This is a genomic window from Rhizobium sp. 01N424 (genome assembly GCF_056399485.1).
The window spans coordinates 164,852-222,020 of sequence record NZ_JBFTRK010000009.1; the positions used below are offsets into that span (position 1 = coordinate 164,852).

The 57,169-nt window shown below is 57.8% G+C and carries 55 protein-coding genes (2 of these 55 cut by a window edge); 28 read left to right on the forward strand and 27 right to left on the reverse strand.

Going from position 1 to position 57,169, the window contains the following annotated elements:
- Positions 1-92, forward strand: partial view of an AAA family ATPase gene (locus AC1DNK_RS21715; RefSeq protein ID WP_477943278.1) — the end only. The gene continues 1,837 nt to the left of window position 1, outside the view; the window shows 92 of its 1,929 coding nt (coding positions 1,838-1,929); the start codon falls outside the window, past its left edge; its stop codon occupies positions 90-92.
- Between the two features lie 147 nt (positions 93-239).
- Positions 240-455: a hypothetical protein gene (locus tag AC1DNK_RS21720; RefSeq protein WP_477943279.1), complete on the forward strand. Its 216-nt coding sequence runs from the start codon at positions 240-242 to the stop codon at positions 453-455.
- A gap of 129 nt (positions 456-584) precedes the next feature.
- Here AC1DNK_RS21720 and AC1DNK_RS21725 read toward each other — a convergent pair whose 3' ends face one another.
- Together AC1DNK_RS21725 and AC1DNK_RS21730 are read right to left on the reverse strand one after the other, a co-directional pair.
- Positions 585-1,481 (reverse strand): hypothetical protein, encoded by an 897-nt coding sequence (locus tag AC1DNK_RS21725; RefSeq protein WP_477943280.1) that lies wholly within the window; start codon positions 1,479-1,481, stop codon positions 585-587.
- 242 nt (positions 1,482-1,723) lie between these two features.
- Positions 1,724-2,323 (reverse strand): hypothetical protein, encoded by a 600-nt coding sequence (locus tag AC1DNK_RS21730; protein WP_477943281.1) that lies wholly within the window; start codon positions 2,321-2,323, stop codon positions 1,724-1,726.
- Positions 2,324-2,612: 289 nt separating this feature from the next.
- On the opposite strand from AC1DNK_RS21730, the gene AC1DNK_RS21735 reads away from it, so the two are divergent.
- Positions 2,613-3,569 carry a lysylphosphatidylglycerol synthase transmembrane domain-containing protein gene (locus AC1DNK_RS21735; RefSeq protein ID WP_477943282.1) on the forward strand — a complete coding sequence of 319 codons (957 nt, stop codon included), beginning with the start codon at positions 2,613-2,615 and terminating at the stop codon, positions 3,567-3,569.
- Between the two features lie 829 nt (positions 3,570-4,398).
- Positions 4,399-5,592, forward strand: a complete 1,194-nt coding sequence (locus AC1DNK_RS21740) for an abortive infection family protein (protein ID WP_477943283.1) — start codon at positions 4,399-4,401, stop codon at positions 5,590-5,592.
- 50 nt (positions 5,593-5,642) lie between these two features.
- Here the strand turns inward: AC1DNK_RS21740 and AC1DNK_RS21745 are convergent, their stop codons facing one another.
- On the reverse strand, positions 5,643-6,614 hold the full coding sequence (locus AC1DNK_RS21745) for a S1 family peptidase (RefSeq protein WP_477943284.1): 972 nt from the start codon (positions 6,612-6,614) through the stop codon (positions 5,643-5,645).
- 291 nt (positions 6,615-6,905) lie between these two features.
- Here AC1DNK_RS21745 and AC1DNK_RS21750 point away from each other — a divergent pair, with 291 nt between their 5' ends.
- The 3 genes from AC1DNK_RS21750 to AC1DNK_RS21760 all read left to right on the forward strand — a co-directional run bounded on the left by AC1DNK_RS21750 (position 6,906) and on the right by AC1DNK_RS21760 (position 7,736).
- Entirely contained in the window at positions 6,906-7,181 is a 276-nt protein-coding gene (locus AC1DNK_RS21750) for a BON domain-containing protein (RefSeq protein ID WP_477943285.1), read from the forward strand.
- Between the two features lie 11 nt (positions 7,182-7,192).
- A complete protein-coding gene (locus AC1DNK_RS21755; protein WP_477943286.1) occupies positions 7,193-7,468 on the forward strand; it encodes a hypothetical protein in 276 nt (91 codons plus the stop codon).
- A 73-nt stretch (positions 7,469-7,541) separates the two neighbouring features.
- Positions 7,542-7,736, forward strand: coding sequence for a hypothetical protein (locus tag AC1DNK_RS21760; protein ID WP_477943287.1), 195 nt, complete (start codon positions 7,542-7,544; stop codon positions 7,734-7,736).
- Positions 7,737-7,914: 178 nt separating this feature from the next.
- Here the strand turns inward: AC1DNK_RS21760 and AC1DNK_RS21765 are convergent, their stop codons facing one another.
- From AC1DNK_RS21765 to AC1DNK_RS21800, 8 genes are all read right to left on the reverse strand, one after another.
- Positions 7,915-8,604: a 2OG-Fe(II) oxygenase gene (locus tag AC1DNK_RS21765; protein ID WP_477943288.1), complete on the reverse strand. Its 690-nt coding sequence runs from the start codon at positions 8,602-8,604 to the stop codon at positions 7,915-7,917.
- 7 nt (positions 8,605-8,611) lie between these two features.
- Complete coding sequence (locus AC1DNK_RS21770) at positions 8,612-9,382, reverse strand: NYN domain-containing protein (protein WP_477943289.1); 771 nt, start codon at positions 9,380-9,382, stop codon at positions 8,612-8,614.
- A gap of 478 nt (positions 9,383-9,860) precedes the next feature.
- The gene (locus AC1DNK_RS21775) at positions 9,861-10,433 is read right to left on the reverse strand and encodes a chlorite dismutase family protein (protein WP_477943290.1); all 573 of its coding nucleotides are present in this window, start codon (positions 10,431-10,433) and stop codon (positions 9,861-9,863) included.
- An 80-nt stretch (positions 10,434-10,513) separates the two neighbouring features.
- Positions 10,514-11,962 (reverse strand): YncE family protein, encoded by a 1,449-nt coding sequence (locus AC1DNK_RS21780; RefSeq protein ID WP_477943291.1) that lies wholly within the window; start codon positions 11,960-11,962, stop codon positions 10,514-10,516.
- The gene (locus AC1DNK_RS21785) at positions 11,959-12,345 is read right to left on the reverse strand and encodes a DUF305 domain-containing protein (RefSeq protein WP_477943358.1); all 387 of its coding nucleotides are present in this window, start codon (positions 12,343-12,345) and stop codon (positions 11,959-11,961) included. Before AC1DNK_RS21785 ends, AC1DNK_RS21780 begins: the two co-directional genes overlap by 4 nt.
- Positions 12,346-12,770: 425 nt before the next feature.
- A complete protein-coding gene (locus tag AC1DNK_RS21790) occupies positions 12,771-13,448 on the reverse strand; it encodes a hypothetical protein (protein WP_477943292.1) in 678 nt (225 codons plus the stop codon).
- A complete protein-coding gene (locus tag AC1DNK_RS21795) occupies positions 13,445-13,831 on the reverse strand; it encodes a hypothetical protein (protein ID WP_477943293.1) in 387 nt (128 codons plus the stop codon). The genes AC1DNK_RS21790 and AC1DNK_RS21795 overlap by 4 nt, the downstream gene beginning before the upstream one ends.
- A 655-nt stretch (positions 13,832-14,486) precedes the next feature.
- Positions 14,487-16,433, reverse strand: a complete 1,947-nt coding sequence (locus AC1DNK_RS21800; RefSeq protein ID WP_477943294.1) for a DNA cytosine methyltransferase — start codon at positions 16,431-16,433, stop codon at positions 14,487-14,489.
- A gap of 307 nt (positions 16,434-16,740) precedes the next feature.
- Here AC1DNK_RS21800 and AC1DNK_RS21805 point away from each other — a divergent pair, with 307 nt between their 5' ends.
- Both AC1DNK_RS21805 and AC1DNK_RS21810 read left to right on the forward strand, forming a co-directional pair.
- Positions 16,741-16,998, forward strand: coding sequence for a DUF2934 domain-containing protein (locus AC1DNK_RS21805; RefSeq protein WP_477943295.1), 258 nt, complete (start codon positions 16,741-16,743; stop codon positions 16,996-16,998).
- Between the two features lie 81 nt (positions 16,999-17,079).
- A complete protein-coding gene (locus AC1DNK_RS21810) occupies positions 17,080-17,772 on the forward strand; it encodes a DUF599 domain-containing protein (protein WP_477943296.1) in 693 nt (230 codons plus the stop codon).
- A 276-nt stretch (positions 17,773-18,048) separates the two neighbouring features.
- On the opposite strand, the gene AC1DNK_RS21815 is transcribed toward AC1DNK_RS21810, so the two are convergent.
- The 9 genes from AC1DNK_RS21815 to AC1DNK_RS21855 all read right to left on the reverse strand — a co-directional run bounded on the left by AC1DNK_RS21815 (position 18,049) and on the right by AC1DNK_RS21855 (position 23,330).
- Entirely contained in the window at positions 18,049-19,584 is a 1,536-nt protein-coding gene (locus tag AC1DNK_RS21815) for an aldehyde dehydrogenase (NADP(+)) (protein WP_477943297.1), read from the reverse strand.
- A 54-nt stretch (positions 19,585-19,638) separates the two neighbouring features.
- Complete coding sequence (locus tag AC1DNK_RS21820; RefSeq protein WP_477943298.1) at positions 19,639-19,959, reverse strand: ArsR/SmtB family transcription factor; 321 nt, start codon at positions 19,957-19,959, stop codon at positions 19,639-19,641.
- A gap of 115 nt (positions 19,960-20,074) precedes the next feature.
- A complete protein-coding gene (locus AC1DNK_RS21825; protein WP_477943299.1) occupies positions 20,075-20,308 on the reverse strand; it encodes a DUF6894 family protein in 234 nt (77 codons plus the stop codon).
- Entirely contained in the window at positions 20,301-20,699 is a 399-nt protein-coding gene (locus tag AC1DNK_RS21830; protein ID WP_477943300.1) for a YybH family protein, read from the reverse strand. The genes AC1DNK_RS21825 and AC1DNK_RS21830 overlap by 8 nt, the downstream gene beginning before the upstream one ends.
- Before the next feature lie 37 nt (positions 20,700-20,736).
- Positions 20,737-21,252, reverse strand: a complete 516-nt coding sequence (locus AC1DNK_RS21835; RefSeq protein WP_477943301.1) for a cytochrome P460 family protein — start codon at positions 21,250-21,252, stop codon at positions 20,737-20,739.
- Positions 21,253-21,290: 38 nt separating this feature from the next.
- The gene (locus AC1DNK_RS21840) at positions 21,291-21,992 is read right to left on the reverse strand and encodes an aquaporin (RefSeq protein ID WP_477943302.1); all 702 of its coding nucleotides are present in this window, start codon (positions 21,990-21,992) and stop codon (positions 21,291-21,293) included.
- Complete coding sequence (locus tag AC1DNK_RS21845) at positions 21,974-22,306, reverse strand: nitrile hydratase (RefSeq protein ID WP_477943303.1); 333 nt, start codon at positions 22,304-22,306, stop codon at positions 21,974-21,976. Before AC1DNK_RS21845 ends, AC1DNK_RS21840 begins: the two co-directional genes overlap by 19 nt.
- Positions 22,303-22,983, reverse strand: coding sequence for a nitrile hydratase subunit alpha (nthA, locus tag AC1DNK_RS21850; protein WP_477943304.1), 681 nt, complete (start codon positions 22,981-22,983; stop codon positions 22,303-22,305). Before nthA ends, AC1DNK_RS21845 begins: the two co-directional genes overlap by 4 nt.
- On the reverse strand, positions 22,980-23,330 hold the full coding sequence (locus AC1DNK_RS21855) for an SH3-like domain-containing protein (RefSeq protein WP_477943305.1): 351 nt from the start codon (positions 23,328-23,330) through the stop codon (positions 22,980-22,982). Before AC1DNK_RS21855 ends, nthA begins: the two co-directional genes overlap by 4 nt.
- 184 nt (positions 23,331-23,514) lie before the next feature.
- On the opposite strand from AC1DNK_RS21855, the gene AC1DNK_RS21860 reads away from it, so the two are divergent.
- The 6 genes from AC1DNK_RS21860 to AC1DNK_RS21885 all read left to right on the forward strand — a co-directional run bounded on the left by AC1DNK_RS21860 (position 23,515) and on the right by AC1DNK_RS21885 (position 29,901).
- On the forward strand, positions 23,515-23,724 hold the full coding sequence (locus AC1DNK_RS21860; protein WP_477943306.1) for a CbtB domain-containing protein: 210 nt from the start codon (positions 23,515-23,517) through the stop codon (positions 23,722-23,724).
- Positions 23,725-23,734: 10 nt separating this feature from the next.
- Positions 23,735-24,481, forward strand: coding sequence for a CbtA family protein (locus AC1DNK_RS21865; protein WP_477943307.1), 747 nt, complete (start codon positions 23,735-23,737; stop codon positions 24,479-24,481).
- A gap of 48 nt (positions 24,482-24,529) precedes the next feature.
- On the forward strand, positions 24,530-26,845 hold the full coding sequence (locus tag AC1DNK_RS21870) for a PAS domain-containing sensor histidine kinase (RefSeq protein ID WP_477943308.1): 2,316 nt from the start codon (positions 24,530-24,532) through the stop codon (positions 26,843-26,845).
- Complete coding sequence (locus AC1DNK_RS21875) at positions 26,842-27,498, forward strand: response regulator transcription factor (RefSeq protein ID WP_477943309.1); 657 nt, start codon at positions 26,842-26,844, stop codon at positions 27,496-27,498. The genes AC1DNK_RS21870 and AC1DNK_RS21875 overlap by 4 nt, the downstream gene beginning before the upstream one ends.
- 36 nt (positions 27,499-27,534) lie before the next feature.
- A complete protein-coding gene (locus AC1DNK_RS21880) occupies positions 27,535-27,912 on the forward strand; it encodes a response regulator transcription factor (RefSeq protein WP_477943310.1) in 378 nt (125 codons plus the stop codon).
- 1,107 nt (positions 27,913-29,019) lie between these two features.
- Entirely contained in the window at positions 29,020-29,901 is an 882-nt protein-coding gene (locus AC1DNK_RS21885) for a bile acid:sodium symporter family protein (RefSeq protein ID WP_477943311.1), read from the forward strand.
- Between the two features lie 79 nt (positions 29,902-29,980).
- Here the strand turns inward: AC1DNK_RS21885 and AC1DNK_RS21890 are convergent, their stop codons facing one another.
- Complete coding sequence (locus AC1DNK_RS21890) at positions 29,981-32,773, reverse strand: ATP-binding protein (protein ID WP_477943312.1); 2,793 nt, start codon at positions 32,771-32,773, stop codon at positions 29,981-29,983.
- 344 nt (positions 32,774-33,117) lie between these two features.
- On the opposite strand from AC1DNK_RS21890, the gene AC1DNK_RS21895 reads away from it, so the two are divergent.
- The 4 genes from AC1DNK_RS21895 (at position 33,118) to AC1DNK_RS21910 (ending at position 37,576) form a co-directional block, all read left to right on the forward strand.
- Positions 33,118-33,645: a winged helix-turn-helix domain-containing protein gene (locus AC1DNK_RS21895; RefSeq protein WP_477943313.1), complete on the forward strand. Its 528-nt coding sequence runs from the start codon at positions 33,118-33,120 to the stop codon at positions 33,643-33,645.
- 241 nt (positions 33,646-33,886) lie between these two features.
- Complete coding sequence (locus AC1DNK_RS21900) at positions 33,887-35,176, forward strand: ABC-three component system protein (RefSeq protein WP_477943314.1); 1,290 nt, start codon at positions 33,887-33,889, stop codon at positions 35,174-35,176.
- Positions 35,169-35,684, forward strand: a complete 516-nt coding sequence (locus tag AC1DNK_RS21905; RefSeq protein WP_477943315.1) for an ABC-three component system middle component 5 — start codon at positions 35,169-35,171, stop codon at positions 35,682-35,684. The genes AC1DNK_RS21900 and AC1DNK_RS21905 overlap by 8 nt, the downstream gene beginning before the upstream one ends.
- Positions 35,681-37,576, forward strand: coding sequence for an AAA family ATPase (locus tag AC1DNK_RS21910; RefSeq protein ID WP_477943316.1), 1,896 nt, complete (start codon positions 35,681-35,683; stop codon positions 37,574-37,576). Before AC1DNK_RS21905 ends, AC1DNK_RS21910 begins: the two co-directional genes overlap by 4 nt.
- 94 nt (positions 37,577-37,670) lie before the next feature.
- Here the strand turns inward: AC1DNK_RS21910 and AC1DNK_RS21915 are convergent, their stop codons facing one another.
- From AC1DNK_RS21915 to AC1DNK_RS21935, 5 genes are all read right to left on the reverse strand, one after another.
- A complete protein-coding gene (locus tag AC1DNK_RS21915; protein WP_477943317.1) occupies positions 37,671-40,844 on the reverse strand; it encodes an efflux RND transporter permease subunit in 3,174 nt (1,057 codons plus the stop codon).
- Positions 40,841-41,989 (reverse strand): efflux RND transporter periplasmic adaptor subunit, encoded by a 1,149-nt coding sequence (locus AC1DNK_RS21920; protein WP_477943318.1) that lies wholly within the window; start codon positions 41,987-41,989, stop codon positions 40,841-40,843. Before AC1DNK_RS21920 ends, AC1DNK_RS21915 begins: the two co-directional genes overlap by 4 nt.
- A 176-nt stretch (positions 41,990-42,165) precedes the next feature.
- Complete coding sequence (locus AC1DNK_RS21925) at positions 42,166-42,714, reverse strand: carboxymuconolactone decarboxylase family protein (RefSeq protein WP_477943319.1); 549 nt, start codon at positions 42,712-42,714, stop codon at positions 42,166-42,168.
- 26 nt (positions 42,715-42,740) lie between these two features.
- A complete protein-coding gene (locus AC1DNK_RS21930; RefSeq protein WP_477943320.1) occupies positions 42,741-43,685 on the reverse strand; it encodes a helix-turn-helix domain-containing protein in 945 nt (314 codons plus the stop codon).
- Between the two features lie 45 nt (positions 43,686-43,730).
- On the reverse strand, positions 43,731-44,498 hold the full coding sequence (locus AC1DNK_RS21935) for an alpha/beta fold hydrolase (protein WP_477943321.1): 768 nt from the start codon (positions 44,496-44,498) through the stop codon (positions 43,731-43,733).
- Between the two features lie 189 nt (positions 44,499-44,687).
- Between AC1DNK_RS21935 and AC1DNK_RS21940 the strand changes: the two genes are divergently transcribed.
- Positions 44,688-45,851, forward strand: a complete 1,164-nt coding sequence (locus tag AC1DNK_RS21940; protein WP_477943322.1) for a PIN domain-containing protein — start codon at positions 44,688-44,690, stop codon at positions 45,849-45,851.
- 22 nt (positions 45,852-45,873) lie between these two features.
- Here the strand turns inward: AC1DNK_RS21940 and AC1DNK_RS21945 are convergent, their stop codons facing one another.
- Entirely contained in the window at positions 45,874-46,710 is an 837-nt protein-coding gene (locus tag AC1DNK_RS21945; RefSeq protein WP_477943323.1) for a response regulator, read from the reverse strand.
- Between the two features lie 520 nt (positions 46,711-47,230).
- Between AC1DNK_RS21945 and AC1DNK_RS21950 the strand changes: the two genes are divergently transcribed.
- The 8 genes from AC1DNK_RS21950 to AC1DNK_RS21985 all read left to right on the forward strand — a co-directional run.
- Positions 47,231-48,199 (forward strand): MBL fold metallo-hydrolase, encoded by a 969-nt coding sequence (locus AC1DNK_RS21950; RefSeq protein ID WP_477943324.1) that lies wholly within the window; start codon positions 47,231-47,233, stop codon positions 48,197-48,199.
- 38 nt (positions 48,200-48,237) lie between these two features.
- The gene (locus tag AC1DNK_RS21955) at positions 48,238-48,867 is read left to right on the forward strand and encodes a pyridoxamine 5'-phosphate oxidase family protein (RefSeq protein WP_477943325.1); all 630 of its coding nucleotides are present in this window, start codon (positions 48,238-48,240) and stop codon (positions 48,865-48,867) included.
- 10 nt (positions 48,868-48,877) lie between these two features.
- Complete coding sequence (locus AC1DNK_RS21960; protein WP_477943326.1) at positions 48,878-49,342, forward strand: nuclear transport factor 2 family protein; 465 nt, start codon at positions 48,878-48,880, stop codon at positions 49,340-49,342.
- A gap of 28 nt (positions 49,343-49,370) precedes the next feature.
- Positions 49,371-49,790, forward strand: coding sequence for a DUF983 domain-containing protein (locus AC1DNK_RS21965; protein ID WP_477943327.1), 420 nt, complete (start codon positions 49,371-49,373; stop codon positions 49,788-49,790).
- 9 nt (positions 49,791-49,799) lie between these two features.
- On the forward strand, positions 49,800-50,207 hold the full coding sequence (locus AC1DNK_RS21970; RefSeq protein WP_477943328.1) for a DUF302 domain-containing protein: 408 nt from the start codon (positions 49,800-49,802) through the stop codon (positions 50,205-50,207).
- 582 nt (positions 50,208-50,789) lie between these two features.
- Positions 50,790-51,410: a glutathione S-transferase family protein gene (locus AC1DNK_RS21975; protein WP_477943329.1), complete on the forward strand. Its 621-nt coding sequence runs from the start codon at positions 50,790-50,792 to the stop codon at positions 51,408-51,410.
- Positions 51,411-51,578: 168 nt separating this feature from the next.
- The gene (locus tag AC1DNK_RS21980; RefSeq protein ID WP_477943359.1) at positions 51,579-52,409 is read left to right on the forward strand and encodes an alpha/beta fold hydrolase; all 831 of its coding nucleotides are present in this window, start codon (positions 51,579-51,581) and stop codon (positions 52,407-52,409) included.
- A 661-nt stretch (positions 52,410-53,070) separates the two neighbouring features.
- Positions 53,071-57,169 carry the 5' portion of a trifunctional serine/threonine-protein kinase/ATP-binding protein/sensor histidine kinase gene (locus tag AC1DNK_RS21985; RefSeq protein WP_477943330.1) on the forward strand. Its footprint extends 1,379 nt past the window's final position, so only the first 4,099 of its 5,478 coding nucleotides appear in the window; it begins with the start codon at positions 53,071-53,073; its stop codon lies off the right edge, out of view.

Here is a 57,169-nt window from a genome sequence, read left to right on the forward strand (position 1 = left end):
ATGTGCGAGGTATCGTGTTTCGGCACGGGGGCCGGCGCCCGAGTGACAATCGATCCCGGCTAGCCGGAGGCAAAGCCCAAACAACGCTTTGAGATCTGCAAGTACGAATCCTTGCGCTGGCAGCGGCACAAGGATTCGTTGCGCCTGTTAACGCCGGGAACAACTCAAAGCTATCAAGCGCGACGTCTGTTTCGGGCCTGGCCGCTGGTCTACCTGCCCGCTGTAAAAGGAACTCGGATTTGGAAACGCAAGACGACCTGCTACTGGACGGCGCCATCATCATCCTGATGCTCGAAAAGTCTGCGGCGTCGAAGCTCGAATTCGAGCTGCAGCAGCTCGGGGCCGACGTTCGCGCGGGAACAGCTAAAGGACACGCTGCCCGACTGACCAGGTTGCTGGCGCCGTACGCAGTGGTCGTGGATCCCGAGGACCGAACCGTTGTCAGCAGTGACTGAGACGATCCTTGGTCTCGCATCGGCGTAGCGCAATTTGTATTCCGGAGACCTTCAAGAAACCTGTCCGGCGCCCAACTTCCTCGCTAAGTCGGGCGGCGGACTGCAGTGCGAGGATTCTGTCACTGATTGTCACTGCTTGACGTTAGACTGCCCAAATGTCCCTTGGCAGTCTTTCGCCAGGCTCCGCTGTGGGCAAGACGTGCCTGATCCGTCGGATTTCTGCGCACTCGTGGTGATAGGGTTGCTAAACACGCCTTGCTTGCCCACGTCCGGACTGCTCCCCCGGCTTCCTCGCTGCCGGACGTTTCCGACTTCGGCCGCGGTGAAGACGTGCGGCTCGAACGCTACCGTCAGCGTATTTCCAGTTGTGCTCTTGGTTTCACCGGAAGCGGTCAGCGCAAGCGGTGCAAGCCCCAGTTCGATCTTGCCGTTGGCGCTGTCCTCGATGCTGATGGCGATTTTGTAGGTGTTGCCGTCCTTCGCGTTGGGCGTCGTCTTGAAGCACACCCTGTTCTTGACCTCACCGGCCTTAATTAGTGCGTTTCGAAGATTGATCAGGCTCCCCGCAATCGGTGCGCTCTGGACCGTTTCCGTTCCGGGATAGGCGAATGCCCGGTTGGGAAGCAAATCCGTTGCGAGAACGAGTTCCTGGGTGTTGGAGATCGATCGGCCAGCACCAACGCCGCCCGATAGTGTCGGACCGCCGCTCGTCACGATCGGGCCAACATCGATGCCGCCTGTCGCACTGGATTCCAGGGTCGTCAGAATTTCGAGCTTCGCCGATGTGATGTCGAAGTCGATGAGCCCGTTCCCGCAGGGCGTGGTCGCGGAGGCGTTGACCACGCTCCGGGTTCCCTGCTCCGAGTTCTGGTAGGCGACATAGACGCTCACCTGGCGCTTCATGTCGTCGACGACACTCTGAATCCGGTCACTCTTGATAGCCTGTATTTTTGATGGCTGGGTTGTAGCGCACCCTGCGAGCGTCGCGGCGGCCACGATGGCCGCGGTTGCCATTTTGAACTTCATGTTCGTTCCCCTCGACAGCGATTTCGAAGAAGCCATGCTGCGAAGGGGATGCTCTCATAAGTTGCCTCAAAAGGCGAGATCTTGGTGCGCTCACCTTTGCGCCTTTCAGCGCTCCTATTCGGGGAAAGTTGGAAGCTAGTGGACCATTTCGTGCCTAGGATCTGACGGCTCGAAGTTCAAATTTCGCTGTTGGATTATCTCGCTTCGCAGAAGGCATAGCCAAAATTCACTTCGGCAGTGCTTCAAATCTGTTCCTGTTGCCGCAGTTCGGCGCCGATCGTAGCGTCGACGACGGCGACGGCTTCCTCCGACGACAAGCCGGATGCAATCAGCTCATCGAAGCGCTCGCCCATCCGGATAAAAAATTCCGGGTGTTTGCGCAGTGTGTTGGAAACCGGATGTCCATTGCGGAACGGATCGCGGGTACTGCCGTCCGGTGCATCGCGCCATTCAATAAAGGGGTCGGGAATGAACTGGAATTGCGAAGCGGCTGGCTGCAGCTGCGGTGTCAGACAAAACCATTCGCCTTGCATTTCGACCACGGAATGCAAAATGAGACTGTGGCCAAGAACCAGCCAACCTGAGACATGACGACTGGTTTTGTCCTCGTCCAGTTCCTCTTGCCTCGCGCAGTTTACATGGCAGTTGTAGGGCTCGAAGCCAAGTTCCAGCAATTGCTGTCGCGGTGGTCGCGCCACGGTGACACGACGGAGTTCGAGAATTTCCGCGACCGTGTCAGCTTCCCAGCGCGACGCAGGCTGGGCGTAGGCCCGCATGTTTTCGGCTGCGAGCTTCGACAGTATTCTCCGGCGCTCTTCTTCTTCATTGATTGTGTTGGTCATTTTCCCTATCGCATGAAAATCGATCGAGCCATTTCGACCAGATTCTGTGACTCATGGGAATTGCCCGCAACCGGAATAAGCGGTGATTCAGTCGGTCAGGGATGCGTAGCGATCCAGGCGGACGATTTCCTTGAGCAGCTAAGTCGTGGTGCCTGTCCCAATCCATTGCCGCCGTTTTCCCATTGATTTTCGAAAGCTATGAAACCTGGGCAAGCGAGCTCTCCCATATTCTAGGGAACCAAATTGACCGAATGGCCGTTCGAAGGAAATCTTCTAATGGCGAGCGATCATGACCCGAAAAAAGATAGTCACCTACCTGATGCTTGTCGTGGGTTTCGGCGTCGCTGGATACCTTCTCTATCATACGTTTCGGGAATATTCGCTCAGCGACATCTCCGCGTCAGTCAGCGAGATCCCAGCGTACAATCTCGCGATGGCGCTGCTCTTTGCTCTCGGCTCGTATCTCTGCCTTACAGGGTTCGATTGCGCGGGTGTTCGATACGTCAAGAACGATCTCGCCTATCCAAAGATCGGCCTCGCTTCATTCATCGCTCTGTCGATAGGTCAAAGTGTTGGGATGTCGGGATTGAGTAGCGGAGCTCTTAGATACCGCTACTACGCGCACTGGGGGATGAGCACGGAAGATGTCGCCAGGATTGTCCTGTTGTCGGGCGTGACGGTCGGCATTGGCATGGCTATTTTGTCCGGCATCGTCATGATCCTAAATCCGGGAGACGCTGCCGGGGTCCTACGATTAGGTGAGCGCACTGTCAGGATGATCGGGATCGGGTGCATAGTGACTGTCCCGGGATACTTGGTGCTGGCAGCCCTTTTGAGAGCACCGCTCAGAATCCGCTCGTGGACGTTCCAGATGCCGACATTGAAAATCGCACTGGCGCAGGTCGTTATTGGCACCGTCAATTTTGCGTTGGTTTCGGCATGCCTTCGCGAAGTCATGGCAGCAAACGCAGATGTCAGCTACCTGAAAGCGGCGACCGCGTTCGCGCTGGCAAATGTCGCAATCCTGGTAACGCACGCGCCGGGCGGCCTGGGTGTTCTTGAAGCGACCGTACGTCATGTCATGGGTGATCAGGCGTCCATCGGCTCCCTGGTCGCATTCCGGGTGATTTACTTCTTCATCCCCTTCTTCATCGGTTTCCCGCTTTCGTTAATCGTGGAGACGATATTTCGGGCACAGAAGGCAAGAATGGGCTCTGCGTCGGCGCCCGAACCTGCTTCGGCATGATCATCTTACGCCGTTGCCTTTGCCTGGGCAAAGCGCTATCAATCAAGCACAATCACGATCACCGGGTCAGCAAGAAATTGCCGGACGGCCGTGACACGGACAGGCCCTGGAGATAGCGTTGAAAGACACGTACCCTCCAGGGGCCGCTCTAAGGCACCGTCAAAGCCCCCCTACACACATCGCATATTTTTCAGGGATTAACAGCGCGACAATGCGCTAGCTTTCCATCTGGACTGTAATGAAATGTTGCCCGTCGCGGCTTCAGGTGAGTGTATGGGCGACGAGCGCCAAAGAGGCCGCCAAGGAAGCGATATCTGAACTCGATTTCAGAGTTGCGAATGCCGGAAGGAAGCCACCCGCAAGTGGGTGGAGGCTGGTGCCACTTCGCGACGATGAATAAGATTGAGCAGGGCGCATGCCAAATTGAGCTTCGACTTTCGTTCTGAAGGCCTCGTATTCGAGATTGAATTCGACGCTGACAGCCCTGAGAGCCCAACATTTTCGACCCTCGCAGTGGACGCGTGATTGAGCCGCGGAGAAATCGGGTTTTCGTCACGAGTGGTTGGAAGCGCTTTCGCAAGCCACTGAAGATTTTCCTAACTAGGGCTTGGTCACCAGGATTGCCGAGCGGGCTGCCCGCCTGTAGACGAGTTTCAGTGGATATCGTCAGCGGCCGAGAAACGATTAACAGCAAGGCAATGATTCCGAGCCGTATATTCGCTATAGAGGGACGATTTCGCAGATCCTATGGTGAGAAGACTTGTCGTACCTTTCAGACGGTTATGAGGATTACCTAGCGACGACCGCTGAACTTCTTTCGGCGGAAGACATGAACGACGCCGCAGATATACTTCGTCGGTCTTCGCCACGGGTTGAAGAAACGGGATATGATAACTGGAACGGCGGCACCAGGATTTGGACGATCTTTCTGGGAGTTGAGCCCGCATTTTTCGCGCGTCTGGCATCAAGTCGGGAATCACTCGAAGAGCAAATCTATAATCGGTTGAAACAAGTCCTAGAGCAATTTACAGAAGATTGGTTCGCGGTGAAAATCGTACCCAATGTGCGAAAACGTCCGGAGTGGCGACAAAGCAAAAGCGATGTCTCCCGAGCAACACGGCAGGACATTTTCGATGGCCTTAGGATCGATCAGGTGGCATGGAGTGGGCGCCTGGGCGAGGTCGAATTCCTAGAACGGCTGTATGATCTCAAGAAATTGCCCTCGGGTGACGGTCGTTTTGCGGACGCTGCCGGAGATATCTGGCAACACCGGGTTAACAACCCCGAAGACTGGAACGACGATTGGATCTACGCCGATGAAAGGTTCAGTCTGCTCGATGGCAGCTCGGATGCATTTCTAAAGTTTCTGTGCGAAATGGTGCACCCTGTCGTGAGGCCCGACCGCAATCTGGCACTTCGCCTCGTTCAGCATTTCAACGATCAACTTCGTAAAGAGGGCTGGCAGCTGGTCGAGGAGGAAAGGATAGCTGGACGTCCGCGTTTCGTCGCACAACATATCCGCAATTCCGGCAGCAGATCTGTTTCTCGCGCTAGATCGGTTGCCGATGCTCTGGACGCAGGTTGGATGCAGAAGGAGATCGCGAGGCTGGAAAATGCAGTTGACCGCGACCCGGCACTTGCCATCGGGACTGCGAAAGAGCTCGTGGAGACGTGCTGCAAGACTATTCTGGCTAAGAAAGGCATTGCCGTTGCAAAAAATGACGACCTGCCAAAGCTCACCAAAACGCTCGCCAAGGAGTTAAAGCTCGTCCCTGAAGGAGTTTCCGATGGAATGAAGGGCGCGAACACAATACGGCTTATCCTCCAGAACCTATCGGTTTTGACGCAGCATATCGCTGAACTGCGCGGATTATACGGGTCTGGGCACGGCCGAGATGGCAAACACCGAGGGTTGGAGCCGAGACATGCACGGCTCGCCGTTGGAGCGGCCGTCGCTTTCATCGACTTCGTGACCGAAACCTATCACGAGCGTCACGTCGAGAAACAGCCAGCGGACGCCTAGCTCATCAGCTATGCGACAGCGTGAAGACGGCAAGTCAGCTAGGTTCAGCGCTACGCGGGCATGTACTCCTGACGCACCGGGTCGAACGAAGCATATATAACATCACGGATAGTGTCTGCCGCCGGATGAACCACTAACTCTTCGCGGCGGCGAGTCGCGGCGATGACTTGACCATTTTCATCGATCCCGACCCAACAAAGTAGACGGCCAGCGTTCAAGGAATCAACGGTCGCAAACGTCGCAGCGGCAGCACTGGAGCCCGAAAACACTACTGCCGACGATAGCACCTCACCTTGGAATCCCATACTCACCAGTCCGACGACATTTCCACCCTCGTTGAACACAGGGCCACCACTCATGCCCCCGGGCCAGTTTGCAGCGACCCGAACAATTGGCCATGGCCGCGTGCTTTCAAAATTCGAGGGCACGATTTCGGTAATGACGCCCTCTGACCCATACAGGTCCAACGTCATCGAACGATCCTCGCCCCGGGAGTAATGATCTTCATCGAGTTCAGCGTATCCAATGGCCATTAGCCTCTCGCCAACTTGCGGTCGCCAACGGCAATCGACGGGGAAAAATAGATCGTGTGACTCCGTCGAATGCTCGAGCCATGTTACAGCGAGTTCAGTGACGTTCCGAACTCGCGGCGGCTGGAACGGCTGACGATCCAGCGAGTTGATTGAGTATAGACCTCGAAATGGCGTCCAAGCATCCGAAGCTAGTTGCATTTGACCATACGGCAAAATCGGAACGTCAAGTGCATTCAGACGAACATCATCGCGCAAAACTGATCTTCCATCCGCATCGGCCACAACCATGTCCTCGATAACATGAAACGCAGTTGCACAGCAGCCCCACGGATCGATGCGGAAGGCGGTTCCCTGTCCCACAGGTCTGTCTTCTGGATAGCGGGGGTCAAACTTGAACAGGGGAAGAATCCGTGCTCGGATTCCAGGCTCCTGCACAATAAACAGACCCCGATCATCAAGAAATTCTGGGACGACAGGAAAGGGCATCATTACTCTCGATGGCGCGTTGAAGGGTAAGCTCCCATGCCATCGTCGGTGAGCTTGTGCAAGCTCGCCGACGATCCGGGGTCAGTCGGGGTGGGGAGAGCAATCTCACCCTGGTTGCCAGCCGTCTCAATGCAGCTTCGACCGCGAGTGCGGCGTCTTGGGTTGCCTTGTCCGTCTTATCGTCAAAGGTTGCGGCCGATATGATCGGTACTCGTGCCATTACAGGGGAAGCGCACAAAGCATCCGTGAAACATTCGTGAGATAGCGGAGTTATCTGTGTTGGAGGACTCCGAAATGGTTATTCGCTTCGACGGTTCAGCACACGATAATTCCTGTGCAGCCGGGTCAAATTCATTTTCGATGAAAGCTTCGATCACCGCGTCGTGGGCCGCTGATCCAGAGCTGGATAGCAGCGGCATCGTCATATCCATTCTTGGGCCCATCGTCGTTCTTGAAGGATATCTTTCAGTCAAAGACCACCGCACCGTTGCAGTTCGAATAGCGGAAGCAGTGGTCGGAGTAGGGAACGTTCGCGATCGGATGCTTTACCGATACAGCGCACATCATTGAGGAGTTTGCAGATGAAGAACATCACCGACTGGCTGGAAGACAAGTTAGACGACCAGAGCTTGACAAGCGGCTCGGGTGAGCAGTCTGGAGCCTATGAGCAACAAGCGGAAGCACTTCGCGCGGAGGCCGAAGCAGATGGCTTTAGCGCTCAACAACTCACGGAAGCGTGCGGCGGTGACATAGCTGCCTTTCTGCGCGACCGAGTCCTACCGAGAGCATCAAATGACGATGGCGACATCGTCGGCAATGCCATTCCAGTGCCTCCACTCGGCTTCAAGCAGGAATAGCTGGATGCGAGAATGTGGACCGTCTTCGAGACCCTCGTCGGTGCACATGACCCGAGAAACCGCGAGGCGTTACGTGGGCGCGTTGATTGCTGTAGGTAGTGACATCAGCGCCGTCGGGACGGATTATTATGTCATCGTCGATCAATGTGATCCTTCCGACAAGCACGCACAGCGCCGAATTGAAAAGGTCACGAACACCTTCGGCGACATGACTCATCTCAAGAGCGAAATTATCGCGTATCTTCACGCCATTGGGCGCTTCACTTGATTGCAAGAACTGCTCGATGACGGAGTTGCAGGAGCGCTATGACAGCGCCGCTCGCGACAAAAGAAAACCCCGGTCAAGTCCCGGGGTAGAAGTTGGATAACGCGCTGCGGGGAGGGAGTTCGCAGCGTACAACGATCGAGCAGACCACATCTTGGTTCCGTCAATGCGGTGAATATCATTAGCTTGCGTCGTGGAAAATGATGCCGACCGTATGGCGTTGTCCGGAGCGAATGCGGCTTACACCGTGGCGCATGTTGACCCTGTAATTGCCTTTCGTTCCTTGGACCGGCCGATTATGAACTGCGAAAGCGACGGCATCGCCCTTGCGGAGCGGGACAACTTCGGCGCGGCACTGCATCCTCGGTCGTTGCTCGGTCAGGACGAATTCGCCGCCAGTGAAGTCTTTCTCTGGTTCCGAAAGCAGAATCGCCACCTGGATAGGGAACGCGAGATCGCCATAAAGATCCTGGTGCAGACAGTTGAAGTCGCCTGGGCCGTATTGCAGCAGCAGGGGCGTAGGCCGTAATTGTCCGACCAGACGGCACTGTTGAAGAAATGCTGCGTGCGTATCAGGGTAACGCTTGTCGATGTGCATCCGCTCGTTCCATTGATTGGCCAGTCCTGCCAGCTGCGGATAGAGCGCTGTACGCAATCCCTGAAGAAGATCCGGAAGTGGATACCGAAAATAGCGGTATTCGCCTTTTCCAAATCCATGCCGGGCCATGTGGACGTGGCTGCGAAAATGGCTTTCATCGGCGTAAAGCGATGCGAATTTGGCGCTGCATCCGGCGGCGGACGGCTTCGGTTGCTTGCGAGTTTGACGGCATGCCGACAGCAGTATCAGCTGGTCAAGGCAGGAGCATGGCATTGGCTGCTCACGCCTTCTTCAAGCGAACCAACATGGTCTTCGGGTTGTCGAGAGAGCGTTCGACGTCGGCTATTCCTGATGCTTTAACGAGGTCACTCAGTCGCGGGAAACCATAGTTTCGGGCGTCAAAGTCAGGCGCCTGCTTTGCGAGGTGCCCGCCGACTTGAGCTAGGTTCGCACGGCCGTCCTCATCGGCAGTGGCAACGATCGCTTTGGTCAGCATCTGCTTAGCTGCCTTGGTGAGCCCTGGCTTTTTCGTCTGCTGCTTGTTCTGGGATGGGATTGCATCAGCTTTTTGCTGTATTGGGGTAGCCCCTTGGTCGGCTTCTGCAGCCTGCGTGTTGAGAACGTCAAAATATACGAACTTGTCACATGCGGTGATAAATGGACGTGGTGTCTTGCGCTCTCCGAAGCCATAGACCGTCACGCCCTGTTCGCGGATCCTCGCCGCGAGCCGAGCGAAATCGCTATCGCTTGACACAATGCAGAAGCCGGAGAACCGCCCGGTGTAAAGCAGGTCCATCGCATCGATGATCATCGCGCCGTCCGTTGCGTTTTTGCCCGTCGTATAAGCGAATTGCTGAATCGGTTGGATGGAGTGCTCAAGAAGGCAGTCCTTCCATCCCTTGAGATTTGGCCCGGTCCAATCCCCGTAAACACGTTTTACGCTTGCCGTCCCGTAATTCGCGATCTCGGCCATCAGCCCGACCACAATCTTGGGCGAGGCATTGTCGCCGTCGATCAGCAGCGCCAATGTTCCAGAGTTTTCCGCTGCCATCTCGTTTCCCACCCTTTGGAACAAGCATAGCGCACGAAAAAGTCTAACGTAAACCAGAATGCTACCGTGGTAACGCCCGTCCCCAGTGAACGCTCGCTGAGTGCGATCAGTCGTCGGGTTCAGAATTCGGTGGAATTGTCGGTATTCGTCACGAGCGGTTGAAATGGGCTTGCGGCCGACAGCTTTTCGCCCGAGCATATTTCAGAGAGAGCATCAAAACTCGCTCTGCCGTTCCGAAGATGTCACCCCTTCGCACCTATAAGGATGTTGCTGGGCATGTATCGCGGAGACTGAAGCGGCAGAACGTGGCTCGATCAAAAGCGGCGCTCGCAGCGCCTGTGCCGTCGGAGCGAGTAACGCTCCGATCCCGCCTCACCAGGCCGGGACGGCGACGGGAAACCGGGACACTGGCCGCAGCATGTATCAGGCCCTGGGACAGGCGTGAAGTACCGCTCCTCCAAAATGTCCGGCACTGTCCTCAAACTTCGGCCTTACACAGACGGATGTCGATCTCGCGATCGATGAACGTCCACTCCTTTGTAGCCCTTAGGTGACCGAGCATTTCGTCGAAAGCTGGCTCGTCCTTGGGCGCATAGTCAAGAAAGCCGAGGAAGTCGAAAGGCTCGCTCGTTTCCATGTCCCTGCAGTGCAGTAGCTTGCGAGCGATCGCCGGAAGGTAGCGAAGCCCGATCCCAATGTGATGGGACTGTTCTTCAAGGATATGTCTACGTTCGTCCTGCGGCAGAGCCCACCATTCCGCGCTCTTGCGCAACAGGATGAGAGCTGCCCGCGTCGCTTCCGGACGGCCAACTGGAACCTGCCTACTAAGCAATTCGTGCTTCTCTGAGGTAGTCGTGTAGCGGTCGTTTGTCGTCACCCCACGCAGCACCCAAACTGCATCCCCTTGTGCAGCGTGACTACCTGTTTTCATCGCGATCCGGGACGCCGCCTCTAGGGAGTGGCCAGCCAACGTCCTTTGCGAGAGGACAGACCACTCGCCCCCTTGGCCGCCGATTAAAGTTGTGACTCTTGAGGTCGTGTTCGAATCCATCAGGCTGTCTCCAAAACATTTGCAAACCATAACGAGCTCTGTCTCGCTTCCGTCAGGCCTCCCATGGGGGCCACGAAACCTCATCTTCGTTGTATCTGGACGACTTCGCCTGGCTGGCCGCCTAGCGACCTAGCGACCACCAGATAGCGCTGCTCGTCCTTGTGCCTGGCCTGGACGATCTGCCGAATGGGACCGACTGCATTGACGATCGCCGCACCTGCCGGGTTGGTCACGAAGCTCGACAGGCTCTGCAAAGGGCCGCTGCCGTCAGGCTTTTCCGAAAGAGCAAGGACATAGGGTGTCTTTGGATCCAGTCCGGTTACCGATGCCTGCAGCACCTGTGTCAGTCCCTGGTCGAACAGCGAGACCGATGTCGGCGTCTTGTCCTTTGAGCCCTCTGGGCCGAGATTGAAATGGGCTGCTCCACCCGCGGTAACGAGAGGCACGAGGTTCTGCATGCCATCCCCCATGGGCACGGCATTCGGCACATAGTTGACGGCCTGTGCCGCTTGGCCGATCGGGATCGTCGCGATGACCTTGTTGGTCAGCGTATCGATCGCGGCCATTGCATCGGCGTTTTCAAGGCCGACATAGACGCGCGTGCCGTCGCCGGAGGGCCAGACACCGTGTGGCAGTTTGCCAACGGGGATGGTCGCGACTTGCTCGAAATTGTCGGTGCGGAATACTTTGACCTCGTTGAGGCCGCCTACGGTGATGTAAGCGAAGCTGCCGTTCTTGTTGGTGAGGAGGTTGACATGGTTGGTGATTGGTCCGGTGTCGATCGTCTTGATCAATTCGAAGGGCGCCTGGGCGTTGAAGACCTGCACCTTGCCAGTGTCCTTCAATGTGAGCCAGACCTGCTTTCCATCAGGCGAGGCCGCGATATTGGGGCAGAAGGGGCTCGCCTGCTTCACATGGCCGACGATCTGGTGATCGGCGACGCTGATGACGACGGTCTCCGGATTGAAGGACGAGCAGATATAGCCGTATTTGCCCTCAGGAGAGAAGATTTGCATGCCAGGCCCGGCAGGCACTTTGATCTGCGCCTTCTCTTCGAAGGTGGCGGCGTCGATGACGGAGACATAGTCCTCGCCACGAACCGTTACCCAGACTTCCTTGCCATCGGGCGTGTAGAAAGCCTCATGCGGCGAGCGGCCGACATATGTGGTTTGCTTCACCGCGTTTGTTGCAGTATCGATGAAGGTCACCGAGTTCGAGCCGATCGAGACCACGGCAATGGTCTTCTTGTCGGGCGAGAAGCCCATTCCGTGGACGAGAACCTGCCCCTTGTAGAGCGGGCTCAAATTGCCAGGCTGGGGATCGCCGAGTTTGATGACCCCAAGTAGCTTGTTGGTTGAAGGGTCGATCACCGACACGGTGTTCGAGAACTGTTCCGCGGCGTAGACGCGGTCCTTGCTGCTGACCGGGATATCGGCGTCGGAGGCGGCGAAGGGTACCTGACCCGCCAAGGCGGAAGGAGGACTGAGGGTGCTCGCGATGACGGCGGCTATCCGGGTGATGTAGTTCACTGTAGGACGCCCCCGTGATCGTGATGGGTGGCGTCCGGGTACAACGGCACTTCGGTGGGGGTTGAAGACTTGGCTGCGGACGAGGGGGGCAGTGGGACACCGATTGCCAACTTCATGGCGGCGATTTCCTGCTGCTGTTCTACGATGATCTCCTGGGCAATTCGCCTGAGCTGTTCGTTCTTGCCGTATTTCAACACGGCGATCGCCATGTCGATGGCGCCTTGATGATGGGGCGTCATCAGGGCAACGAAGTCCTTGTCTACGTCTCCGCTCGACGGGTAGTCCATAGCACCCATCATTGCTCCCATCGCCGCGCCTGTTTCCGCGAGGAAAGCGGCTTCGGGCCCTTCGCCCTGCACAGGTTGGGCGATCAAGAGAAGCAATCTGAAGAGCGCGCAACTCAATCCTAACAAGCATCCTGGAAGTCGCTGCATCGAAGTGCCTATCGGTTCGCAGCCTATTTGAGTTCTGGTCTACACCTCGGTGCTGGTTCGCTATTCCGAGTTCGTCCGAAATCGAGTTTGTCGGAATGGAGGTGCTGTGGAGCTTGTTGGAAACCGTATTTGCGCGGCAATTCCACTAAGCCTTCGGCAGAACCCTTAGTGAAGTATGGTCGAAAGTTAGGGAATTTAGATCCGGACAGGCCCAGGCCGGATTGTTTGATGACGGCGAGAAGGGTCCCCGGTTCGTCCAACGACAAATCGGCACGACGTTTCTTGTATCGCGGTAGGCCAACATATGGGGAACCCATGGAGACCGATATGTCGGAGACTATCCGAACCATTCAATCGACCGACGTCGAGCCCTGCTATCGCCCATTTATCGCCAGCCTAAAGAAGGAATTGGCACCAGTCTTGCGGCAGCTAAATATTGTCCCAAGCCTCAACAGCTTCGATGAGGAAGAGGGCCTGGTTATCGAATTATGCGTTCGACGTGACACGGCGACCCTGAACGCACGCTGTGCTAGATGCAAGAGCGCCTTCGGTAGCCGCAACTCCATGTCGAACAGCCCGTCGTCGCGCAGACGCAAACGGGCGAACTGGTTGCCGCTCTCCCTGGAGCTGTTGCCATCGAGCGTGAACTGAGCGGAGCGAACCGCTGTCCATTGATCACGCCATTTCTTGTGGCTCGGAAATCCGTTGGCTTGAAGCCTGTAGCGGGCACGCAAAAGCTTCCGCGACCCGAAGCACACGCTAGGGTCGGCCGCCTGCTTTCTCGCCTCGTCCAGCTTGACTTCCAGCACGGCAAGCCTTCGCTTGTGCTGGTGAAGTGCCGCTCTGATGGTGCGGATCCGGGCGCGGATTGAATTTTGCGCACCGCGTTTCGCATGGAGTTGATCGATATAGACTTTCAGCGCAAACAGCTGCTTCTCACGTATCAAATCCTCGGCTGCCGCCAACATAGCCCGGCGCTTCATGATCTTCGCGACAACTGCGTCAATCTCAGCCGGAAGCTTCGCCCGCTCAACAATTGCCTTGGCGATCACCTTTTCCTTGCGCGCGATATCAGTGCGTTGCTGGCGATCTTGGACGTCAGATCCTTCACCCGGCCAGCAGCCAACTCGGAGACCGACTTCAGCTTTCCCTTTAGCTGTCGATAAGCCATGTCGAGGTGCATCGATGAAAGGCCGAGGTGCTGATAGAAGGACACCTTGAGGTCTCCGGTCCAAGTCCGTCTGGCCTTGAGCTTTGCGAGCAAGAGACGTTCCGCCCAACTCATCAGTGTCGCGTACTCATCGAGAACGGCGAATAGCGATGGGCCTTTGGCCGCCCGCAAATCCAGTCGTGTCTCGAACGTTCTGATCAACGCGCCGTCACCCTTTAAACCGCTTCCTAAGAAAATGGTCCGGGCAAAACCAATCGGCAGCAAGAGGGCGGACAGGAAAATCTTTAGCGCCTTGGGAAAATGGCATCAGTCGCAGGTCAAGTCATCCGTAACGAATATCCGTTTTCGCTGATGTCATGCTCCGAAAGCGGTTGGATCGGAACGAAGCTTCCATCGAGACCAGCTAAATATCGTTGTAGGACCGACCGGTTGACCCCATGCTCGAACGAACGTTTTCGAGTATAATAGACAGGTCCGGCGAGCGAAATATGGTAGCAGACGGTTGCGCCACCTCAACGCGACAAAAGCTCCTTGTCTAAATGTGTTCGACCGCGAACCTGAGATCGAACACAAGAAAGCAATCCGCCCGAAATCTCGAACAACCGTCCAAAGAATGTTCGTAATCGACCTACAGCGCTATTGAATCGATTTAAATTAGGGGACTATGAATCGAATCTTAGGGGACTTCGGATTCGAGCCATTGCGATTCACCAGCAGATTCATGTGCTTGACCCCCCTCTCGAAATTCCCGAATCTACAGGAATCCTTTTTGGAGAAAGCGCCCGTCGCGACTGGCCTTGTCGACTTGGTGCGCTGCACGTCGACACTGCTCGCCGGACTCGAAAACATTCCGCCCGTCAACCAGCCGACAGGGAATCTTTGCTGTTGCTGAGTCGCTCAGCGGCCCGGTACGCTCGAATCATGAACCTTCCAAAACCCGAGAAACAGCCTCTTGCGAATGCACCAAATCCATGTCCAGCGACGGCGGTTCAACGACCTGACGACGCACCGCATCCTCCGGCCAGAGCATTGCCTCCCAGTCGATACGCATGTTTCGCATCGCTCCGAACAGCGCCAGCCCGGCAGCCTGAGCCAATCGCGGAGGAACCGCGTTACCGATTTGCCTGGAAACGGCGCCCTTGCCCCCCGAGAACACCCAGTCGTCCGGGAAATTCTGCAGGCGCGCTTTCATCCGCAACGTCAGTTCCGGCTTGAATCCTTCGACCGCAGCGTCTTCGTTGGTAGGCGCCTCGTTCGAAAGCTTGGACATGTCGAAGCCCAGACCATCCCATTTCGTCTCGGCGTTGTTCCGGCGCTTGCCCCGGCTGGTCACCAACGTCGACGCTTGCGCACCATACGCGACGAGGTTTCCTTGTCTATCGGTGACCGGGTATTCACGCATCTCGCGCGCCCAATTTTCGGCCCCGCTCCAGCCGTTCTCGGCCATCAGGTCGATGAGTGCATCCCCGAGTGTGGCTCGCCGGGAAGGGAAGGCGGGCGGCAGCCGGAAGGCACCAGCGTAGTCCTTATTCATACCGACGATCAGGATGCGTGTGCGAGACTGAGCAATGCCGAAGTCGCTCACTTCCAGACGGTGGATCTCGGTCTCGTATCCGGCCTTCCGGAAGCCGCGCAGCATGTCTGCAAGATGGGCCGAATGGCGCGCGTGCAGTAGCCCGACGACGTTTTCGAACATAAAGGCGCGAGGGCGCACTTCCCGCACGATCCGGACCGCCTCGGGAAGGAGATCGCGAGGATCGTCTTTGCCGAGCTTCTTGCCTTCCTGCGAGTACGGCTGGCAGGGAAGACCTCCGGCGATGAGAGCGATGTTCTGGTCGCGATAGGGCCGGAAATCGACTGTTCGGATGTCGTCCGTGAATACCTCCCAGTCGGGTCGATTGCGGCGTAGCGTGGCGGCCGCCTGCTTGTCGAACTCGTAGAGGGCGGCATGGGCGAAGCCTGCTCGCTCAAGCCCGATGGACATGCCTCCGGCTCCCGCACACAGCTCCAACGCCCTCAGCTTCACCCGGTGCGGCGGCTGCTCGTCAAGGATACGGTTGCGACCGTCCCAGCCGCCGGGTGGCGTCAGCATGCCAGCAAGCTTGCGCAGCGCCGTCGTCAACTTGTATTCGGGGGATGCAAACCGATTGGTTTCGCCCGGGCGAAATTCCTTGCCGTCGACGATGGAGCAGAGCGCCTCGAAGCCGATCGTGACGACGTCCGCGGTCTTTCGAGCGGACGGATTGGCTCGCAGTCGGTCTTCGCCGAAGATATCCAAGCATTCGTTTCGCAGGCCAGCGGCTTCCCGACGCGTACCTTCCGATCCAAGAACCGTCGCCCGATCCTTCCAGTCAGTTTTCTCAAGTCGCAAGACAAGCAGCCGAAGCTTCGACTGGAAGGCCTCGGACGTCGCGGCCGCCTTCGTCCTTGCAGCCGCTCTCACGGCTCTGTTGTGCTTCTCAATGGCGACGTGGAAAGGTGTCAGCTTCGCTGCGTGCAACCGTTTCCGGATAGCTGAGATCTCGCGGTCGTCGATGCGGGCGCCCAGCTCCATGCGGGCGAGAACTTCGGCACGGGCGTCGTCGTCTGCCGCGACCAACGCTTTCAGGACAGGGAACGATGCGCGAGCACTTTCGAGCAAGTCTTCGCTGCCCTTGAGCTTCTCCGAGAAAGCGACGTAGGTCGACAGCTCGGTGGCAGGCAAGTTGCACGTCACCCGAAGGAATTCTCGTGCTTCCTTGGCGGGCATCATTTCCCGAAGCTTCTCGACTTCGGCGGCCATCTTAAGGATCCGACTTGTCATCTGCTTTTGCAGGCTTGTTACCCGCCTCGCGAGGTCGCTCAGGGCCTGTGCTTTCGAATCCATTTCCAGCCGTCCGTGTGTCGTTTCGGCACGACCGATATCCGGGCGCCTCTTAAAGGCCCGGGAAAGGATTCATTCAAATGCGATCGATTCTCAGCTTTCGCTAGAAATAGCGCCGGAGGGGCCTTGGTGACTTCCTCGCGAGATCGATCAAATTCGAAATCGCGCAGCCTCACAAATTGCTAGGGTCAGCCTCCAGATCGTTATGGAGACCAAGCAGATGACCCAGATCAATCGCGCCGCGAGAACTGGAAGACGCATCAAATCGATCCCGGCAAGAGTTCGGCCAAACGGACGTGAGGGGATCGATGTGACCGAACGCATTAGGCTCCGCGCCTATTCGATCTGGGAAGCAGAGGGTAGTCCGGACGATCGGCACGAAGACCACTGGCTTCAGGCCGAGCGCGAGATCCTTCACGAGTTCGACATTCTCGAAGGCGACGATCTTCCGAACCTTGCCGCTCTCCGAGAAGCCGCTCGCGAGCACACCGACGCTTTCATCGTCGCTACCGACATGATCGACGCAGACCAGCGCGAAGCGACGCCAGGCATGCGCGAGCAGCCATAGCGCCATCGCTTCGGCCCACAGGCCTCTTGGAGGACGTCGCCACCCACGATAGGGTGCCGGAAAAATCGGCCGGGGAACTATATGGACGCGCTCAATATCGCCGCGATCTCATTCTTTATATTGGTTTGGATCGCGGTCGAGCCTTTGATGGCATTGGGCTGGCCCCGCCCAAACGACAGCCTCTCTGTCGACATGGTACGCGTGCGATCCGCTTGGATGCGGGAGACGTTGACGCGTGACAACAATTTCATCGGTGACGCAGCCATCCTGGGTCACACGATCAATTCGGCATCCTTTTTCGGTTCCGCAAACCTGATCGTCATCGTCGGCCTCAGCGGCGCGCTATTCATGGAGCCAAACTATGGAAGCGGCAACGGCCTAATCGCGATGTTCGCGGCCAAAGATCCGGTCTGGTTGTTCCAGACCAAGGTCCTGCTGATCATCGCCACGCTTCTAAGGGGGCTGTCCGACTTCATCTGGGCAGTGCGCCAGCTGAACTATTGTCTGGCTGCTATCGGCGCCAGTCCGTCTCGGCAAGAGGAGCGTGACCTAGCGGCATGGACGGACGCTCTGACGATGGTGCTCAATCCGGCACTCCGATCGTTCAGCGTCGGCGTGCGGTCATATTATTTCACGGTGGCGGCGGCGTTCTGGTTTCTCGGCCCAATCCCGTTCGCTCTGGCGACGGTGCTTGGCGTCGGCTTGCTGATCTGGCGCCAGTCGTGGTCAGACACCGCGAAAGGCATCATGGCGATTAGGAAGCTTTTGGACTAGGGGCAGAGCAATGGGTCCCGACCCGAGCAAACGAACGCCAGGCCTTCACGTCGGTTTCGCGGTCGGCGGCTCGGCCAGACGTGGCTGTCGCAACGATTGGCGCCTTGCGTCAAAGCCCTTCCACTTCGGCGACCAGAACGTTACCAGGCCAGGCGTCAAAGCCGCTCCAATAGGGGCGACTTGTTGGGACTTCGAATTTCTCTTCTCAGAATCCATAGAAAACTCCTCCCGCGCCTCAACGTGCAGGAGGATGGAAGGTTCAGTATCCCAGAGCGCTCAGAGATTCTGATCTCTGAGCGCCGTCGGCAGAATTCCGCTAGGAAAATCCTGATAGCAGACAGGCCGAAGGAAACGGTAGATGGCCAGCGTTCCCACGGAAGTGGATCTCCCATCGGCGGTTGCCGGGAACGGGCCGCCGTGGACCATTGCCGGAGACACCTCTACTCCAGTCCCGAAACCGTTCACCAGCAGTCGTCCGGCAAGCATTTCCAGCTTCGGCACCAGACGGCGGGCATCGGCCTCGTCGTCCTTGTCGATGAAGAGCGCGACCGTCAGCTGTCCTTCGAGTTCGTCGATGACGGCATTGAGTTCAGCCATGTCCTTGCAGCGAACGATCAGGCCCGCGGCACCGAACACCTCGTTCTGAAGCTCGTCATGCGTGAGGAAAGCCGATCCCGTTGTTTCGAAGAGCGCCGCCGTTCCTTCATATTGGCTTCCAGGCTTTCCGGACGCGATGGCTCGCACTTCAGGATGGGTTCGAAGCCGTGCCACACCATCGCAAAAATTTTTAGCAATCGACGGGGTCAGCATCGTCTGTGGTGCGACCTCTGGAAGAAGTTCAATGGTCTTCGCGATGAAGGCATCTAGCGCTTCACCGTCGACCGCCAGGAGGAGGCCGGGGTTAGTGCAGAATTGTCCCGCGCCGAGGATCAGCGAAGAGACGAACGCTTTTGCGATCCCTTCGAAGTTCTTGGTGAGTGCGTGAGGGAACAAGATGACGGGATTGATGCTGCTCATCTCAGCGTATACCGGGATCGGCTGCCGCCGCCTCGACGCAATGTCCATCAGCGCTGTACCGCCGCGGCGGGACCCGGTGAAGCCGACAGCACGAATCCGATGATCGGCGACGAGCTGTTGGCCGACTTCAAAGCCTGTATCGAAGAGCAGAGTGAAGGTGCCGGGATGAAGTCGGCAGGCCGCGGCAGCCCGTTGCACGGCCCGTCCCACGAGTTCCGACGTGCCCGGATGCGCCGAGTGGGCCTTCACGACGACGGGGCAGCCAGCGGCGAGGGCGGATGCAGTGTCCCCGCCAGCGACCGAGAACGCGAGCGGAAAATTCGAAGCACCGAATACCGCGATGGGGCCGAGTGGAATATTTCGAAGTCGCAGGTCAGGCTTGGGAGCAGGCTTCCGCGAAGGATCGCCTTCATCGAAGCGCAATTCCTGGAAGCGGCCCGCGCGGACTTCCTTGGCAAACAGCCGAAGCTGGCCCGTGGTGCGATTTCGCTCGCCTTCCAGCCTCCCGCGGGGGAGCCCGGTCTCAGACGTGGCGCGGACGATCAACTCGTCACCAATCGCCTCGATCTCCGCAGCGATCGTCTCCAGGAAGGAGGCTCGACTGCCGAGACCTGTCTCGCGGTACGAGGCAAAGGCCTCCCAGGCTTGTGCCGCCGCGGCATCGACATCTTCGCGTGACGCGCCGCCAAACGAGACAGGTAGCGGCTTCCCGGTAGCTGCCTCGATACCGTGGAACTCGCCATTCGAGCCGCGCCTTTCTTGCCCTGCAACGAGCAGATTCCCATTCAAAGTCATAGCTGATGTCCTTTCAGATCGCACTGCCGATATAGGAATTCAACAGGCTCTTTTTCAGCCTCGGGCCGCCTTCGAGCTCACAAGAGCTTGACCATCGCGCTGGAGTTCGTTGAGGAGCGCCAGGATTTTTATCACCGCAGGGTTCCTGGTCGTATACCACAGTGTCTGCGCCTCTCGACGTGCGGTAACGAGGTTGAGACGACGAAGCTTTGTCAGGTGCTGCGAGGTTGCCGACTGGCTCATCCCGATAAGGTCTGCCAGACCGCCCGCCGTTACCTCGACTTCGACGAGTGCCGACAAAATCTGAAGCCTTCTTTGACTGCCGAGCGCGTTGAAAAAAATCGCTTGGGACGCTGCGGTACGACTGTCGATCATGGGGCCTCTTCGATATTGAGACCGCCCGCCTACGGGTCGCCCTGAGTCCGGGCAACACTCCAAAGTTTGGGTGTTTTCGCTGACGCGGAGATTCGGCTGAGTTCGGGAAGCTCGTTCATTGGAGCCGAGCGCAACATCGAAACGGTAGTTCAGCCACTAGGTTTCCTTCGCAGTCCGTGATCTCGAAAGTCATGTCACCGACGGAATCGTCCAGCTTGACTGCCTCGGCAATGATACGACGAGCGACGGCGACCGCTTCTGCAAGGCAATCCTTCGCGTGGATTTCGATGCCCTCGTAGTCGGGATCTATGACTTCCGCGACCCGAATATGGAAATGAAACCTAGCCATCAAGGACGTCGCCTCCCCATGGGTTGTTGACCACAGCGAGCCAGCGCCCGTCAGACTGAAGCGTCAGCACGTCCGCCGTCGTCCCGCTGACTTCCTCGGTGGATGGAGAGCCGTCGATTATGTACCGAGCAGTCCATCTCGCATGGTGGAGTGCGATGTCTCCTCGCTGAATAACGACCCGGTCTTCGACCACGAGAAATCGAAGGCGGCGCGCAAGCTCGCCGAGACCGTCACCTATCGCATTGCGGCCAATCGCTTGCCTGTCCGGCTCGACCAGCAGGACGCCGTCCTCAGCGAAGTGGCTTGCGGCCTCGTCCAGCCGTCCGTACTGCCACATGTCACGGATCGCCGACATCGTCTCGGCCGGGGTCATAACGCATTTGGTCCGCACAGCAGGCTCCTATGGCTTTGCTTCGTCCCGCTCGCCGTCATGGCGAATAGTGGCTGAACACGTAGTCGGTCGAAGGATCGAGCTTCACGTGACAGGCGAAGCAGCTCTTGATCAGCGGCTCACTGGGATTTGCGACGCCGTTCTCAAACTGACCATATCCCCAGCCACCCGTGTCTGCGTACTTCTTCGAATCCTTGACCGAGAACTGGACGTTGGTAGGGGCGCCTGCGACGAAGGACTGCGGTGCCGGGAAGACCTTGTCGTTCTCGGGAGACGATTGATAGACGTAGGCGAGCCGCGCGATGATGGCGCCGTCTGGAAACGGCCTGATGCCCTCTCGAAATGCCATGATGGCGAGGTCGTTGCCCAGAACCGCCCTGATGTCGTTGTTCTTGCCAGCTTCGTGCGCGACCGTGATCAGCCGCCACTCCCTGTATCCTTCGGGAACCTTCACTCCATAGATCGGCGAGGCATCTCCCCTTAGGCCGCTGGCGGCGGCCGCCGAAATCGCGAGCAGGACGACTGTTGAGGCCAATAGCTTCGTCTTCGACATAGTGTTCGCTCCTTGTGGACATCTGGCCGGGGCGCCGATCAACGTCCGGCGGGCGGGTAGAGAATATCGGTACACCGCACCGCCAGAGTGCCGCCAGCAAACTGTACCACCACGAAGAGCGCCACAGCGATTAGCGATGTGCTCGACGGCGACATCAGCAGGCTTATGGTGACGGCGGGATTCGCGATTGAACCGGTCGGTGTGGCGATGATCGCTCCAAGAAGCCAGAGGCCGACTGCAAAGGGCCCGGTCATCTTGCTTGTGCTCCGGCTACTGCAGAATACTACCATCATCAGTCCGAAGGTGGACAAGGCCTCGCTCACGATCGCCGCGGCATTCGGAAGCTCGGTGGTCGGCGGACCCGGCGGATCTGCGAACATGACATCGACCAAGACGGCACCCGCAATTCCTCCGAGGATCTGCGCAGCCACATACCAAACCATGCACTCGAGACCGCGTTGTCCACTCCGCCATTGAAGGACAGTGATGACCGGGTTGAAGTGCCCGCCAGATACTGAGCCAAGGGCCAGGATCAGGCCGATCAAGGTCCCGGCGACGGCCATGGCTGAGGAGATCGGCGCGGCCTTTTCACCTATTCCTGCACCAAGCACGGCTACTATCAGCAGCATCGTTCCAACGGCTTCTGCGAGCGAACGCCTGACGAGTGGCGCGCTGGCGTCGTCCTCGACGAAGCAGCGGGAGGCGCGCTGGGGAACGAGCTTCAGGAGTGAGCCCTCCATCGATCCTCCACGGCCGACATCTGCCTTGCCAACTCCTCGGGCGTTATCAGCTGCTTTTGAAACGCGATGTTGGCGAAAGCGGCGATCCAGCGCTCGTAGTATGTCAGCTTGCCGACCATTTCCGATCCTAGGGCCTCGACGCCGCGCCTCTTTTCCTCGGTGTTGATGATCTTGTGGAAGTCGAGAACGTCGGCCAGCGCATGGCAGCGCTTCTCCCACGGGAGCAACTCATGGTCTGTCTGTTCGATCTTAGGCCCTTCAAGACCGCCGATGTCGTTCGGCAGTCGCTTGAGAAGTTGTTCGCTTCCGGTCATGCGGCAATTCCTTCGGTCGGTAATCTGACTGTGATGACACCAATCATCGCATCACGTGTGACGAGCGCGGCGAGTTGCTCTTCGCTGTAGCCGTCGGTTCCCGCAGGGCGCATCGGCAGCACCAGGTAGCGCTGGATGGCAGTGGAGTCGCTGACCCGAACCTCAACGTCGTCAGGAATGATGGTCCCAAACTCCTGCAGCACCTTACGGGGTTCGTAAACTGCACGAGCGCGATACGGTTTTGCCTTGTACCAGTCTGGCGGCAGGCCAAGCACCGGACGCGGGTAGCATGAGCACAGGGTGCAAACGATGAGATTGTGGACCTGAGGCGTGTTCTCGAGCACGATGAGCTCGGTGAGATCGTAGAAGGTGATGCCGAGTTCCTCGCAAGCGGTACGGCCGTTCTCGAGGAGGCGGGACCTGAAGTCCGGATCCGTCCATGCCCTCGCGACTACCTTGGCACCGAGTGCGGGGTTTCTGGAATCCAGAACTTCGATCTGGTGCCGAATCTCGTCGGCGCTTATGTATCCCTTTTCGATCATCAGCTCCTGAAACGCCGTCTCCATGATGTCGTAGTAGCCGGGCATTTCCGTCGCCTCGATCGGCGCGTGGTCGTGCCCGTGATCGTGCCCGTCTCCATGGCCATGAGTGTGTTCGAGTTCGTCGGACGCGTTCATTGCTCCACTCCTTCGAGCCAGCTCTCAAAAATCTCGATGCGGAGATTATCTGCGGGGGATCCCGCGTAGTCCTTCCAGATTTCCTTCATCGGCACTGCGACGCGATAATAGAAACCAAGTGAACCCGCGTTCCTGCCAAATCCTTCTTCCTCGTTGTTCACGGCTTTCGGTGACATGATTGCCTCGACGACCGCTGTCCTTCCTCTGAGATACGTTGGTACGCGGTAGTGGCCGACAGGAACACGGTTCGAGACCGTGACGCACTGGCCCACTTTAAGTTTTGGCAGATCGGCAGGCGCTGGAACGACGCCTTCGAACTTCCGTTGTGATTTGGATATTTGCTCCATGGATTCCTCCTGGTGAGAACGGGAATACTATGGAGCGCAAGCATCTCGAATATTTCGAATTCGTGCGATGTCGGCGGCAAGGCCGAGTTCCCTGTTCGCCGAACGTCATCCGACGCTTTCGATAAACAAGGATCCGTGTGTGTGATCACTGTAGGGCCCAATCCTGAACCCGAAGGAGGGTGCGATGACCCACATCTCTATCCGTGCAGCTGAAATGCCGACGCCGATCTCGGCGGACGAACTCATTCCTTGGATGACGTTCTTCGGATTGCTTCTGCTGATGTTGCTTTACTTCGTCGGCGCCGAGCAGGGAGCGACTTCTCTCGTACAGGGGAGCATGGTGCACGAGTTCGTCCACGACGGCCGCCACCTTCTCGGATTTCCATGCCATTGAGGTCGATGCCATGATGCAGAAGTTTCTTCTTGCGGGCATGCTGTCCGGTCTTCTGGTGGCGGTCGTCGCCTTTTCGTACGCTCGGATCTTTTCCGAGCCATCGGTCGAGCTCGCAATAGCTTTCGAGGAACATCACGCGCACGTCGATGACGGACATCCTGGCGAGGAGCTCGTCAGCCGGACCACGCAACGCAATCTTGGATTGTTCACTGGCATTGCGAGTTACTGCGTCGCACTCGGCGGTCTGCTTGCCATCGGCGTTGCCGCTTTGCGTGGGAGGGTGCATGCAAGTACGAAGGAGGCGACTTGGCTGCTGGTGGCGACTGGGTACGTTTCCATCGTACTCGTCCCTCAGATAGCCTATCCGGCTAGTCCACCTGGGGTCGGGTCCGCGGAAACCATCGATGCTCGCACGGAACTCTTCTTTGTGATGATTCTTGCATCTGTCCTCTGCATGGCGTCGTGCGTTTGGTTCGCCGTTCAGATCGGCCGCCGTCTGGACCCTGTCTTCAGCATCCCGACCGGGGCGATTGCATATGCCGCACTGGCGTCGGTTCTCGTGTATGTGGTCCCACCCATATCCGAGGTTCCAGAGGATTATCCGCGAGGTCTTCTGTTTGAGTTCCGAGTGCACTCCTTCCTGCTGCAATTAATCGTGTGGTGCGGCCTTGGCCTGGCATTCGGGCAGGCGGCGGATTACGTGGCCGGACGACGCGTGTCAGGCGACACGCGAAGAGGTTCCGTTCCGAATGCTTAGAGACGCGGCGGGAACCGCATCGGTCCCGCCTCGCACCGACACGCGCCATTGCAGTGGGAGGCCGCCACGTCAGACGCAGCATACGAGAACTTCGAGGACGACGACGATCTGCAGCGGCTGACGGATGCCGCAGCCTCCTTGTCGTCGTTGACCCGCGCTTTGCTTGTATTCGAGCGAAATGGGACTCTGGAGATCGCGGCCGCCACTATGTCGGCCTCGGATCGGGGCAGAAGTCGGGTGTTCAGTCTTACGTCGCCAGCCGTGTTCGATGCAAATGTGGTCCGTCGGGCAATCGACACTGGCAAGGCGCAAGCATTGGAAAACGCAGCCGCCATCCCGGTCCGGCTGGCCGACGGGATCGCCGCCCTCTACCTGGATGGACCGTCTTCCTTGGAAGCGATAGGGCGCGTCGAATGGCTTGCGTCGACTTTCTCCGTTGCCATGACTGCGGTTTCGTTGGAGCAGGAGCTACGAGCGGTCCGTGAGGAAGCGACTAAGGTTCAGGGCGATCTTGAGCTTGCACGCGACATGATCCCGGCGCTGGCCTGGATCGCAAGCTCGGAAGGGCGTTTCCAGGAGGCAAGTCGCTCTTGGCACGAGTACACCGGAATCTCTCACGAGGAGGCGGTCGGGACCGGATTTCTCAAGGCCTTCCACCCCGATGATGTCGAAAAAGTTCATGCCGCGTGGATGACACTGTTGGCCGAGCGGCGGGCAGGCGGTGTCGAAGCCCGGATCTTGCGGCACGATGGCCAGGCGCGTTACCACATGCTGCGGGCCGTTCCACGTTTCGACGACGAAGGTCGGATCGTCAAATGGTATGGTATCGACTCCGACATCGACGATCTTAAACGTGCGGAGTTCGAGCTAGCCAAGAGCAAAGCGGTCATGGCGGAAGCCCAGAAGATAATTCAGACCGGAAGCTGGTCGTGGGACATGAGCACCAATGTTTTCACCTGTTCGACGGAATGCGCGAACATCGTGGGCAATGAAAGCGAGACCATCAGTTTCAAAGCTTTCATGGATAAGGTTCATCCGGATGACCGAACGATGGTGGCCGAAGCTCACGAGCGAGCTCTTCAGGGTGATGAGCTGAACGTGGAGCACCGCTTCGTACTGCCTGATGGCTCTTCGAAATTTGTCCATGCGCGAGGGCGGATCATCTCAGACGAGCATGGCAATGGCCGATCATACATCGGAACAATCGTTGACGTGACCGAAGCCCGCCGCTCCAGTGAGCAGATCAAAACGTCGCTCGCCGACGCGCAGCGCGCGCAGGCGTCGCTGGCCGAAGCGCAGAAGCTGAGCCATGTTGGTAGCTACCGTATCCTTGCGGAAACTCGCGAGATCATTTGGTCCGAGGAGACTTACAGAATTTACGGTCTCGATCCGAACGAGCCGCTGACGCCCGAAGCTGTGATGGGACGGATGCATCCTGACGATCGGGCGCGGGTGGAAGAGGTCTTCGCCCAGGGGCTCCGTGATCGAGTGCCTTGGGAGGTCGAACACCGCCTCGTCATGCCGGACGGCACGATAAAGCACGTCCACTGTGTAACGCGGATAGGAACCGATCCGGGCGAAAAGCCCGAGGCGTTCGGCGCGATCCTCGATCTCACGGAACGCGTTAAAAGCGAGGAAGCCCTGCGCAAGGCCCAGGACGATATCGTGCGGATGAACCGCATGACGGCAATGGGTGCGATGTCGATCTCGATCGCTCACGAGATGAACCAGCCTCTGATGTCAATTATTACAGATGCCGCGACCTGCCTCAGCTGGCTGGATCGCGAGACACCGGATCTCGAAGAGGCAAAAGCAGTGGCTACCCGAGTGATCAAGGAGACCAAGCGGGCGGGAGACGTCCTCCACAACGTCAGGAACATGGGAAGGAACTCACGTCCGACATTCGCCGACATCGACTTGAATTGTGTCGTGGGCGACGTCCTCACAATGCTTCGGAGCGAATTCCGTACGCGTGGCATCGAAGTTATCGTTTCGCTCTCGCCCGAGCTGCGCCGGATCCAAGGAGACAAGGTCCAGCTACAGCAGGTGCTGATGAACCTGATGTTGAATGCTGCAGAGGCGATGGAGCCGTCTTCCGAATGTCCTGCGATCACCGTAGGCACGCGAACCTCCGCATCCTTCGTGACACTTGCCGTCGAGGACAACGGCCATGGTATCGACCCACTTGCCTCCGACCGGATCTTTGAAGCATTCTACTCCACGAAACCGGAGGGGACTGGCATGGGTCTAGCTATCTGTCGGTCGATCGTCGAGGCGCATGGGGGCTCGCTGTCTGCAAGGCCGCGGACGCCGCACGGATCGATCTTCGAGTTCTCCATTCCATATCCGAAAGTGGCGAGATGAATCAGAAACAGCCTGAGGCCTCCTCTGCGCAGATCGTTGTCATCGAGGACGATGTCGGGGTCAGCGAGTCGCTGGTCGGCCTGCTACGCTCTATGAGGTTCGACGTCGTTGCCTACGCCTCGGCAGCCGAATTCTCGGCGAAGGGCCAGCTGGCGCGGGTCGGCTGCATGATCCTCGACGTTCGGCTCCCTGGTCAGAGCGGAATCGAATTTTTTGAAGAGGTGAGGGCGCACGGCTTTCACCGACCCGTAATCTTCATGAGTGGACACGCCGACGTTCCGATTGCGGTCCGAGCCATGAAGGCAGGAGCGGTCGAATTTCTGACGAAGCCCGTTCGGGAGCAGGACCTGCTGGATGCGATCCATACCGCATTGAAACGCGACAACCGATCCACAAGGAAAGAGGAGGCGGCCTCGAATGCTCGTGCGGACTTCGAGACGCTGACGAAGCGCGAGCAGGAAGTCCTGATCCGCGTTGTGGACGGCCAGCGCAACAAGCAGATCTCCGCAGCGCTCGGGATCACAGAGGCCACGGTGAAGCTCCACCGCGGTAACGTCATGCAGAAAATGCACGTGCGCACGTTGCCCGAACTGGTGCGCCATTTCGACATGCTGGAGTTGGGGGAGCTCCCCGATGCCACAGCGAGGCCGTAGCGCATGAGGCGCCCTTACGAACGATTGGATTGCACGATGATCGAACCCGCGAAATCTTCACTTGTGGTCTGTGTCGAAGACGACGAGCCAGTCCGCGACGCCATCCGGGGCCTGTTGCGCGCGTCCGGAATGCAGGTTGCAGCATTTGCATCCGCCGAGGATTTTCTTGGATCCGACGAGCTCCAACAGGCGTCCTGCTTGGTTACTGACATCCAGCTAGGCGGTATCTCTGGCCTCGACCTCCTCGAAAGGCTGTCCGGCATGACTGTGTCGATCCCGACCATCCTCATTACGGCGCACTCGGATGTGGCCGCTGGCGAGCGCGCCCGCAACTCCGGGGCGACGAACATCTTGCTTAAGCCTGTCAGCCCCAGCGATCTCCTGCTCGCAATCAGGTCGGCACTGGCAAGCTAGCCCGACGTCCAACGCCATCGCACGTTCTCTCACAGGAACTTCTTGGACTTGTCGACGCGGTGGGAGCATCCTCCTGAATATCGGATCGGAACAAACGGGTATTCGTCACGAACAGTTGAAATGGGGTTGCGGCCCACGGTTTTTCGCCCGACCATATTTCAAAGAGAGCATCAAAACTCGCTCTGCCGTTCCGAAGATGGCACCCCTTCGCACCTGTAAGGATGTTGCTGGGCATGTATCGCGGAGACTAAAGCGGCAGAACGTGGCTCGATCAAAAAGGGCGCTTGCAGCGTCTGTGCTGTCGGAGCGAGGAGCGCTCCGATCCGGCCTCACGAGGTTGGGACGGCGATGGGAAACCGGGCCATGGCGCATTGGCGGAGGGAGGATGTTCCACCCGGATGCCACCTTAGTTGCGATGCCCAAGGCTTGGCGTCGTGCCGGAAGCGAAAGCTTTTGAGAATGCAATCGACACTCGCGGCTTCAACCGTTTGTGACGAATAGCCGAATAGAGAATATCACAGCTCCCAAGGCGATCGCAGCGGTTCAACTCAGCCGCCACCGCAAGGCCGTCCCCTCGCTTAGGCCGCGATCACCTCCTGAGAGGCCCCCGTTCTTCCCCGGCGGGGGCCTCTTTCTCGTAACTCTTAGAGAAGCCGATGCTGCAGCAAATCCCGTCATCGCGAGAAAGACATCCGCCAATCATCTCTGGACCCACGCTCGTTGAGGCGGCAGTGTCGGCGCCCACGATGGCAGATCTTGACGCGCGGCGTGTCAAGCTTTCTGCAGACATCGATGCTGCGAGGATCAGGGCCGCTATTCGGGATCGAAAGTGGCAGCGATAGCGAGCGTGAGGCTCGCGCCGGATCCCGGTTGGCGACACAATCGTAAGCACCAGGACAGAGCCGTCGCGGTTGCGCGCGAATATCTTCTTGATTTCAGAACCTGAATGGTCGCCCCACCCCACCACCCGTTCATCTGCATAGCCAGCCGGAGCTGAGCGACGGCATGATGGCGTGCTGGACAGATCGTTCCGCGACGCATAGCCTGTCCGGCACAGCCTCCTACAGATTAGAAGCGGCTTGAACCTCGTCTTGGGAAAACAACGTCATGCTCTTTAGTATCGTTCTCCCCGCTGTCCTTCTCATAGTAATGTTCTCGCTTGGTCTCAGCCTTGCGCCAGCCGATTTCTCTCGCGTTTTCCGCGAGCCGCGCGGCTTCTGGACGGGCGCTTTCAATCAGATCCTGATGGCGCCCCTCGTGGCGTTCCTGGCCGCGACCGTGTTTGAGCTTCCTGCCACACTCGCCGTTGGCATGATGATAGTTGGTCTATGTCCCGGCGGCGCCATATCCAATGTGGCATCGCACCTAGGAAGAGGAAACGTGCCTCTTTCGGTCACGCTGACGGCGACATTCAGTCTTGTGTCGATCGTCAGCCTGCCGCCGCTGGTAGCTCTTTCGGTGTACTACTTCATCGGTTCAGATTCGCCGCCTGTGAAGGTAGCGGGCCTAAGCATTGAGATGTTCCTACTCACGGCCCTACCTGTCTTTCTTGGTGTGGCGGTAAGACAAGCGATGCCTCTACGCGCTGACGCAATACAGGCGTGGCTGGGTCGTATAACTGTTTTCCTGTTTGTTTTCGTGCTTGTGGCTGCACTCGTGTCCAACTGGAGCCTATTCGTTGATAATTTTGCGGCGCTCGCACCAGATCTGATTGTAATGAATGCTCTTCTTCTGGGTATCGGACTTCTGACAAGCCGGATAGCAGGTCTCGATGCCCGCAGTGCGACGTCGGTCGCGATCGGAACCGCTGTCCACAACGGGACGGTTGGTATCGCGGTGGGCGTGATGGTAGCCGGGGTCACTTCCGGGCTCCCTCCTACGACCTTACCCACCGCCATCTATTCCATCACAGTGTGGTTTCTCACGATCCCATTCATATTGTGGAGACGTCTAGTGGCGTCGAAGGAACCCCAGAGAGCGTTGGCCTGACGCTGCGGAGCAGAATGCCAAACTTCCAGTAGTGTTATTTTCGAGCGGTCGCAGCGGCAGCTTGGGACGTGTCAAAGCCTCAGGAAGCCAGCCCTAGGACGCTCTTCGCCCTCCTGAGGTCGATCGTTTGAAAGCCCTCGCTAAAACGCGAATATATCGGGTAGAGGATATCTCTGCCCTCGGCAGTGCGCCCCTGTGAGGAGTGGAGTTGTGATAGACTGGTGGCTGCGCGGAGCTCCCAAGAGAGGGCTCCCTGTCGTTGAGCGAGCTCGATGGAGGTCTGAAAAAGAACCTCTGCCGACATGAGGGCACCCGGTCGACCAGCAATCAGGATAATTTCGCCTTTCAATCGTAGCAACTCGGCGAAAAACCATCGTTCGCCGAGGCGATCGGATACGGTGATTGCCTTGTCTATCGCATCGAGAGCCTTTTCAGCTTCGCCAGTTTGGCCCAGTGCGAGAGCGTACTCTCCCATGAACCGACTGTAGTGAAGGCTGAACGACCCCTCCGGAACATCTGCAAGGGCTTTCGAAAATACACGCGCCGCTTCGCTGACGTTGCCCTGCCGGGCTAGCAGGACTCCCCTCCAGCATTCGCCCATAATATCCCAAAGTCTCAGGGGATATAGGAATGATTTCTGAACGAGTGCGTCAAGATAGCCCGCTGCCTTGACCATGTCGCCATTCAATATCGCCATCCGGCAGGAAGCGTAGGCAAGAGCATAGATTACTGACAAATCGTGCTTGGAGTCGCTCGCATAGGTCAGGGCACGGTCCGCTATGGCCGTTGCCTGGTCTGGAAAACCTCTGATCCAGAGGGTTTTTGAGAGCCCCACACAGAGCAGCGCCCTCTGGTCAAACTGAAAGTTCTTCAAGTCCCGCTTCGCGCCACTCAGGTATCCGCTCATCGCGCGCTCAAGATCGACGCTAGCGCGCTCAAATTTTCCCACGTAGAATCGGCACATTCCCCTCATGCGGATGCAGTGAAATTTCTCTTCGCGATTACCCGAAAGCTTGGTGACCTTGAAATGCCGTTTGTTAAGCTGGACGGCCGAACTAAGCTGGCCCGCACTGAATGATGCCGTCCATAGTCCCCTGAGCGCTAGGAACTGGTAATCGGTATCCGGGATCTGCTCTGAAATTTCTAATACTTTCTCCCACGCCTTTCTTGCCTCCGTGCTTCTGGTATACGCAAGAACTGTTCCCAATGCCGCGAATAGTCTCATGGCGGAGTCGCTATCAAGATCTGGAATTTCATCCATTGCTTTGATCGCAACCTCAACCCGAGTACGGCACTCCTCGTGCAAGGAGAGTTGGGTCCATATCCGCACACCTTCGACCGTCAGTCGAATGCCAAATTGTCGAGCCTCCGGCCGGGAGAAAGCCCAGTCGAGAGCCAAACGCAGATCATCAAGGAGCGCCGCGCAGGCATCCAGGGCACTTTCGATTGGCGATGGGTCGGACTTGGCATCGGCCTGCTTCAGAACAGCCAGAATGTATGCGGCGTGGCGACGCGAGACATCGTTCAATTCCCCGCTCTCCATCAGCTTGGAACGAGCGTATGCGCGCGTGGAATCGAGGAAACGGTATATGGCTTGATTTGTCGAAAGATTGGCCGACAGGAGGGAGGCCGAGACCAAGTTAGCGATCTCGTGCAACACTTCATCATTCCCCAGGTTCTCGCTTGCCGCAATCGCCGCGGCGGTTTCAATCGAAAACTCCCCCGCGAGGGTGGAGAGGCGTCGAAAGACCTTGCGCGAGCTTTCCGACAGGAGATGCCAACTCCAATCGAATGTCGCATTTAGCGTCTGGTGATGAGGTATCGAGGTGCGGTAGCCTTGCTTGAGTAAAGCGAACCGATCGCTCAGGTGCGCCTCGACGCCGAGCACACCGAACGCCTCGACGCGACTGGCTGCCATTTCGATCGCCAGTGCGATGCCGTCCAACTTGCGGCATATTTCGCCAATGGCCCAGGCGTTCTCGTCCGAAACCTGGAACTCGTCGACGGCCGCCGAAGCTCGATCGACGAAAAGCTGAACGGCGGAATACCGAAGCGCCTCATCGCGACCGAGAACCGGGGAGGCTGGGGGCGTCTCCAGTGGCATCAACCGTTGAATACGCTCCCCGCTGCATCGAAGGGGTACACGGCTCGTCGCCAAGACATGTACGCCTGGCGCTCCTCTCCCAATTGCCTCCGCGAGCGTTGCCGCAACCTCAACCACGTGCTCGCAGTTGTCGAGCAGTATCAGCATCCTTCTCTGGCTCAATGCATTCACCAGGGCGGGTATCGGCTCATTTGAACCGACAGGCAGCCTCAGAGCGGCGGCAAGGGCGCTGGGGACTAGGGCGGGATCGGAGACGGGAGCCAGGTCTACGAAACAGACGCCATCCGCGTAGCGCGGGCGAAGAACCTCCAGGACTGAAAGAGCGAGCGTGGTCTTTCCGATGCCCCCAATGCCCACGATTGTGACGGACCTCTCCAGGGGCAGCCTCGCAACGAGGCGGGCGATCATGTCGTCGCGCCCGAACACCTTGGTGAGGAGCGTTGGTGCGGGCGACGGCGCTGGGGAAGCAGGCTCAGGAGAAGGCACGAGGCTGAAAGGCTCTTCTGTTTCCAAATGCGTGCATGTGGCAACGAAACTATACCCGCGGCCAGCAGCGTTGACTATAAATCGTCGCTCGCCAGTTCCGTCGCGAAGCGCTTTTCGCAGTTCGGCGACATGAACCCTCAGCGTTCCCTCCGCCACGAAAACGCCGGGCCACACGTCGCTCAGCAATTGCTGTTTGCTCACGATGGTGCCGGCTCTTTGAATAAGGACTGAGAGAACGTCGAGGGCACGCCCGCCGATCGTCACGGGCTTTCCATCTTCCATCAGCTGCCTCTTGAAAGGGAAGAACCGAAAAGCCCCAAACTGGACTGCGTGATCGCCGACTTCCGAAGCCCTGGAACGCGAAGGGTGTTCTACGATATTTTCCAACGGTCATACCCTTGCTGCGGCAATTGGCAGGCTCGCGCTATCACCAGACGCATATTTAACATTTTTGAACAACGTGGAACAGCGGCGCTTGGAGTTCTCAGGCATAATGAAACTGCGTTTTGAACGGGCCGCTTTGGGCAACTCATGGTGGCCATGTGTCTAGCTGCGCGAACCAACATCGGGATGCGTAGATCGAAATCTTCCATCCGTCGAGGTCGACGGTCGCAGGGGGTCCCATCATGCAAAGCAGCGAATCAGTGCTTCAATTCCGATCGTTTCAAATGTGCACTACGGCACGGCAGCTGCTCCTGGACCACAGAGAGGTTGAGATCGGCAGCCGCGCTTTCGACCTGCTCGCAGTTCTTCTGGAGGCGCGGGGGCAGGTTGTCGATAAAAGCCAGATCATGCAAAAAGTCTGGCCGTTCACGATCGTTGAAGAGTGTAATCTCAGGTTCCAGATGGGCGTGCTTCGAAAAGCTTTAGGACGACACAGAGACTTGATAAAAACCATCCCTGGCCGCGGCTATATGCTTGCCGACGATTTGCCAGAACGGGCACCCATGGAGATGGCACCTACGGCAGTAGAAACGAAGGAGCGAATGACAGGCTTGCCCTCGGTCAATGAACCTCTCCGACAGACAGGCTCAAGACAGCCCCCATCGCCTTTGCAGAAGATCGAACTCTTGGAAAGAGAGAACCTCCGGCTGCGGCGCGCTATCGCGGAGCTTGCTGCGGTTGATGATATGTGGCCGCACGCGCAGGCTTGATTTCCGGACTTACGCAGCATGGGACGGCGGCGTGCAAAACTCGATGCCGACCTGCATAGGCTCTGAGGCGCCAAATGCGATCACCATCGCGCTTTGCAGACAATTCGCCTAAGCGGTCTGCGACTACGAGGCCTACCCATCTTCATGCCAATGATGAATTTTTGGTTGAGTCGGGCACAACCAGTCTTGCGCGCAGGACGCGAGCTGAGTTAGTCATTCGCCCCTGACAACGGGGCGAGAAATGTCCGAGGGAATCATTGAAGTTTTCATGGACGGTGGTTTTGAATCGCCGTCCGCCCCAGCGCTCGACATAGTTTTCGTCCATGGTCTCGGTGGTGACCAGGTGGAGACCTGGCAGACTGATCCGAAAAGCTTTTGGCCACGCTGGCTCGCGGAAAAATTCGCGAACTGCCGAGTATCGAGTTTTGGATATGACTCGCAGAAACTTGCAGGCTTCCTAAAGGGCGGGGGTGCGTCGTTGCACGACATCGCGCTCGCACTAGCGGACGCACTGACGAACCGTGAAAACCAGTCGTCTCGCACGTTGTTCATCTGCCATAGTCTCGGCGGATTGATAGTCAAGCAAATGCTGCGTCGATGTTCGGACTCGATGAACCCAGAGTACCGAGAGCTCGGGCGCTCGATCGTCGGGATCGCTTTTCTCGGCACACCCCACGCGGGGGCGTCGCTCGCTTCGTCACTCGACCAGCTGCTACGCCGCTTTCTCAGTAAACAGACGCAGCAACTTGTTTATGGTGAGGACGGTCTGGTCGATCTGAACGATTTTTTCCGCTCCCGAGCAGGCATGCAGAAGATCCAGGTGAGGGCGTACTACGAAACCGAACAGGTTGGCGGCATATTCATTGTCGACAAGGTCACGGCTAATCCGGGCGTGCTCGGCTGCGAACCGATTGCTGTTCAGACCGACCATCTGAGGATTTGCAAGCCAGAAAGCAAGGACGCTCCGGTTTTCAAATCGGTGTGCGGGTTGATCCGTAGTCTATTGAAGGATCCGGCGACATCGCCCGAGCACGGTGGCGGTTCGGCACTAGGCCAGTCTTCGGGAACAGCGCAAGCTGGGGCCGCCGCCGGAACTGGCGCGACACAGACTGTTGCTGGAGTGTCCGCAGATATCGCTCGAGACTTCGAATACTTCACGACCGTCGCCGAAGATGACCGCCGGGATCTTGAGCAGAAGCTGAAAGATTCGGGCCGCGCGTACGCAGTGCGTGACGCCAAGCGAAAAAAAGAGATGTTCAACATGGCGCTGCAGCGCCACATTGCCCAACCCGCGGCCGTTACCCGTTATACCCGTCTGATGTCGGACGTCGAGAGCAGGTTCAAGCGCCACGTGGTCCGGGCCATTGCGGAGGGAGGCTGTGCTGGAACTGTGGATACGATAATCCAGAAAGACGTGATTTCTCCCTGTGCTGAGGTCGAGTCCGATGGAGAAGCTTTAACCGCGGGGCTCGTAGATGGCGCCCTGTACTATCTTGCTGGTAACTGCCACGTGGCTTGGGACAATGGCTAGCTATCGGGTTTGGTACGCCGCGCGCGACCCCTATCACTGCATTTTTCGTATGGTCCGTCTGCTTCAAGCCAGGGACGGGTCCATACCCCTTGAGCAGCTCAGAATTCTGGACATGTATCTGATGTTTCCACCGCTCCTTCACCGTCTAAGGCTTACGTCCGAGCTCCGGGAGAACCTCCGCGCCGTGGGCGTGGAACCCGAGACCAAATCCTTCGTCAAGCTCCCTGGGACCGCCTCGGTGTGGCAGGATCTGCAGCTATATCAGCTCACAGCTCTAAAGCGATTGGCTGGGCTCGGCATCCTTCATCGGGACGACTTGAAGGTGCGGAACGCACTCCTCGACCGTGCACAGACGCCATCCACACTCCTCCGCCATGCGGCATCGCAGAATGAAGCTGACAGACCTTTGGTAAATTTCCTGGTCGATGGATTAGGCTCGCTCTCCATGACTGGGAAAGAAGGACTCGTCCGACGCGCAGGGTTACCTACTAGGGGGCCCGTGACATGATCGCTTCACTGCAGATCCAGCGCTTGCTGGTGACACGCGGCGCTAACGTCCTTTACGACGAGCCTTTTCATTCTGGCGTGAACATCATTCATGGATCCAACGGCTCCGGAAAGTCCTCCATCGCCGATTTCATATTCTTTGGGCTGGGCGGTGATCTGCGAGAATGGAAGGACTCCGCGTCACGCGCAACTCAAGTGCTTTTGCAAGTTCTCACCCCTGCGGGAGTGCTAACCCTGAGACGTGACGTCTCCACGGACTCCCTCCGTCCGATGTCTATTTTCTTCGGCACCATGGACGTTGCAATCGACGCTGGTCATGACAGCTGGCAGGACTTGCCCTATCGCCGTCCCGAGCATGGATACAGTTTCAGTCAAGTTCTGTTCAAAGCGATTGGCCTTCCGGAGTCGATCAGCGACGGTGCCAGTAACATCACGATGCACCAGATCCTCAGGTTGCTCTATGTGGATCAACTTACCCCAGTGCAGCGCATATTTCGGGTAGAGAATTTCGATACGTGGCAAACAAGACAGGTCATCGGCGATCTTCTTTTAGGCATAGGTGGCTACGACCTCTTTGACAAGCAAATCGAGCTGAGGGCAGCCGAGCAAAAATACAAGGAAGCGGTTGCGAACTATCGGAACCTGGTAGCTATAGCCTCAGGCTACGGCGAGAATATTCTCATTGAGCATATCAACTCCGCCATGACCCAAATGAACGAGCAAAGGACCAGCCTCCTAGGTTCGATCGAAGCATTGTCTGTGGCAAGGGACGATCTTGCTGATCAGGAAAAGGTGAAGGCGCTTCGTACGCGCAATGCCAGGGAATACGGGCAGGCTCGGCGCGCGGTCGCGACGTTGGAAAGCGATATCGAGACCCTCGAGTACGAAATTGCCGACGCGGAAGAGTTCATCAAACATCTGAAGCAATCTCTTTCGGATTTCGACGACGCGACCGTCACATTTGCCGCCCTTGGACATCTGTCCTTCGAATTCTGCCCGTCCTGCTTCGCGCCCGTGCATCCAAAAACGATCGGACATTGCGAACTGTGCGATACAAAGCGCACGGATGGGGAAGAGGATTCCCGGACACTAGCGGTTCGCCTCGATCTCGAAATGCAGTTGAAGGAATCGGAAGCACTCCAGGCCGAACGGGAAGTCGAGCTGAAAGCAAAGAAGGCGTCTCTGCGCGTAGGTCGGCAGACTCTGCGTGGGGCGATGTCCGCATTCGAGCTTGATCAAACAGGTGCGGTCACAGGACGCGAAACAGCCATTGCAGATTTGAGCAGGAAGATAGGTTTTATCGACAGTCAGCTAGAAGGCTTGCAAAAGCGGCTTGAACTCTCGAGACGCATTGCAAAAGCTTCCGACGACAAGGAAGACCTGAACATCCGTATCACCAAGTTGCGGGGCGAAATCGACGCGATCCAACGAGCGCAGAACAAGCGCAAGCTGCTGGCAAACACCTTGGTTTCCACGCAGGCAAAGCAGCTGCTTGATCGAGACCTGCAGGAACACAGCGATTTCGGTGACGTCCAGCACGTCTCATTTTCGTTTGCCGACGACTGGATAGCGATCAACAATGAAAAAAACCGCGGCGGCAGCGCGAGCGGAATGGTCATCTTGAAGAACAGCTTCGCCCTCGCGTTGCTAGCTAGCTCTCTGCTTGACAAGGACTTCAAACTTCCTCGCTGGATCATGTTCGACAATGTCGAAGATAAGGGAATGGTCGAAGAGCGTTCCTGGAACTTCCAGCGATTGATCGTCTCTCTCTCCGAGAAAGCCAACATCCCTCATCAGATCATCTTCACTACTTCGAAGATCGCGCCTGAACTCGACGGAACTTCGATGATCGTCGGTCGGCGATACACACGGGCTGCTCGCTCTTTGAACTGAGGAGCGGACCGAAGTTTCGAGCGGTTTGACATCCACAGCGGACCTTCTATCCGCGACGTCGAAAATATGGTGCCGCCGGCTTCTGGTCCACACATCACTTCACGACCTCCAACTTCGGTTGCGTCCGGACAACTGGGCGTCTCCGCATAGACCGCAGAACCACATAGAACACCGGGGTCAGAAACAATCCGAAGAAAGTGACTCCGAGCATGCCGGAGAACACGGCGGTGCCAAGCGACTGGCGCATCTCTGCACCCGGACCTGTCGCTATTGCCAGCGGCAGGACGCCGAAGATGAAGGCAAACGCTGTCATGAGGATCGGCCGGAGACGCAGATGACTTGCCTCAACAGCTGCATCCACTACCGACTTGCCATCCTCCTCAGCTTGGCGGGCGAACTCCACGATCAGGATCGCATTCTTGGCCGCAAGCCCGATGAGGACGATCAACCCGATCTGCGTGAGTACGTTGTTGTCCATTCCGCGCAACGATACGCCTATCAGCGCCGCAAGGACTGCCAGTGGTACGATCAGGATGATTGCCAGTGGCAGCACCCAGCTCTCGTACTGGGCAGCAAGAGCCAGAAACACGAAGACGACCGAGAGCGCAAAGATGTAGACGCCCGTGTTGCCTGTGTGCGTCTCCTGGTATGCGAGTTCAGTCCATTCGAAGGTAACACCAGGGGGCAGGACCTTGTTGGCCAGCTGCTCCATCTTGGCGATGGCGGTTCCCGTCGAAGTCCCAGGCGTGGGATTCCCCTGCAGTGGAACGGAGACGTACATGTTGTACCGCTGGACGAGTGTAGGGCCGCTCGTATCCTGAATGTCCATCAAGGTGCCGAGTGGCACCAACGCACCCTTCGCGGATCTGACCTTGAGCGCCAGGATAGCGTCCTTGTCCATCCGGAACTGTCGATCGGCTTGTGCTCTGACTTGATAAACACGTCCGAACGCGTTGAAGTCGTTGACATAAGACGTTCCCAAGTTGATCGAAAGAGCGCTGAAGACGTTGCTGATGGGGACGTTGAGATACCGGGCTTTGTCGCGGTCGATGGCGAGATAGTACTCGGGGCTGGAATCTGAGAACGTCGTGAAGACGCCCGTCAGTCCTTCCGTGGTCGCCGCCTCGGACATAATCTCGCGCGCCAGTCCAAGCGCTCTCGTCATGTCCGGATTCTCTTCATCGAGGATCTGCATCTTGAAGCCACCCGCGTTGCCGACCCCGCGTACCGACGGTGGCGGGATGGCGATGATGAATGCTTCCTCGATCTCCTGAACCTTCGAGTTCAGTTCTGCGATGATCTTGTCGGCCGATGCGCCGATTGCCTCACGCTCCTCGAACGACTTGAACGGCGTAAAGATGACCCCCGAGTTCGACGCCGCCGTGAACGTGGCGCCGCTGAAGCCGGGAAATTGGATTGCATTTCGAACGCCGGGGACCGCCTTGGCAATCGTTCCGACCTTCCTTACGACCTCGTCCGTCCGTGCCAGCGAGGCTCCGTCGGGCAACTGGATCACAAGGATCGCGTAGCCCTGATCCATGATAGGAACGAAGCCAGAGGGTACGATCGTGGAAACGAACCACGTCGCTCCGAGCAGGAACGCGAACACGAGCAGGGATGCGGTTCTCCCGATCCAGCCGCCGACGAGCTTTCGGACGATCCACGAGTAGCCATGACTGACTTTGTCGAATCCTGCGTTGAAGCCATTCGCAACGGCAGCTCCGGCCCGAGTGAAGAGATTCCTGGGTTTCGCTGTGCTGTCGTGGCTCCTGAGAAGGATGCCAGCCAGAGCAGGTGAGAGCGTTAGCGAGTTCAATGCCGATATTGCTGTCGTGACCGAGATGGTGACGGCGAACTGCTTGTAGAACTGCCCCGAGATGCCGGGAATGAATGCGGTCGGCGCAAACACCGCGATCAGCACCAAGGAAATGGCGACGACGGCTGTTCCGACCTCGTCCATCGTTACGTGGGCGGCTTGCTTGGGCGTCATCCCGCGGGCGAGGTTTCTCTCCACGTTCTCGACGACCACGATGGCGTCGTCCACAACGATCCCGATCGCAAGCACGAGCCCGAACAGGGTGAGCATGTTGAGGGAGAAGCCGAATGCGAGAAGGAATGCGAAGGTGCCAATCAGCGAAACCGGAATGGCGATGATTGGAATGAGCGCATTGCGCCAAGACTGGAGGAAAATCACGACAACGATAGCTACGAGGATCGCAGCCTCAGCCATGGTCCGGTAGACCTCGAAGATCGAGTCCTCGATGAACTCGGTCGTGTCGTAATTGATCTGATATTCAAGGCCTTCGGGGAAGTTCTTGGACAGGTTTGCCATGATGTCGCGTACCTGCTTGGCCGTCGACAACGCGTTGGTGCCGGGTCGGGCGAATATGCCGAGAGCGATCGCGGGGTCGTTGGTCAGGTAGCTGTTCGTGACGTAGTCTTGGGCGCCGAGTTCGACGCGCGCGACGTCCTGCAACTCGACCAGACGCCCACTCTCCGTGGACTTTACGATCACGTAGCGAAACTCGCGGGCATCCGAAAATCGTCCTTCGGAGCGGACCGTATATTCGAAGGCATTCCTTCCGATCACTGGAGGAGCACCAATGCGGCCGCCGGATATCTGCACGTTCTGCTCGCGCAGGGCGGTGACGACGTCGTCCGCCGTCATGTTGTATGCCGACAGCTTTTCCGGATCGAGCCAGATGCGCATAGAGTACTGTCGGTCGCCGAACGACTGTATGTCACCCACGCCGTCCAGGCGCAGCAGGATGTCGCGCACCTTGCTGCGGGCATAGTTGGAAACGTAGAGCTGATCGTATCGATGGGTCGGCGACAGCAAATGTACGACCATCATCAGGTCGGGCGAGCTCTTGTCGGTCGTGACACCGATACGCTGCACTTCCTGCGGAAGACGGGGCAGGGCGATTGCGACCCGGTTCTGTACGAGCACCTGCGCCTTGTTGAGGTCGGCGCCGAGCTTGAAGGTGATCGTCAAGGACATCGCACCGTCGGCGCTGGAATACGACGACATGTAGAGCATGTCCTCGACGCCGTTGATCTGCTGCTCGAGTGGCGTGGATACCGTATCGGCAATCGTCTGCGGATCGGCGCCCGGATAGGACGTCCTCACGATGATGGTGGGCGGCGCGATTTCCGGATATTGCGAAACTGGCAGCTGGGTGTAGGCGATGCCTCCCACCACGACCAGAAGGATCGATATCACGGCCGCGAAAATTGGCCGATCGACGAAGAAGTGTGCGAACCTCATCGAGCCGCCTCCTGCTCTGCCGCGGTCTGCGGTAGTTCAGTCATCTTAGGGTTCACTTTTGACCCTGGACGAACCCGCATCAGGCCGTTGACGACAATCGTTTCCGTGCCGTCCAATCCTTCACGGATGACACGATAGCCGTATAGGCGCGGGCCGGGCCGGATCGACTTCGTGGAGACCACACCATCGGCGGAAACGGTGAACACAATACGTTCGTTCTGGTTGGATCCGATGGACTCGTCCGGCACAAGCACCGCTCTGTAGGTGTTCGAGGCCTCCACCTGTATGCGGCCGAAGAGCCCGGTTTGAAGTGTAAGGTTGGGGTTGGGAAATCTCGCTCGAACCCGCATCGTCCCACTGTCCGGATCCACTCGGTTTTCGGCAAAATTCAGCTTTCCGCTGTATTCCTTCTTCGAATTGTCGCCGATCGTCACCTTCACGTCGACGCCGCCGCCGGATGCCTGCAGATCGACGCCTCGGGCCTTGGCGGTTTCCTGAAAGTTCAGCAGACGGCGCTCGTCCACGTCGAAATAGAAGTCGATCGGATCGAGAGTGACGATTGTGGTCAGCACGGAGGCGTCGGCTTGAACCAGATTTCCAGGTGAAATGAGGTGACGATCGATCCGGCCGCTGATCGGAGCAGTGATCTTCGTGTAGTCGAGGTCGAGCGAGGCTCTGGCGAGTGCCGCCTGAGCTCCGCGCACGTTTGCCTGCGCCGAGATCCATTCGCGGCGTCTATCGTCGAGAATGCTTACGGACTGGCTGCCGTTCTGTGAAAGCGTCTGGGCACGCTTGTACTGGGCGTCCGAGTAGGTGAGCGTGGACTGGGCGACTTCGAGCGCCGAGGTGGCCTCGTTGAAGGCGGTCACATACGGTCGCTGGTCGATCACGAACAACAGATCTCCCTGTTTCACAAGAGCACCGTCGTCGAAATGGATTTCCTGCAGGTAACCACCGATGCGCGATCGTACCGTCACCTGTTCGACAGCGTCGAAGCGCCCGATGAATTCGTCGTTGTCGACGACGTCTCTGACTACCGGGTGAGCGACCGTGACCCAGGGCGGCGTGCTCTGGGTCTGGCCGACCTCCGCCGAGATGAGCAGGATGCCGCAGAAGAGGCCGGGGCGGAAAATGGTGGCTTGCATGGGAGACTCCATCGGCGGCGTGCCCCTTGGCTCTCGCCTCCCGAGATATTCTTCGTTGTGATCGCCTCTGGGGCGTGCAGCCGACGCGTGGAGCGACGAGGAGAGACGACGGGGTCTCCATCGGGTCGGCTGCACTTGGTCGACAGGCGAGGCGGACACCTGCCGACGGCTTTCCTTCAGACGGCGTTGTGGTCCACCTTCGGGAAATCGACTTCAGTCTTGAACACCTCGTTCATGTAATTCGTGAACGTGTTGGCAGCGACGTGGGCGACGATCTCGAGCAGCTCGCCGTCGTCGAAACCCGCCGCCCGCATCGCATGCAGTTCATCTTCCGAAACGCTGCCCCGCTCTTCGGCAACCTTCACCGCGAACTTGACTGCGGCGTCGGCGCGGGCATCGGAGGATCCGCCCCGGCGCGCTGCTGCGATCTCGTCTATGCTGAGTTTCGTCACATGCGTTCCGGTATACGTGTGTGCCGCCAGGCAGTAGCTGCATCCGTTTTTCTGCGCGATTGCGAGGGCGATCCGTTCCCGGATTTTCTTGTCGAGTTTGCCCTTTCCAAGCGCGCCGTTAAGCGAGGCGTATGCTTCGAGGACGGCAGGACTGTTCGACATCATCCGGAAAACGTTTGGCACTCCGCCCATCTGTTTTTTGATGGCTTCCAGCGTGGGTCGTGCCGCTTCTGGCGCCGCTTCGATCGAGGGATGAAGAGGGATGCGTGTCATCTCGGAACTCCTTTATTTTTTGATGTTCAGTGCAGCTCGCGCGGCGCGTCTGCCATGTGTCGTGCCGGAAGCTCAACGATAGCGTTGCGGCGGACCAGCCCTGGGACCGCAGGGGTCGGCAGACCGCGTCGGGCATTTCTCCACCTTCGCGGTGTGGACATGGTCAGCTTTTTGAAAACAGTCGTGAAGTGTGGCTGGTTCTGGAACCCGCATTGGAGTGCGATGTCCACGAGGGGCATGTCCGTTCCCATTAAAAGCTTTGCAGCCGTCTGGATGCGAAGTCGAAGGATGAACTCGTGGGCGCTCATCGAAGTCGCTGCCTTGAACGTCGCGGCAAAGTGAGCGCGAGAGAAGCCCGCAACGTCTGCCAGTTCCTCAAGCGTCATCCGCTGGTCGAGCCGAGCCTCCGCGAACCGTTTGACGCGGTTCAGCCGCCACGCTGAAAGGGGGTGCACTCGGGGTAGTTCCCGATAGCGGTCAAACGCGAGGTTCGAGAAGGTGCGGCTCAGCTCGCTGCGACGCGTGGCCGAGCTGTCCGACATTTCGCCTATGATCTCCGTCAAGCGGAGGTCCCGGATATTGAAGCGGCCGCCGACTACCTCACATGGCCAGTGATAACGTTCCCGAAGGAAAGTCAGAACATAGAGGCAGGCTTCTGACTCGAGCTCGACCGAGATCGGATCGGACCCTTCGACGAAGGTGACGCTGTCCTCGATCATCACGCCCTGATAAAGGAGGCGCCCCTTCTGTTCGAGGCGCAATTCGGAATCTCGCGCCGCGACGACGAACGTCCCCACACCGGAAGCAAGGGACGTTGTGATCGCCCGAGTGCCGTTTTCGCGGGTGAGCTTCGCCAGGGATATGTTCGGGTCCGCGACGTCGAAATGCTCGACGTGGAGACAGTCGTCGAACGTCTCGAAGACGTTGCCAGTGACGCCTAGGCTCACTTTGATAGCGATGTCCGTTCGCATCGTCTGATCCTTTCGGGAATTTTGATTTTTCGGCTGAGCCAATGTCTATTTGTCGTCGGCGGCGCGCTCGATCATTGCCGAGACGAGGTCCGGGTGCGAGATCATGACGACGTGGGACGCCCCCTTGACCTCGACCGACTCCTTCGCGTTCGCTCGCTTGGCCATGAATGCATGGAGCGCAGGCGGAATATTCCGGTCTTCGGATCCGTAGATGAAGTGCGAAGGCAGCTTCTTCCACGATGCTTCTTCCGAAGGATCCTCAAATGCTTCTGCTGCGATCGGGCGCTGCTCTGCCCCCATAAGGAGGGCCTTCTCCCTCGGAACGTCAGCCGCGAACTGCATCCAAAACTTGCTTTGCAGGATGTAGAGGTCGTGCTTGCCGTCCGGTTGAAGGACCGGGGGAGCCAGCGTCTCGCCAAGAGTGCTGCCTTTGAACTTCTTGCCGAGATCGCTGACGCTTTCGCCCTTGTCGGGAGCTAGGCCCGCAACGAACACAAGCGACTTGACGTTGGTCTCTTCCACGTCGGTGATGACAGAGCCACCGTAGGAGTGGCCGACGAGTACGACCGGGCCGTCGATGGTTTTCACGACGGTGGAAACGTAGTCGGAGTCGATTTTCAGTCCCCGGAGCGGATTGGCAATCGCGATGACCGGATAGCCGCCCTTCAGGAGCTTGGCGACGACGCCGTCCCAGCTTGCCGATTCAGCGAAGGCGCCGTGGACGAGCACGATAGTCGGTTTCGAGGCGGCGAGGGCGCCTTGGGCGAGGAACAGCGCTGCGATCATTGCCGTTGTAGAGAGCAGTTTCTTCATGGAAATCAAACCTCGGTCAGCGCCCCGGACCGCAGTCCCCAAGGCTTTGGTTTCGTTTCCCTGAAGCTACAGTCTGATCCCTGTAGCGTGTTGTGAGATGTCGAGATGTGGCGTGAGTTGTGGTGTGCGGCGCGACTAGGCTCGTTAAACGAGCCTATCGAATCGGCGACCATCCTGACAAAATGCATCATGCCGATAATCGAAGACTCTGACCTTTCCACCTTGCTCGCAAACGGTGACATCACGGCCATCTCTGTCGACACCAACATCTTCGACGAGAAGGGTCTTCAGCTTAATGGATCAGTCCTTCAAGCCCTCAGTCGACTGGAGGCGCTGCATTTCGACTTCCTGCTTTCAGGGACGGTTGCGCGTGAAATCCGACGCCATCTCGAGCGATCGTCCGAGGACGCGCTTAGGGCAGCACGGAAGGCTGTTGGCATGGCTCTCGGCGCTTTTGAAACTGAAGAGCCAACCAGGGACGAGCTGATAGACCAGATCTCCGGTGGACGAGCTGCCAGCGACGCCGCCGAGCAACGTTTCCAAAACTATCTCGAGGCTACACACTGCAAGGTGCTTGATGACACCGCTCACGTCGACACAGCTACGCTCTTCAGCGCGTATTTCGGTGGAAGCCCACCTTTCGGTACAGGGGCTAAGAAAAGTGAATTCCCAGACGCTCTCGCGCTTTTTGCGTTGGAACGGGTCGCTGAGGACAGGAAGAAGGGAATCATCGTCGTCTCAAAGGACGGGGACTGGCAGTCGTACTGCGCTAAGTCCGCGCGGCTTCATCTCGTTACAAGCGTCGAACGCGCTCTTACGTTACTCAACGATCCTCCGGTTTTGCTTCGGGCGGCAATGCGAGCCTGGCTCGATGAAGGTAACGGCAAGCCCGATTTGCGTGGCTACCTAGCGAGTGCTGTCGAACGGCTCGAGTTCACCGTGGATGCGACGGCTAGCTCAGGTGAAATGGAAGCACATGCTTGGGGAGGCGAGCTGCGGAAGGTCGTCTGGCCGGACCCGAACGAAATCGACTTTATCGATCTGGAGGCTGTGGACGAGAGCACAATGGACGTGACCCTTAGCATCCCGCTGAACTTGACTGTAAGGGTACCAGTCGAACTTGAGTTTTCCGTCTGGGACAGCGTCGACCGTGAATCCGTCGGAATGGGCGGGCGCACGCTTCACGTCGATGAAGAAATCGAAATGCGAGCGACGGTCAAGATCACTATTCAGGACCTCGCTGGGGAAAACGAGTACATCGAGGTCCAAGACTGCGAACTTGACTCAACGTATCTCGAGATCGAGCTGGGGGAGGTCGGTGTTTTCGAGCATGATGATTACGACCAAAATTGAATGCAGGTGGTCCTGTAGAACTTCAGCTCATCTCCAGCTGCAAACGTCCGACTGCTAAATCGACCGCGCTCAGTAGATCCTGATGCCGGACTGGCTTCGTGAGGAACTCGACTGCTCCAGCCTTCATTGCGCGGACGCACATCGGGACGTCGGCCTGGCCGCTTATGAAAATGATTGGATACCAAAGCCCTGTCTTGACGAGGTCGGCCTGGAAATCGAGGCCGCTACGATCGGGGAGGCAGATGTCGAGAATGATGCAGGCGGGCTGATCCGAGAGTTCGCTCTCGCGGTACTCGCGCACGGACGCAAATGGCGCCACCGTCATGCCTTCGGCACGGAGAAGTCCGGCGATAGCGCGGCGGACGCTTTCGTCGTCCTCAATCAGGACGATGGACGGCTTTTTGGCAAAGCCGTTGGTTTGAAGCTGCGCGGACGATTTGCCGACGATAATCGGTGCCGGATCTGTAGCAGAGGCTGCCTCTTCCCGTACGAGCATGTATCCTCTCCGTACGATCGTCTTCACCATGTGCCCACGGTCGTCGAGTGCCCTCCTCAACGACCCGATCTGGAAGCGAAGATTGCACTCCTCGACGACCATGGAGGGCCACACCTCGTTGAGGATCTCGTCCTTGCTGACGATGCCGCCATTCGATTTGAGGAGAACCATCAGCAGGTCAAAGGCTCGTCCGCCGATCTCTCTAGGGCGACCGTCCATGAACAGTTGTCTGGAGTGAGGGACTGCGACGAAACGTCCGAAGCGGATTACATCCTCTGCGCCTTCGCGGCTGCCCGTATTGACGCTGATGTCGACGGCATTCGTATGCGTAGTGTAGCTTGTTTCGCTGAATTGGACCTGCATGGCTCACTCCCCCGCCTGCTGCAACTGGTCGTCGCGCCGCCGGGATCGTGTTTCGCCTGTCTCAATGCCCGCAACGCGCGGATAGCGATCTCCGATGGTGCGATTTCCAGGATACGGTAACAACGGGTGCAGAGATGTACAATCCGACTTAGGTCAGCACGCGCTAGGTTTTGGCTACGATTTCCTCGACTTTGGTCTAGGTTTTCGGGTGGGTTTGCGTTCCGTCCAGTCAACTCACGTCAACTCACTTTGGCTTACGGAAACTAGCTCGCGGCCGGACGCGCTTGGGCGTAGCTGTTGAGGAGGTAGCTGGTGGGGCGTGACGAGTTACATAGTGCTCGTCACCGCTCCAGCGGCTCAAAGAGTGGGAGGCGGAATTTTCGACACGGCAGTGGGGCAGTCCATCGACTTCTCCTCGATCGAAACCCGGCCGAATTAGATCGAGGCCGCCACCACGCAATCCTCCCTGCGTGGTGGCATCCTTTTCGTAATTTCAACGCCAACTGAAGGAGACGGGAAAATGAACAAGCACGATTTCGCCTTGTCACGACGTGGGTTCTGCCTCTGCTGCCTTGGTGGGGCGGCTTTGGCCGCAACTGGTCAATGGCTCACGCCACGAGAGGCGTTCGCCGCCGCGAAGAGTCAGGTTCTCATTATTCGCGAGGCTGCCGCCAAAGCTGACATCACGACGATCAAGCTGCGCGATGGCGTTAGTGTTCTCGTCGGCTCCGGCGGCAATGTCGGTGTGATCACCGGGAAGGACGGAAAGCTGCTTGTGGACGCCGGGATCACGGCGACGCGACCGAAGCTCGAAGCCGCGCTGGCTGAGCTGAGCAAGGACCCTATCACCCATCTCGTGAACACCCACTGGCATTTCGACCATACCGATGGCAACGAGTGGCTGAAGTCCGAAGGCGCCGCGATTCTGGCGCACCCCAACACCCTCAAGCATCTGGAAGCCGCTACGCGCGTGGAGGACTGGAACTTCGATTTTCCACCTTCGCCCAAGGGAGCGTTGCCAACGAGACTCCTGAAGGGAAACTCCGAGACGATCAAGCTAGACAGCAAAACGATAAAGCTGAAAGCCTATCCGCCAGCTCATACGGACAGCGATCTTTCGGTGTTCTTCGAGGATGCGAACGTGATCCATGTCGGCGACACACTCTGGAACGGTCTCTATCCTTTCATCGACAATTCCACGGGGGGCAGTATCGACGGTCAGATCGCCGCGGCCGAGGCCGATATCAAGATGATCGACAAGGAGACGATCGTCATTCCGGGGCACGGCGAGATCGCGAACAGGCAGGATCTGATCGAATGGCGCGACATGCTTGTCGGGGCCAGGGACGCCGTCGCCAAGCTTAAGAAGGAAGGGCGAACCGTCGAAGAGACGATCGCTGCCAATCCCACCAAGCAGTGGGACGCAAAGTTCGGTCAATGGGTGATCCCGCCAGCGCTGTTCACGCGCGTTGTCTACGAAGGGGTTTAAAGGCATTCTCTGCAAAAGACCCCATTGGAGAGAGCGCGATGGACACGGAGCATAAGATCTCGAGCGACGTCGCGTTCACGCCAAGCGTGAAGGCTATCCAGGAGCGCAAAGGGTCCCGACGGTCGTACTCCCGGATGGAGGAACGGGGAGGGTGGGCAACCGCGATCACCCCGGACCTCAAGGACTTTATCGAAAAGCAGATCAGCGTCTTCCTGGCGACGGCGAGTGCGGAGGGCCAGCCCTACGTGCAGCATCGCGGCGGACCGCCCGGCTTTCTGCGTGTAGTCAACGAGAACACGATCGGCTTCGTTGACTTCTTAGGAAACCGACAGTTCATCACGCAAGGAAATCTGGTCGAAAACGACAAGGCCCATCTTTTCCTGATCGACTATGGTAGTCGTTCGCGTGTGAAAATCTGGGGTACGGCCAGCTTCGTGGAAGGTGACCATGAGCTTGTCGAACAATTGATGCCGAAGGACTACTCGGTGCGTCCCGAGCAGGTGCTGCTCTTCAACGTGTCGGCCTGGGACGCAAACTGCCCGCAGCACATACCCCTCCGATTCGAGGCCGCTGAGGTTCTCAAGGCCATCGAGACGAGGGATGCGCGCATAAGGGAATTGGAAGCCGAAGTAGCCGCCCTCAAGGCTGCAGCCACCCAACCGGGATAGGGATCGACAGATGACACGACCGCCGTTGCCTCCATTCACCCTCCAAAGTGCGATCGAAAAGGTCCGTCTCGCTGAAGACGGCTGGAACTCCAGGGATCCCGCCAAGGTGGCTCTCGCCTACACGGTCGCCAGTCGTTGGCGCAACCGAGCGGAATTCGTGGTCGGCCGCCCCGCAATCGAGGCGTTTCTCACGCGCAAATGGACGAGGGAACTCGACTATCGCTTGATCAAGGAGTTGTGGGCGTTCTCCGGAAACAGGATCGCTGTTCGTTTCGCTTACGAGTTCCGTGATGATGGCGGCAACTGGTTTCGAGCCTATGGCAACGAGAACTGGGAATTCGATGCCGATGGTCTGATGAAGTATCGCCACGCGTCCATAAACGAGCATATCATCAAGGACGAGGAGCGGGCGTTCAGATGGCCGTTAGGCCGCCGTCCTGACGGTCATTGGGGGCTTAGCCACTTCGGGTTTTGACGCGATCCATTGCAACATGGAGAACACTATGTCCAAGCGTGCACACGTCGATACCACCAACGAAAATTTTTCGCCGTTGTCGCCCTACCGAACAGGAATCCGAGGGCTGTGTCCAAGGTGCGGACGCGGCCACCTGTTCGATGGGTTTCTCACGCTGCGGAAGGGGTGCGAGGTTTGCGGACTGGACTATTCCTTTGCGGATCCTGCAGACGGTCCCGCGTTTTTCGTCATTTGCTTCGCATGCATTCCGACGGTGCTGCTTTCAGTCTGGCTCGCCGTCGCCTACCAGGCATCCATATGGACGCAGATCTTCGTGACCGGGCCTTTCCTTGTGCTCACATGCATTCCCCCACTCCGTCCGTTGAAGGGCTGGCTCGTCGCCTCCCAGTACTTCTATAAGGCCGAAGAGGGAAAGCTTTCTCGAAGCGGCGACACTCTTTCAGAGTAGGAGCTCTCAGTGAAACCGATCGAACACCGGACGACGCACACTTTCGATGAGTCTTTGAAAGCGGTCAGGGCTGCAATCGGCAAAGCCGGGATGACGCTGTTCGCTGAGATCGATCACGCCAATGCTGCGCGCGAACATGGTTTGGCAATGCCGGAGACACGTGTTCTGATTTACGGCAACCCGATTGTCGGAACTCCGGTCATGCACGACACCCCCCTCTCGGCCCTCGATTTGCCAATGCGGATACTGGTTCGCGAGCTGCCAGGAGATCGTGCCGCTGTAGCTTATCATCTGATCTCCGAGATGTTTGAAGCGCTCGGTGTCAAGGAAGCGGACGCAGCCAAATTCGATGGGGCGCAGCGACTGATCGCGGAGGCCGTCGGCGCCCATCGAGATACTGTGGCCCTTTCGAGATGACATTCCAGCTCAACCGAAGCCGTGGTTCGGATTGGATTGCCTTCAATTGGCAACTCGAAAGAGAGGCGTCGCGTGCCCCACAGCTATTCGTCACAAACGGTTGAAGCCGCGAGTGTCGATTGCATTCTCAAAAGCTTTCGCTTCTGGCACAACGCCAAGCCCTGGGCATCGCGACTAAGGTGGCATCCGGGTGGAACATCCTCCCTCCGCCAATGCGCCATGGCCCGGTTTCCCATCGCCGTCCCAACCTCGTGAGGCGGGATCGGAGCGTTTCTCGCTCCGACAGCACAGGCGCTGCAAGCGCCCCTTTACGATTGAGCCTCGCACTGCCGCTTTAGTCTCCGCGATCCGTGCCCAGCAACATCCTCACAGGTGCGAATGGGTGAAATCTTCGGAACGGCAGAGCGAGTTTTGACACTCTCTCTGAAATATGGTCGGGCGAAAAGCTGTCGGCCGCAGGCCCACTTCAATCGTTCGTGACGAATACCCCACCACCCGACGATTCAGAAAGACCGAATTCTTCCTAGTCGGGATACTGGCCTCGCAATGCAACGACAGGGGTCGTTGGCGATGGAGATCGGAATGCAGCTTTTCTATCATCCACTATCCGGCCACTCGCACCGCGTTCGTCTGCTTCTCTCGTTGCTGAACGTGCCTGTCGAACTGGTGCTGGTGGACATCATGAAAGGCGAGCAACGGAGACCCGAATTCCTCAAACTGAACAAGTTCGGCCAGGTTCCTGTACTCGACGATGACGGCCTCCTCGTTTCGGATTCGAACGCAATTCTTGTCTACCTCGCACGAAAGTTCAATCGCGAGGACTGGCTGCCGCAGGATCCGATCGGCGCCGCCCAGACCGAGAAATGGTTCTCTGCAGCTGCGGGCGAGGTTGCCTACGGCTTGGCGACGGCTCGTCGGATCCGACTGTTCGGCACGGCGCCAGTGCCAACAGAGGTTCTTGGCCGTGCCCATCGGCTGCTGACGGTTCTCGATACCGAACTCGAAACTAGCGACTGGCTTGCCGCCGGACGGCTAACCCTCGCGGACATCTCGCTTTACGCATACGTCGCCCGCGCCGACGAGGGCGGCATCGACCTCACGGACTATCCGCATGTTCAGTCGTGGCTGGGCCGCATCGAAGCCCTTCCGCACTTCGTACCCTTCGTGAAGACGCCAGCCAGCGTCAACGCCTCATATGCCTGACTGTGACGCTCCTCAAACAGAGGTTTGAAAATGACACCGCCAATCGATCTCTCGATGACGAGAAGACACGCCCTCATAGCCGGATCCGCTGCAGCCCTTGCGCTGACGATCGTTCCGGGAGCAGGGGCCGCCACCCACCCGAAGCAATCAAGAACGGAGAACCAGACAATGGGCTTTGTCAAAGTAAAGGACGGCACCGAGATCTTCTACAAGGACTGGGGGCCGAAGGACGCCCAGGTGATCATGTTCCACCACGGCTGGCCGCTGAGCAGCGACGACTGGGACAATCAGATGCTATTTTTCATTGCCCAGGGCTATCGCGTCATAGCTCACGACCGCCGCGGTCACGGTCGTTCGTCCCACAGTCGCACTGGGCACGAGATGGATACCTACGCAGCAGATGTCGCTGAGGTGGTCGAAGCACTCGACCTCAAGAACGCCATCCACGTCGGCCATTCGACAGGAGGCGGCGAGGTGGTGCACTACGTAGCCCGCGCCAAACCCGGCCGCGTCAAGAAAGCGGTGATCGTCGCCGCCGTCCCTCCGGTCATGGTGAAGTCGGACAAGAATCCCGGTGGCCTTCCCATGGAAGTCTTCGATGGATTGCGCAAGGCATTGGCCGACAACCGGGCACAGTTTTACATCGACGTGCCAACCGGGCCGTTCTACGGCTTCAACAGGCCCGACGCGAAAATCTCGCAGGGGCTGATCAACAACTGGTGGCATCAGGGAATGATGGGTGCCGCGAATGCCCACTACGAGTGCATCAAGGCTTGGTCGGAAACGGACTTCAACGAAGATCTGAAGAAGATCGAGGTACCCGTGCTGGTCATGCACGGCACCGATGACCAGGTCGTGCCCTACGCCGACTCCGGCCCGTTGTCGGCCAAGCTCCTCAAGAATGCGACGCTCAAAACTTATGAAGGATATCCGCACGGAATGCTATCGACGCATCCCGAAGAGCTCAACTCGGATATCCTTGCCTTCATCAAAACCTGAGGGCTCCTGTAAGTGAAGCCTGGGATCGCGAGCACGGGCGACCCAGGCATTCTTGCATCCATGAGTACAGGGCGTGTGCGATGCGACCGCCAACCGACGACAAGTGCAAGACCAAAGACTGGGTGCGCCCTGTGTAGAACGACGAGCTTCTTCCTGAAGGAAATCGACCCTGAACTGGGAAGATGTATGATCTAGGGGCGAGCCGGAGCTGTCATGCCGCTAGACAAAGCCTAGCCACGAGTAGAGGCGGTTAGAGCCGTGCAAGCCGATCTCTATCCACAGGTGACCTCCTCCATTTAGTTCTGCAGTCGCGAGCGGCTCTGAGTGCCGAACTAACGCTATCTCACACAACCTCACACAAACTTTTTCGACCGGGCGGAGGGTTGGGCATAATATGACCTTTTAAATACAAGGGGCAGAGACGCGCCTCAGGGACGATACCCATCTTGAAAAGGTCGTATGCTTACCTTCGGATCGGCCTGGCTGGCATTCGTTTTTGCGGCTGGTCATCAGATGGACGGTATCGAGGTCTTTGCTACTCGCGCTTGACTAACGTAGCTTCGTGCGGGGATTTGATGAGTGCCGATAGGCCGTGGCGCGTCCCCAGAATTCATCTAGTATCACGAGGCGCCCCCAGTCCCGGGCGAACCGGAGCTTCGTGATGGACTTATCCCGATACCAGTTGAACCTGTTGCGGGAGGACACGCTCAGCGCCCTCTATCGCGGTGTTCCGCAGGATGGCGGTGCATCAGTTTTGTTAGTCACTGCAACCTCGCCCGACACAGTAAACGAATGTCGCCAGCGGTCTGAACGAGCTCTCTCGCTTGTTGACAGGTTCGACGGAAAATGGGCCGCAGTACCTATTTCTATTGAACGCGTCGACGGGCGCGAGTTTTTCGTACTTCAAGACGGCGGAGGTAATCCTCTCACTGGTGAGCTTGGCAAGCCATTCGATATCGAACGATTTCTCGCAATTGCCACCAGTGCAGCTGCCGCCGTGAAACAGGTGCACGAGCGGGGTTTGATCCATAGGGATTTGCGTCCGGACCGCCTTCTCGCAGACGATTGTGGACACGTTCGCTTATGGGCTTTTGGAAAGGCCGGGCCACAAACGACATTGTGCGAGTTGCCTGCCATCCCTCAAGCCATGCTTGATTCGCTTCCGTATGTTTCGCCCGAGCAAACGGGTCGGATGAAGCGTCCTGTCGACAATAGAAGCGATTTGTATTCGCTTGGCGTGATCTTCTATCAGATGCTTACAGGAGAACTTCCTTTCATGGCGGCCGACGCCACGGAGTGGATACATTCGCACGTTGCCCGTCGGCCTATTCCACCTCGTGAACGACATGCGCAGGTCCCGCCTGTGCTCGAAGCCATCGTGCTGAAGCTTTTAAGCAAGAATTCCGAAGATCGCTATCAGACAGCTGGGGGATTGGAGAGCGATCTCAGACGTTGCTTGAACAGTTTGACTTCGACAGGCTGCGTCGAAGATTTCGAAGTTGCCACTGCAGATGCAGGGAAACATCTGCCCATACCCGAGAAACTCTATGGGCGCTCGTCCGAAATCCGCGCCTTGAACAGCACGTTCGATTTCGTGCGGTCGCAGCATGGGAAAGCTGTCACGCTAGTCTCTGGCGTGGCAGGTGTAGGCAAGTCGTCGTTGATCCGCGAGCTTCGCAAATCGTTCACGTCAGCTGACTGCCTGTTTGCATCAGGGAAGTTCGACCAATACTCCCGCGACATTCCTTACACCACCATCGGGCAGGCTTTCCGTGGCTTGGTTAGGCAGATCCTTGGTTCCGGAGACGCGGAACTTGCCCGCTGGCGTTCCGATTTGAGGGAGGCACTCGGACGGAACGGTCAGCTCATTACCAATCTAATTCCTGAACTCACACTCGTGATCGGCGAGCAGCCGCCCGCTCAGGAAATGCAACCCCATGAAGAGAAGAAGCGCTTCAATGTAGTTTTTCGGCGGTTTGTCAAAGTGTTCGCGCGCCCCGAGCATCCGTTGATCCTGTTTATCGATGACGTCCAGTGGCTGGATCTCGCGACGATCGAGCTCATTGAAAAGATCATGTTGGGGGAGGACGTTGCTAACCTCTTGCTGATCTGCGCGTATCGCGACGACGAGGTCCGGCCGGGCCACCTCTTGCTTGGCGCTCGTGAGGCGCTTCGCGCCGGGGTCTGCTATTTCGACGAAATTAGGCTTGGCCCTTTGGACAACGGTGCCATCAAGGATCTTCTTGCCGACACGTTCCAAAAGGGGCACCGATCGGTTGCCTCCTTGGCGACGCTGATCGAGCAGAAAACGGGAGGAAATCCGTTTTTCGTTCTGCATTTCCTGGAGGCGCTTGAAATCGAGGGGTCGCTTTTCCACGATCATCAGAATGGCGGGTGGACCTGGGACGAGGACCGAATCCGAGCCACGCGGATTACAGACAACGTAGCGGACCTCGTGGTGTCCAAAATAGGGCGCCTTCCGCCTCGGGCACTGGAGATCCTGAAGCTTATGTCCTGCCTCGGCAACGGTGCTTCGGCTACAATTCTCTCCGTTATAACAGGTAAGCCCAAGCAAGAGGTCGTGGGTATTCTCTGGGATGCGGTCGAAGGTGGACTGCTGGTTCGGACCGATGAGGATTTCGCCCTGGTGCACGACAGAGTGCAGGAAGCCGCTTACCGAATGGTGCCGGAGGCCGAACGCAGCCATATGCACTTCATAATCGGTCGTGCGTTGATGGACAGGCTTCCTGCAGACATTTTGCACAAGCGCGTATTCGAAGTGGCGGACCAGTTGGGGCGCGGCATGGAACGGGCGTTGCGTTCAAGTGAGCGCGAAAGGATCGCAGAGCTTTTCCTTAAAGCTGGCTTGCGGGCAAAGGCAGCTGTGGCCTATCAGTCGGCCTTGACGTACCTTCGAGCGGCCTTGAAGCTGGTGGAGGAGTCAGAATGGGATCGATATTCGCTTCGATTTCCAATCGAGTTGGCTACCGCAGAGTGCGAGTATCTTTCAGGCGAAAACGACGTCGCTGAACGCCACCTTGGCGACCTGGCTACAAGGGCGGGAAACGCTGTCGACCGAGGAGCCGTCGTTGGTCTTCGGTCTTCGCTGTATTTGACCCGCGGAGATGAGGCCAAGGCGGTCGCGGTCGCGCTCGACTATCTGAGAGACTTCGGTATCGATTGGACCTCACATCCAAGCGACAGCGAAGTTCGTGATGGCGTCGCGGAGGTATACACTCTGCTGGATGGGCGGCATATTGAGAGCCTTGTCCGGCTACCGCAGATGAGCGATCCGGAATGGCTGGCCGCGATGGAAGTGCTCGCTTACACCATTTTGCCTGCAATTATTACCGATGGAAATCTCGAAGATCTAATCTACGCTCAAATGGTTTCCCTTAGCCTCCGTTTCGGGAATTGCGACGCATCCTGCTACGCATACGTCTCCGTGATCATTCCGCTCGGCCTGAGATATGGCGACTATGAGTCTGGTGGTGCGTTCGGGCGGCTTGGTCTGGATTTGGTTGATAGTCACGGGCTTGATCGCTTCAAGGCTCGTGTATATTCGTGCTATGGATGTTTTGTCGTCCCATGGACACAGCATCTACCGGGATCGGAAAGATACTCGCGCCAGTCCATGGATGTGGCCGTCGCCGCTGCAGACCTTGTGTTCAGCGTTACCCCCGCGCAAGCGATGGTGTCCCACCTACTTTTCCGCGGTGTGCACCTCGACCTCGTGCAGCAGGACGCTCAATGCTTCCTTAGCGCGGCACAAAAGACCGGATTTTCACTCGCAGCTGATGCCGCAATCAGCCAACTGCTTCTTATTGAAGACCTACGAGGCGAGGGCTTAGCGGAAGCAGCTACCCAAGACCTTCCGGAGCGGGCGGCATTCGAAAAGCATTTACGGGAGTCTGGTCCCCGGCTGAAGATCGTGTTCACATGGTACCAGATTAATCGGATTCAGGCGAAATTCATCGGTGGCGACTTCGAAGGGGCGCTTCGTGCAGCAAAGGAGGCAAAAAACGCGGTCGACGTAAGGTCCTTTATCGAGATCGCTGACTTCCATTTCTATAGCGCTCTCGCCCATGCGTCTTATGCAATCGGCCGCTTGGAGCAAGAAATCTCAGTGCACCTTGAGGCCATCAGGCACCACCAATCGCAGATCGACGTCTGGGCGAAGAGCAGTCCTGAAAATTTTAACAGCCGTAGCTCGCTTCTTGCTGCGGAAGTGGCTCGTATCGAGGGCCGGCGCATCGAAGCGCTCGAACTCTACGAACAAGCAATCAAGTCTGCTCGCAAGTATGGGTTCGTTCAGACCGAGGCGATCGCGAGTGAACTCGCCTGGCGCTTCTGTGCGCGAAATGGCCTCATGACGACGTCCGAGAACTTCTTTGGTAACGCCCGAGCTTGCTACGCAGCATGGGGCGCCACGGCGAAGGTACGGTGGCTTGATGAAGAACGTTCGAATGCGCAGGGCCATAGTGACCAGATCAACAACATCAGGACGGAACAGCAACCCATCGATGTCTCCGCAGTCGTCGCGATGTCGCAGGCCGTGTCGGGAGAGATAGTGCTTGACCGTCTCATCGAGCGTCTCATGGTGACTGTGGTAGAACACTCCGGCGCGGTCAGGGGGTTGCTCCTGCTGCCACACGAGGGAGAGATCAGCATCGTTGCCGAAGCGGTCACCAACGACGCCGGGATATCAGTAGAACTTCACACTTTCGAGCGTCAGCTCCCGGAAACGATACTAGCGTACG

Bases quoted from the DNA above. Each gene is read 5' to 3' on its own strand.
- AC1DNK_RS21945 (WP_477943323.1), bottom strand. From the start codon at position 46,710: ATGCAGGTCCAATTCAGCGAAACAAGCTACACTACGCATACGAATGCC.
- AC1DNK_RS21875 (WP_477943309.1), top strand. From the start codon at position 26,842: ATGAATCAGAAACAGCCTGAGGCCTCCTCTGCGCAGATCGTTGTCATC.
- AC1DNK_RS21750 (WP_477943285.1), top strand. From the start codon at position 6,906: ATGGTTATTCGCTTCGACGGTTCAGCACACGATAATTCCTGTGCAGCC.
- AC1DNK_RS21925 (WP_477943319.1), bottom strand. From the start codon at position 42,714: ATGACACGCATCCCTCTTCATCCCTCGATCGAAGCGGCGCCAGAAGCG.
- AC1DNK_RS21905 (WP_477943315.1), top strand. From the start codon at position 35,169: ATGGCTAGCTATCGGGTTTGGTACGCCGCGCGCGACCCCTATCACTGC.
- AC1DNK_RS21770 (WP_477943289.1), bottom strand. From the start codon at position 9,382: ATGGCAGCGGAAAACTCTGGAACATTGGCGCTGCTGATCGACGGCGAC.
- AC1DNK_RS21735 (WP_477943282.1), top strand. From the start codon at position 2,613: ATGACCCGAAAAAAGATAGTCACCTACCTGATGCTTGTCGTGGGTTTC.
- AC1DNK_RS21860 (WP_477943306.1), top strand. From the start codon at position 23,515: ATGACCCACATCTCTATCCGTGCAGCTGAAATGCCGACGCCGATCTCG.
- AC1DNK_RS21740 (WP_477943283.1), top strand. From the start codon at position 4,399: ATGAACGACGCCGCAGATATACTTCGTCGGTCTTCGCCACGGGTTGAA.
- AC1DNK_RS21920 (WP_477943318.1), bottom strand. From the start codon at position 41,989: ATGCAAGCCACCATTTTCCGCCCCGGCCTCTTCTGCGGCATCCTGCTC.
- nthA (WP_477943304.1), bottom strand. From the start codon at position 22,983: ATGAACGCGTCCGACGAACTCGAACACACTCATGGCCATGGAGACGGG.
- AC1DNK_RS21800 (WP_477943294.1), bottom strand. From the start codon at position 16,433: ATGGATTCGAAAGCACAGGCCCTGAGCGACCTCGCGAGGCGGGTAACA.
- AC1DNK_RS21940 (WP_477943322.1), top strand. From the start codon at position 44,688: ATGCCGATAATCGAAGACTCTGACCTTTCCACCTTGCTCGCAAACGGT.
- AC1DNK_RS21845 (WP_477943303.1), bottom strand. From the start codon at position 22,306: ATGACCGGAAGCGAACAACTTCTCAAGCGACTGCCGAACGACATCGGC.
- AC1DNK_RS21725 (WP_477943280.1), bottom strand. From the start codon at position 1,481: ATGAAGTTCAAAATGGCAACCGCGGCCATCGTGGCCGCCGCGACGCTC.
- AC1DNK_RS21775 (WP_477943290.1), bottom strand. From the start codon at position 10,433: ATGGATTCGAACACGACCTCAAGAGTCACAACTTTAATCGGCGGCCAA.
- AC1DNK_RS21825 (WP_477943299.1), bottom strand. From the start codon at position 20,308: ATGGCTAGGTTTCATTTCCATATTCGGGTCGCGGAAGTCATAGATCCC.
- AC1DNK_RS21840 (WP_477943302.1), bottom strand. From the start codon at position 21,992: ATGGAGGGCTCACTCCTGAAGCTCGTTCCCCAGCGCGCCTCCCGCTGC.
- AC1DNK_RS21900 (WP_477943314.1), top strand. From the start codon at position 33,887: ATGTCCGAGGGAATCATTGAAGTTTTCATGGACGGTGGTTTTGAATCG.
- AC1DNK_RS21895 (WP_477943313.1), top strand. From the start codon at position 33,118: ATGCAAAGCAGCGAATCAGTGCTTCAATTCCGATCGTTTCAAATGTGC.
- AC1DNK_RS21880 (WP_477943310.1), top strand. From the start codon at position 27,535: ATGATCGAACCCGCGAAATCTTCACTTGTGGTCTGTGTCGAAGACGAC.
- AC1DNK_RS21835 (WP_477943301.1), bottom strand. From the start codon at position 21,252: ATGTCGAAGACGAAGCTATTGGCCTCAACAGTCGTCCTGCTCGCGATT.
- AC1DNK_RS21855 (WP_477943305.1), bottom strand. From the start codon at position 23,330: ATGGAGCAAATATCCAAATCACAACGGAAGTTCGAAGGCGTCGTTCCA.
- AC1DNK_RS21930 (WP_477943320.1), bottom strand. From the start codon at position 43,685: ATGCGAACGGACATCGCTATCAAAGTGAGCCTAGGCGTCACTGGCAAC.
- AC1DNK_RS21765 (WP_477943288.1), bottom strand. From the start codon at position 8,604: ATGCCATGCTCCTGCCTTGACCAGCTGATACTGCTGTCGGCATGCCGT.
- AC1DNK_RS21815 (WP_477943297.1), bottom strand. From the start codon at position 19,584: ATGACTTTGAATGGGAATCTGCTCGTTGCAGGGCAAGAAAGGCGCGGC.
- AC1DNK_RS21915 (WP_477943317.1), bottom strand. From the start codon at position 40,844: ATGAGGTTCGCACACTTCTTCGTCGATCGGCCAATTTTCGCGGCCGTG.
- AC1DNK_RS21935 (WP_477943321.1), bottom strand. From the start codon at position 44,498: ATGAAGAAACTGCTCTCTACAACGGCAATGATCGCAGCGCTGTTCCTC.
- AC1DNK_RS21745 (WP_477943284.1), bottom strand. From the start codon at position 6,614: ATGATGCCCTTTCCTGTCGTCCCAGAATTTCTTGATGATCGGGGTCTG.
- AC1DNK_RS21810 (WP_477943296.1), top strand. From the start codon at position 17,080: ATGGACGCGCTCAATATCGCCGCGATCTCATTCTTTATATTGGTTTGG.
- AC1DNK_RS21885 (WP_477943311.1), top strand. From the start codon at position 29,020: ATGCTCTTTAGTATCGTTCTCCCCGCTGTCCTTCTCATAGTAATGTTC.
- AC1DNK_RS21910 (WP_477943316.1), top strand. From the start codon at position 35,681: ATGATCGCTTCACTGCAGATCCAGCGCTTGCTGGTGACACGCGGCGCT.
- AC1DNK_RS21820 (WP_477943298.1), bottom strand. From the start codon at position 19,959: ATGATCGACAGTCGTACCGCAGCGTCCCAAGCGATTTTTTTCAACGCG.
- AC1DNK_RS21980 (WP_477943359.1), top strand. From the start codon at position 51,579: ATGGGCTTTGTCAAAGTAAAGGACGGCACCGAGATCTTCTACAAGGAC.
- AC1DNK_RS21865 (WP_477943307.1), top strand. From the start codon at position 23,735: ATGATGCAGAAGTTTCTTCTTGCGGGCATGCTGTCCGGTCTTCTGGTG.
- AC1DNK_RS21975 (WP_477943329.1), top strand. From the start codon at position 50,790: ATGCAGCTTTTCTATCATCCACTATCCGGCCACTCGCACCGCGTTCGT.
- AC1DNK_RS21730 (WP_477943281.1), bottom strand. From the start codon at position 2,323: ATGACCAACACAATCAATGAAGAAGAAGAGCGCCGGAGAATACTGTCG.
- AC1DNK_RS21960 (WP_477943326.1), top strand. From the start codon at position 48,878: ATGACACGACCGCCGTTGCCTCCATTCACCCTCCAAAGTGCGATCGAA.
- AC1DNK_RS21890 (WP_477943312.1), bottom strand. From the start codon at position 32,773: ATGGAAGATGGAAAGCCCGTGACGATCGGCGGGCGTGCCCTCGACGTT.
- AC1DNK_RS21755 (WP_477943286.1), top strand. From the start codon at position 7,193: ATGAAGAACATCACCGACTGGCTGGAAGACAAGTTAGACGACCAGAGC.
- AC1DNK_RS21950 (WP_477943324.1), top strand. From the start codon at position 47,231: ATGAACAAGCACGATTTCGCCTTGTCACGACGTGGGTTCTGCCTCTGC.
- AC1DNK_RS21955 (WP_477943325.1), top strand. From the start codon at position 48,238: ATGGACACGGAGCATAAGATCTCGAGCGACGTCGCGTTCACGCCAAGC.
- AC1DNK_RS21965 (WP_477943327.1), top strand. From the start codon at position 49,371: ATGTCCAAGCGTGCACACGTCGATACCACCAACGAAAATTTTTCGCCG.